This is a genomic window from Afipia sp. GW823-FHT06G09, from assembly GCF_058794875.1.
The window spans coordinates 1-57,671 of sequence record NZ_JBXAHF010000004.1 but is presented as its reverse complement, the minus strand read 5'-3'; the positions used below and the strand labels follow the sequence as shown (position 1 = coordinate 57,671).

The following is a 57,671-nucleotide window of genomic DNA, read 5'->3' as shown; positions in this document are numbered from 1 at the left end:
GTGACATCCTCGGTCGGCGGATCGAGCAGCGCGCCATGGTCCGAAAACGGAATGTTGTTGAGATAGTACTCGAGGTTGTCGGCGTCGAACGCCGCCCAGCCGCCGTCCTTGCTTTGCAGGCCGTCGATCCACTCGCGGCCGCGCGCGATCGACTCGTCGAACTTGGTGCCAGCGTTCAGCGTGCCGCGTGCCCGGTCCATCGCCATGACTACGACAGCGGTGTCGTCGAGATCGGGATAATGCGCGTTGTTGTACTGGAAGGCCCAGCCGCCGGGACGCACGCCCGGCCGCTTCTCGATCCAGTCGCCCTCGACGTCGAGCACCTGTTTCGGCTTGAGCCATTCCAGCGCGGCTTTCGCAGAGGCGACCTCCTTCTCACCGCCAACCTCGATCATGGCGTGCGCGGTCAGCGCGGTGTCCCAGATCGGCGACACGCAGGGCTGGCAGTAAGCCTCGTCGTCCTTGATGACGAGCAGGTTCTCAATCGACTGCCGCGCCAGCACATAATGCGGATGATCCTTCGGATAACCGAGCAGATCGTACATCATCACGGTGTTGGCCATCGCCGGGAAAATCGCACCCAGACCGTCAACCCCGTTGAGGCGCTCGGTGACGAACGCCACGGCCTTGTCGATGGCGCGCTGACGCGGGGCTTTCGGGAACAGCGGATCGACAACGCGCAAGATCTTGTCGAGAAGATTGAAGCCCGTAAACCAGAGCTGACTCTGATGCGGCGCCTTCGCCGACATGCCGATCGTCTTCGGGTCTTCCAGGAACAGTTCATCGATACCGACGCCGAGCGGATTGCGCGCGCGCGGCTTCTTGTTCATCAGCACCAGCAGCGGCACGATCACGGTGCGCGCCCAGTACGAAATCTTGGTCAGGTGAATGGGAAACCAGCGCGGCAGCAGCATGATCTCCACCGGCATCATCGGCGCCGCGCGCCATGTCACGACGCCGAACAGCGCGAGCATGATGCGGGTGAACACGTTGCTCTTGATCGCGCCGCCGCGGCGAAGCATTTCCTCGCGCGCCTTTTTCATATGCGGCGCATCGGGCGAATCACCGATCATCTTCAGCGCGAAGTAAGCCTTCACGCTGGCGCTCATATCGAACTCGTGGCCGTAGAACAGCGACCAGCCGCCATTCTCGTTCTGGATACGGCGGAGATAGTTCGCGATCTTGGCTTCCAACGCAGTGTCGATCGGCTCGGCCAGATAGTGCCGCAGCAGGACATACTCCGCCGGAATCGTGGCGTCGGCTTCAAGCTCGAACACCCAGTGGCCGTCGGGCTTGCGATGGTTCAGCAGAGCGCGGCTCGCTGCCGCGATGCTGTCTTCGAGGGCTGGCGCGCTCGGCGCAGCATCGGCCTTATGGTCTTCGAGGAGAGTCATGGAACTCCGTAAAATGCTGATTTTACTGCATTCTCAGGGCCATATCGGCAGCCCTATCGCCAGAGCGGATCGACCCTTCAATGGTCGCTGGCAGTCCCGTATCAGTCCAGTCGCCCGCGAGGAACAGGTTTTTCCACTCGGTGACCGTCCCTGGACGCATGGCATTTTGTTCCGGAGTTGCCTCAAATGTGGCTCGGCGCTCGCGCACGATCTGCCACGGCGGCAACGGGCCTTCCGCCACTTCGTCACTGATGCCCGCGGCCTTGCAGATGTCGCGCCAGATATCGCGGGCAAGCTGCTCGCGGGGCACATTCACCAGCCGATCGGCATCGCTGATGGTGATGGACAGCCGCTGCGGAAATGCGAACAGCCATTCGATCAGCCCGCCGATCACACCCATCATCGGCGGCATGTTGTCCGGCGGATCGTAACGGAAATGCGCGTTGACGATGGCGCGGAACTTGGTCGGCGTCTTGAGTCCCGGCAGGATCGATGCCGCCGAGCGCGGCGGAACCGCGAGCACGACAACGTCGCCGGGCGCGACAGCAATCGTGTCGTCGACGAATTCCAGCATCGAGATGGATTCGCCGGCCATCAGCACCTGACGCAGTTCGTGGCCAAGGTTGACCGTTCCGCCCTTCTCGCGGATCAGCTTGATTGCAGGATCGACCAGCACCGTGCTCAAGCCTTCGCGGGCGATCAGTGGGCGGCATGACTTGCCGCCAGCCAGCAGCGTCTCACGCACGATGGCACCAGCGAGGCCTGCGGAGCCATCCGGCGGATCGACGTTCAGCGCCGCGAGCATCAAAGGCTGTACAAGCCTCTCATAAAGCTTGCCCTCGCATTTGATCGTGTTGCCAATCAGTGCATCGTTGCCGGCCCAGGCGAGCGGAGCCAACGCGAGATAATCGCCCACACCCGTGTCAGGCACGCGGCGCGACTTGTCGAACAGCCACGTCGGAATGCGTCCGTTGCCAAGATCGAGCATCCAGCGTTTGCCCGCTTTCAGATCGATAAAATCGAATTGCGCGCGCTCAGGCCCAACGAGACCGTCCTCGCTTCCGATCGCCAGCGCATAGGAGCGCGCGTGAAGATTGCCCGACAGCAGCAGGTGATTGCCGTTGTCGATGACCATGTCGGTCGCGCCATCGTAATAGGAGCGGCAGCGGCCACCGGCCTGCTGCGTCGCCTCGTGGACGTGAACCTCGAATCCTGCATTCGCGAGCCGAACGCCCGCGGACAGGCCGGAAACCCCGGCACCGATGATATGTGCTTTTGCCATCAGATGAATGCGTACCGAATGAGAATGAAAATCTTGGTGGCCTTGCTGAGCTTGACCGGCTTGCGCGGCAGCGCGAAGCCGCGCTCCACGAGCTTTTCGAGGATCGCGTGATAATATTCCGACATGATTTTCGGCGCGCGAACAACACGGCGCGAGTTGCGCGCCATAATGTCGTTCGACTTGGCGAAATGGTCTCGCGCCTGCTTCAGAATGCCTTCACACGCACGCGGCAGCCGCGGATCGGATGCAACCACCAATGGATCGTTGGACATGATCCCGGCGGCGTTGAGACTTTCGCGCGGCAGATAAAGCCGGCCGATCCCGGCATCTTCGTCAATGTCGCGCAGGATGTTGGTCAACTGGAGCGCGCGGCCGAGATGATGCGCAAGCAAAATTCCGTCTTCCTCGCCGAGGCCGAACACCCGCACGGAGAGCCGCCCCACTGCGCTCGCGACGCGATCGCAATAGAGATCGAGCGTCCGCGCGTCGGGCGCGCGGATGTCGGCGGGAACGTCCATTTCCATGCCATCGATGATGGCGATGAAGTCTTCGCGCCGCAGACCGAACTGCTTTACCGACGGCACATAGTCGCGCAGATGTTGAGGTGGTTTCCCGGCATAAAGCGCATCGATATCGCGCCGCCATTGATCCAGCGCCTTGAGGCGTTCAGGGCGCGGACCATCGGAGTCGGCGATGTCATCGACCTGACGGCAGAAGCTGTAGATGTAGAACATCGCATCGCGCTGTTCGCGCGGCAGGATACGCATCGCCGCGTAGAATGAACTACCCGAGGCGACGCCCTGTACATTCGCTTCCGGCGCGGCTGCGTGCGGCGCTGTGCTGCTCGTTGAGGTCATGTCAGATCACGCGCCCGGTGCTGGCGGGACGTGGGGCCTGCCCCGTCATGCGCCGGAACAGCCCGCTCGCCATGGCGGACAGCGCGACGCCCGCCATCTGCCCCTTTGAGAGATGGACGTTCTCGCTGAGCGGATCGCGCACTTTCAGCAGGTTGACGATCCTATCGGCGAAGGCATCGATCACGCAAACCTCCAGAGCGAACCGGGTGTCCTTGATCTCGCCTGGAAGCGACCGGCCCTCATGCAGCAGGGTCTCAGTGCGCCGCGCCAGCGCATGCAGGCATTTCAGCAGCGCGGGGGTGGAGCGCGCTTCGCCAAGCATTTCGACGGTGGCGCCCGAGGCCGCCAGCACATCGCGCGGGATGTAGACCCGATTGAGATTGCGATAATCCTTGCCGCAATCCTGCAGATGATTGTTGATCTGCAAAGCGGCGCAGATTGCGTCGGACGCTGCCCAGGTCGAACGGTCTTCGCCATGAACGTCGAGCATAAAGCGGCCGACCGGCATCGCCGACAGCGAGCAGTAATGGATCACTTCATCCCAGTTCTCATAGCGCAGCTTGGTGACATCGAGACGAAATGCGTTCAGCAGATCCTGTGCGTGCTTCGGCGACATGCCACGCTCGGCGAACGCACGGCGCAGCGTCACTGCCTCCGGCTGGGTATCGCCCTTGCCGAGCAGTTCGGCTTCCAGCAGGTCGAGCTTGTCAAGCTTCTCCTGCGCGGGCAGCGTCGCGTGATCGGCGACATCGTCGCCGGTGCGCACGAAATTGTAGAACGCAAGGATCAGCGCCCGGTGGCGAGGATGGATGATCCACGACGCGACCGGGAAGTTCTCGTCCTTGTGGCCTTTGCCTGAACGCAATTCGCCTGCTGTTGTCATTACGAACTGGACACCTGTGCCTGAGCGCGGCCTTTCCACATTCCGCCACGCCCCTGAAAATGCTGGATCGCGGAGTTGACCGTGAACACCATGTAAGCGACTGCGATTGCGGGAAGCGCCGGTCCCCAAAGAGCCGACTGCCCATAGTACCGCAGCGTGGGCTGGAACGCGAGCGCCATCAGCAGCCACGCGGCCGCCGCAAATACCGCCGCAAGACCGTGACCGAACAGCGCGATAAGGACCGGTGCGAGGAACACGACACTCATCGCGATGATCGTGCCGATCAGAAGCACCAGCGAATAGCGCAACTGCGCATAGGCCGAGCGCGAAATCATCCGCCCGACATCAGCGACGGTATCCGACGCCCGAACGCTTTTGACGTGCTGCGAGAAACCGAGCCACACCGGTCCCTGCGTCTTCAGCCGCGCCCCGAGCGCGCAGTCGTCAATCAGCGATCCGCGAATGGCGTCGATGCCGCCGGCGTTCTTCAGCGCGTCCCATCGCGCAAGAATGCAGCCGCCTGCCGCCGCGCCAGTCGAACGCGTGCGGCTGCGCACCCAGCCGAACGGATAAAGCATTCCGAAGAAGAAGATGAAGGCCGGGATCAGATACTTTTCGGCAAAGCTCTCACAGCGGAGCGTCGCCATGATCGACGTCATCGCGAGTTTTTCGTTCTGTGCGCGGGCCACCAGCCGCATCAGCACATCACCGGAGTAAACGATGTCAGCATCCGTCAGAAGAACATATTCAGGCTGCGCCGTGCTGCTTTCGACCAGCGTGAGCCCCTGCTTGACCGCCCAGAGCTTGCCGGTCCAGCCGGGCGCCAGCGGGCGGCCTTGCAGCACCGTGAGGCGATCCGATGCGCCGATCGCTGCCGCAGCATTGCTTGCGATCTGCGAGGTGCCGTCCTGGCTTTGATCGTCGACCAGGATCATCGACAACGTGCCGGGATAGGACTGGCTCAGGATCGAGGTCACGCAGGCGCCGACGCCCGCAGCCTCATCGCGTGCCGGCACGACGACGGCGATCGGCGGCCAGGTCATGAAGCCGGGCGCAGGCGCAAGGTCATCGAACTTCTGCGTTCGCCAGAAGTCGCCCCGGGCCACAATCAGATAGACCCAGATCGCCAAGGCTACGGCAGCGGTGACCAATGGTATTTCAGCGGACAATTCGGGCTCGCGAGCAGGTTTGGGACGGCGGCAACGGTGGGCCTCCGCCGCAGTCGATTAGCAGGTTCGCGGCCCTTAAGACAATCCTCCATTGAGATGAAATATTCTTGTAATTTCAGTTGTTTATTGGCGTGTTTGGCGCCCAAAACACGCCCCGACGGTTTCGGGGAACCCGTCACACATTCTGACCGGCGGCAAACCCCGATGACCAGGCCCACTGGAAATTGAAACCGCCAAGATGGCCGGTGACGTCGATCACCTCGCCGATAAAAAACAATCCCGGGACGGATCTCGTTTCAAAAGTCTTTGACGACAGTTCTGCCGTGTCGACCCCGCCCAGCGTCACCTCCGCTGTCCGGTAGCCTTCGGTCCCGCGCGGCGTCACCTGCCACCGGTTCACGAGCGCAGCCACCGTCTGCAATTGGCGGTCGGACATGTCCGCCATTCGCGACACTCCACCGCCTGCCTCTGCGATCCTCTGCGCAAGCCGCGACGGCAATAGCCGCGCAAGCCCGGTCGCCAGCTCCTGGCGAGGATGATCGCGCCGCAATTCTTTCAGCGCCGCGAACACATCGATGCCCGGCACCATATCGATCTGAATGTCATCGCCGTCGCGCCAATAGGATGAAATTTGCAGGATCGCCGGACCGCTCAATCCGCGGTGGGTAAACAGCATCGCCTCGTCAAACTGCACCCCGTCGCAACTCACCACGGCATCGACCGCGACACCTGCGAGATCCTTTGACCGCGCCAGCAGCGCTTCGTCGAACGTCAGCGGCACCAGTCCTGCGCGCGGCGGGATGATCTTGAGGCCGAACTGCTCGGCGATTTTGTAGCCGATACCGCTCGATCCCATTTTCGGAATCGAAGGACCGCCTGTGGCGATCGCCAGCGATTGCCCGCGAATCTCGCCGCGATCGGTGACGATGGAGAATCCGCCCTCACCCTTTGCGACTGTTGAAATCCTTGTGCCCGGATACAGCGTCACACCTGCGGCGGCGCACTCATCGAGCAGCATGTCGATGATCCGCTGCGAGGAGTCGTCGCAGAACAATTGCCCGCGCGTCTTCTCATGATAGGCGATGCGGTGATTCTCAACCAGCGCGATGAAATCGTGCTGGGTGTATCCGCTCAGCGCGGATTTGCAGAAATGCGGATTGCGGGACAGGAAGTTCGCGGGCGTGGTGTGCAGGTTGGTGAAATTGCAGCGGCCGCCGCCGGAAATGCGAATTTTCTCGGCGGGCCGCTTCGCCTGCTCGATCACAGCCACGCGCCGGCCGCGGCCACCGGCAATGCCGGCGCACATCAAACCCGCCGCGCCTCCGCCGAGGACAACGACGTCGTAAACCGATGGCTGTTTCATGAATGTTCTGACGGCAGGACGGCCGGCGCAGCCGTCATGCGCACATCATTCAGCGGCGACAGGCATGTCCCGCAATCTGGTCGAATAATACGATGCATTCTGCTGCCCGCTTGAGGCGTCCCGGGCGAACACTATCAGATGGTGCGCGACCAGACCAACGCTGATGACGCGCTCGATATCGCCGGTTTTCAGGCGCGGCCATGCGAACTTCCAGAACTCGCGGCGATAGTCGCTCTTCATCCCGACATGCCAGATGATGTTGGAGAGCATCGTCATGCCGCGCTTGATGTTGCGCCAGGACAGACGCTGCTTGCTGTTCGGCGGCTGGAAGCGGTTCGGATAGGTCTCGCGCACCTGATGCTCGAACCGCGCGAACAGCTTCTCCGGCTTATAGGCCCGGCCCATGCATTCACGCCATGTCGATACGACGTGATCGTAAGGCAGGAAGAAATCGACATTGGAGTCCCGGTCGGAGTCCTCGATCAGACGACCCTCGCGCTTCAGCCGGTCATACAGCGGCGTGCGCGGCAGGGCCTGCAGCAGATTGATGGTCAGCAGCGGAATCTGGGACTGGTCGATGAATTCGAGAATGCCCTCGCCCGCGTCGACCTTGTCGGTATCGAGGCCGAGAATGATGCCGGACACGACTTCCAGTCCGTAGCTGTTCAGCGTCTGCACGCCCTCCAGGATCGGCACCATCATATTGTGCTGCTTCGACATCGCTTTGAGCGCATCAGGGTCCGGAGTTTCGATTCCCGCGAACAATGTCGTGAAATAAGCGTCGCGCATCAGCGACAGGATTTCTGGACGCTTGGCGATGTTCAGTGTCGCCTCACAGGCGAACTGAATCGAATATCCATTGCGCTTCTGCCATTCGACCAGATGCGGCAGCAGATCCAGCGTTGCTTTCCGGTTGCCGATGAAATTGTCGTCGACGAAGTAAACCGCACCGGCGAGACCGCACTCCAGCATTTTATCCAGTTCAGCAATCACCTGCTCCGGCGACTTGAGGCGCGGGTTGCGGCCGTAAAGCGCCGGGATGTCGCAGAATTCGCACTGATAGGGACAGCCCGACGAGAACTGGATGCTGCCGATGAAGTATTTATTGAGCGGGAGCAGCTCATAGGCGGGAAGCGGAAACTCCGACATCTCGCGGCGCTCTTTCGTGGTCAGCACCACTTGCCGGTCAGGCCGCGCGGAATCCCGCCCAAGACGCCGGAACAACTCGTAGGTTGCGTCGCCGAGTTCGCCAACATGCAGGTAGTCGAAGTCCGGATAATATTCCGGGCACGCGCTGACCGAGGGACCGCCGAGCGCCACCGCAAGATCATGTGCATGCGCCCGCCGGCAAATGTCGTTGATCTGCGGCCGCTGGATATGCATGCCGCTGACGAACACCGCGTCGGCCCAGATGAAGTCCTCATCGGTCGCCGCCCGGATGTTCTCATCAAGAAAACGGACCTCCCAGCCCGCCGGAAGCGAGGCCGCGATCAGCAGCAGGCCCTGCGGGGGCATGAAAGCCTGAACGCCGTCGGTCAGGGGGTATGCGTATTCGAAAGTGCCAAATGAGGGGGAATATCTGGGAAAAACACAAAGGATACGGCGAAGGGAAGGACTTACCACGTCTCTCATCAGGCCCCCTGCTCTCGAGATGTGCAGTTGCGCTAAGAACGGGCCATAATTCCGGTGAGATTAGGGCGCTTCCGAGGAAGCAGACCCGCGCTCAGCGCAGCCATACTCAGATAAGCAAGCTGCGGACCATTCCAAGAACAACCTTCGTTCAACGGTTTGGTTCCTCCGGTTCCAATCCCTTATCAAAGGCTGCTATCGTCGCGGGACAAAAAGACACGCGCCCTGCGGAGGAGAGCCCCATGACACAGACCAATCGCCAGATCTTGCTGGTCGAAAAGCCCACCGGCAAGCTGTTGCCGCAGAATTTCAAAATGGCGGAAGCCGCCATTCCCGAGCCGAAGGACGGCGAGGTCCTGTTGCGGGTGCTTTACATCTCGCTCGACGCCGCCAACCGGGCCTGGATGCAGGGTGCGACCTATCGCGCCGCCGTCGAGGCTAATACCGTGATGGCGGGCGGTGCGATTGCTGAAGTGGTGAAGTCCAGTGCACCCGGCTTCGCCCCCGGCGATCTGGTGTTCGGCGATACCGGCTGGCAGGACTATGCCGTGGTGCGCGCCAAGAATCTGGTCAAAGTACCGCGCATCGATCCGATCACAAATCTGCTGAGCGTCTACGGCGTCGCGGGTCTCACCGCCTATTTCGGTCTGCTCAATGTCGGCAAGCCGAAGGCCGGGGAAACCGTTGTGGTATCCGCAGCGGCCGGATCGGTCGGCTCGTTCGTCGGCCAGATCGCCAAGATCAAGGGCTGCCGCGTGGTCGGCATCGCGGGCGGCAAGGAGAAGTGCGACTGGCTGGTCTCTGAACTCGGCTTCGATGCAGCCGTCGATTACAAGGCCGAGCCGGTGTTCAAGGCGCTGAAGGCCGCCGCGCCGAACGGCATTGATGTCTACTTCGACAATGTCGGCGGCGATATTTTCGAGGCCTGCCTGCCTCAGATGAACCAGCACGGCCGCATTTCCTGCTGCGGAGCGGTCTCCGCCTATGACGGCACCCCGCCCGCTCATGGCCCGCGTGGCGTGCCGGGACTGATCGTGGTTAAACGCCTCACTGTGCAGGGCTTCATCTTCACCGACTTCAACGACCAGCGCGAGGCCGCGCTCGCCGATCTTCAGGCATGGGTCAAGGCCGGCAAGATCAAGGTGCAGGAAGATATCATCAACGGCCTGGAAAACACGCCAAAGGCGCTGATCGGACTTCTGGCCGGCGAGAACCGCGGCAAGCGGATGGTCAAGGTGTAACGACCACTTCGACCGAAGTTCCATTCCGTTCAAAAATGCATGTGTCACCACCGCACAAACGCATAACGCCGATGAGGTGAGTGGCACGTACATTGCTGTGTTTTCTCCAAACATGGAGAAAACCGGCATGAGTCTCACCACCGATCTCAAGACAAGCAACGCGCGCTGGATTCAACTGTTGCTGGGCGTCATCGCGATGATGGCGATCTCCAGCCCGCAATATGTCTGGACGCTGTTCGTCAAATCCTTCCAGACCACAACAGGCGCAACGCTTCCCGCGATCCAGATCACCTTCTCGTTGCTGATCGTCCTGCAAACATGGCTGTCGCCAGCACAAGGCTGGCTGATCGACCGTTTCGGACCAAAGCTCCTGATCGCCGCAGGCACCGTTCTGAGCGGACTGGGATGGGTACTCTCGGCCTATGCAACATCGCTGACCGCGCTTTATGCAACCTATGGCTTGTTTTGCGGCATCGGCACCGGCATCGTTTATGTTGGCATCGTCGGCCTGATGGTGCGCTGGTTCCCGGACCGGCGCGGTTTCGCCACGGGGATGGTTGCCGCCGGATATGGCTTCGGCGCTATCCTGACCACGTTCCCGATCGACGCCATGCTGAAGAGTTCGACGTATCAGTCGACGCTGATCACCTTCGGCATCATTCTCGGCGCCGTTGGCCTTCTGGCCGCGCTCGGTTTGCGCAATCCCAAAGCCGGAGAGACCGCGGCAGCGGCGACCTCGATCAAGGTCGCAACCTCGGCCGTCGATTACGAACCGAAGCAGATGTTAAAGACACCGATCTTCTGGCTGATGTTCATCATGATGACGATGATGTCCACCGGCGGGCTGATGGTGATTTCGCAGTTCGCAAATTTCACCAAGGATTTTGGAGTCGCCAATGTGATGGTCTGGGGTCTGGCGGCACTGCCGCTCGCACTCACCATCGATCGCATCACCAATGGACTGACCCGGCCATTCTTCGGCTGGGTGTCGGATCGCATCGGACGTGAGAATACGATGGGCCTCGCGTTTATCTTCGAAGGCATCGCCATCGCATTGATGGTCGCCTTCCGCGACAACGCGCTTGCGTTCGTGCTGCTGTCGGGCATCGTCTTCTTTGGCTGGGGCGAGATCTTCTCGCTGTTCCCCTCCACCCTGACCGACACCTTCGGCACCAAGAACGCGACCACGAATTACGGGTTTCTCTACATGGCCCAGGGCATCGGTTCTGTGCTCGGCGGCCCGGTTGCAGCAATGATCCGTGAATCCACCGGGAGCTGGATGCCGGTCTTCGGCCTGATCATCGTCATGGATGTGCTGACCGGCCTGCTCGCCCTGTTCGTCTTGAAACCATGGCGAATGGCCTGGTTCGGGCACGCCGCACCCGGCATACCTCTGGCTGCCCCCGCCGAATAGGTTTCTTAGCAAATCCACGCCAAAATGCCCGGTGAAAACCGGGCATTTTGCGGTTTGCCAAAAGTGAAGTATTCACTTACATAGAGCGTCGCGTCCATTGCTGGCGCATCAACGCTGGACCATGGATACGACCAATGCTGAATACGCCTCGCTCCCTCCGCGGCATGGTAACCTCGCCGCATCATCTCGCCTCCGAGGCCGGACTGCGCGTGCTGCGCGAAGGCGGCAATGCCATTGAGGCCACTCTGGCGATGGCAGCGAGCCTGCCAGTGGTCTATCCGCACATGAACTCGATCGGCGGTGATGGCTTCTGGCTGATTTCCGCCGGCGGCAAGCCACCGATCGCAGTGGACGGCTGCGGCGCGGCGGCACAAGCCGCAACGGTCGAATTCTACAAGGGCAAGGGCCTGTCGGCTATTCCCCCGCGCGGTCCGCTCGCCGCCAACACCGTTGCAGGCACGCTCTCCGGCTGGGCCGAAGTGATCGCGATCAACAAGGAAATGGGCGGCAAACTCCCCCTCTCCCGGCTGGTTGAAGACGCAGTGTGGTCTGCCGAGAACGGTTTTGCCGTCACCGCGACACAGCAGGAACTGACCGAGACCAAGCTGGCTGAGCTGAAAGACTCGCCGGGCTTTGTCGACACGTTCCTGTTCGATGGCAAGCTTCCGAAGGAAGGCGAGCTTATGAAGCTGCCTGCGCTGGGCGCGACGCTGAAGCGGCTCGGCAAGGACGGCCCGATGGATTTCTACACCGGCGCGCTGGCGAAGGAGATCGCAGCCGATCTGGCGCGCTGCGGCTCGCCGGTCACCCTCGCCGATCTCGCCGCCCACAAGGCGCAGCGCCGTGACGCACTCTCTGTCGCGGTCAAGGATGCGACGCTCTATAATTTTCCGCCGCCGACGCAGGGTCTCGCCTCGCTGATGATCCTTGCGATCTTCGAGCGGCTCGGCATCAAGCAGGCGGAAACCTTCGAATATCTTCACGGCATCGTCGAAGCCACCAAGCAGGCGTTCCTGGTGCGCGACCGCGTTGTCGGCGATCCGGCACTGATGACGGAAAAGGCCGAGCACTATCTGACATCGGAAATTCTGGATGGGCTTGCAGCCAACATCAACCGCAAGCGCGCGCTGCCCTGGCCCGTGCCCGTCAATCCCGGCGATACCGTGTGGCTGGGCGCCATCGACAAGGACGGCATCGCCGTCAGTTTTATCCAGAGCATCTACTTCGAGTTCGGCTCGGGCTGCGTGCTGGAGAATTCCGGCATCGTCTGGCAGAATCGCGGCTCGAGTTTCCTGCTCGATGGCGACGGTCCGCGCTCGCTGCGCCCCGGCCGCAAGCCGTTCCACACCCTCAATCCGGCGATGGCGCTGTTCAACGACGGCCGCCGCATGGTCTACGGCAACATGGGCGGCGAAGGTCAGCCGCAGAGCCAGTCTGCCGTGTTCAGCCGCTACGCCATGTACGGACAGGGCCTGCAGGCGGCGATCACTGCGCCGCGCTGGCTGCTCGGCAAGACATGGGGCGATGCCACGGTGACGCTGAAGCTGGAAGACCGCTTCGATCCGGCGGTGGTACAAGCGATGCGCGACGCTGGCCATGACATCGAGATCCTGCCGGCTTTCACGTCGACTATGGGTCATGCGGGCGCTGTCGTGCGCCATGCTGACGGAATGTTCGAGGGCGCCACCGATCCCCGCAGCGATGGCGCGGCGATGGGATTTTAAGAGTCCGATGAGTCGCTTAAGCGTGGCACCTCATCCTCACGCAAAACATCATGCCAAGATTCAGCCCCGGCGTGAGATTTGAATCGTAACCCGCTCATCGGACTCAGTTTTCGCAACTCCCTCGCCCCGCTCTTGCGGGGAGAGGGTTGGGGTGAGGGCAATCTTTCACAAGCAAAATCTAGAGGTGAAGACAGGCTACCTTCGCCGCAGCGATTTCATCGCGTCGATACAGCGCCCGGTGATAACTTCCCAGTTCCCCGCCTTGACGTCCGATGCCGGGCATAGCCACGACCCGCCGACTGCGATCACATTCGGCTCGGCCAGCCATGTCGCGGCGTTGGCGGCGCTGACCCCGCCAGTCGGGCAGAAGCGTGTGCTGGGAAACGGTCCGGCCAGAGCGCGCAGCATCGGGATGCCGCCGGATTGCTCGGCGGGAAAGAACTTCAGCAGATCGAATCCGCGTGCCCGCGCCTGCATCAGCTCGGATGCGGTGGCGACACCCGGCAACAGCGGAAGGTCGCTCGCCGCCGCGGCGTCGAGCAACTCGGGCGTCGCACCGGGGCTGACGGCGAACCGCGCACCGATTATCTGCGCGCGCCGCAGGTCGTCCGCGCTCAGCACGGTGCCGATCCCGACAACGGCCTCCGGAACCTCGGCAATGATTGCCCTGGCCGCATCGGCCGCCGCGTCGGTGCGGAATGTGATTTCGAGAGTCTTCACGCCGCCCGCCACCAGTGCGCGGGCGAGCGGCACGCCGTCCTCGACACGGGCGATGGTCAGCACCGGAATAATGCGCGCCGGGATCAGGATCTTCTCCAGCGCGGCCTGTCTCTCAGAGCCTGACATGCCCGTCATGACGATCGCTCCATCCCTGCCACGCTGGCCGCCCCGTCAGACGGCATCGCGGCGCGCGGGATGATCGCGCCGCGATGGCCGATCACCACACCCGCCAGCCGATGCCCGGCCCGCGCCGCCTCGACCGGCGTTGCTCCATTCAGCCGCGCAGCAAGATAGGCGGCGGCGAAACTGTCACCCGCCGCCGTGGTGTCCACCACCTTGCCGACCGGCTCCGCCTTCACGCTATGCTCCACGCCATCATGCCTGACAACACTGCCCGGCGTTGCAAGTTTCAGCACAACCTCACGCGCCGCCATCCGGTCGATCAGTTCGCCATGCATCCGCGCTCCGAACAACGGCGTGAGATCATCGACCGACGCAAGCACGATATCGGCGACCGCAAGGACGTCGCGATAGACCTGACGCGCGGTATCCAGCACCGGCCACCCTTGCACGCGGAAATTGGTGTCGAACGCCACCCGGGTGGAACCCCTGCGCGCGTTTCCAAGCGCATCGATCAACCGCTGACGGCCATCGGGGCTATAGAGCGACAGCGTGACACCTGAGAGGTAGATCAGGTCATAACTCGCCAGCGCCGCCAGGATCGCATCGGTCTGCGGCAGATCGAGCAGCATCCGCGCCGCAGCGTTCTCCCGCCAGTAATAGAACGATCGCTCGCCGGTCTCGCTGGTCCTGATCACATAAAGACCCGGCAGCTTGCTATCGACGCGCGCGACATGCGCGGTGCCAACGCCCTCGCCCTTCCAGGCCTCGACCATTTCGTCGCTGAACGGGTCGGTCCCCAGCGCGGTGATGTAGTCCACACTCATGCCAAGACGCGCGAGATACACCGCCGTGTTCAGGGTATCGCCGCCATAACTACGCGTCAGTTGACCACCGGCGCCCTGCGAAAGTTCGATCATGCATTCGCCAATGCAGGCGACAGTTGTCATCGCTGCACCGGCGTTTTGTCAGGACACGAATGAACCGTCGAGTTCGTCTTCAATATGAATGCGAATGATGTCATCGAAGGTCTTTTCGGCCGTGGTGAAACCGAGTTTGAGCGCGCGATCGGTGACGAAATCGCGCGGCCAGCCGGCCACGATGCCGACAATGGTCGGATCCGGCTCGCGCTTGATCCGTGCCGTCACATTCGGCCCTGCCACGCGCGTCAGCGCGGCGATCTGCTCACCAACCGTCACCGAAAGTCCCGGCATGCTGAGCGCCCGGCGCGGACCGATGGTGCCGGTGTCCATGGTCGCGGCATGCAGCAGGAAGCCGACTGCGGAGCGCGGCGATGCGTGCCAGTGGCGCACATCTTCGGACACCGGCAGAACCGCTTCCTTGCCGGCCAGCGGCTCGCGGATGATGTTGGAGAAAAAGCCGGATGCCGCCTTGTTCGGCAGCCCGGGCCGCACACAAATGGTCGGCAGACGGATACTGACGCCGTCGAGCAGGCCCTTGCGGGAGTAGTCGGAAACCAGAAGCTCGCCGATCGCCTTCTGGGTGCCATAGCTCGTCAGCGGTGTGGTGAAGAACTCGTCGCCGATCTTTTCTGGGAATGGCGCACCGAACACCGCAATCGACGACGTAAACACCACGCGCGGTTTGTAGCCGCCGCCAATGGCGCGGATGGCGTCGATCAGATAACGCGTGCCGTCGAGATTGATGCGATAGCCCTTGTCGAAGTCCGCTTCAGCCTCACCCGAGACAATGGCTGCGAGATGGAAAATCACATCCGGTTTTGCCGCCACCAGTTTGGTCACCGCAGCCTGATCCGCGACGTCGCAGGTCACCGTCTCGACGGGAATGGAGGTATTCGGCTTTGCCGGGGCGACAACGTCCTGCAACGTCATGCGGGTGATGTCGGACTTTCCGAGCCTGCCGTCGCGGAGCAACCGATCGACAAGTTTGCGCCCGACCATGCCGGCCGCGCCGAGAACCAGAATATGCAAAGCCTTCGCCCTTCTTTGGAGTCTCTTCTTGATGTCGAAGTCTATTCCTTGACCGCGCCGGTCATGGCGGACACGTAGTGCTCCACGAAGAACGCGTAAAGAATGACCAGCGGCAGTGAGCCGACCAGCGCGCCTGCCATCAACGATCCCCATTTATAAATATCGCCGTCGACGAATTCGTTCACGATGGCAACGGGCACCGTCTTGTTCTGCGTCGAGGACAGGAAAGTCAGCGCGTAGATGAACTCGTTCCAGCAGAGCGTGAACGAGAAGATGAAAGCCGAGATCAGCCCGGGCACCGCAAGCGGCAGCACGATCTTGGTCAGGATCTGCCAGCGGCTGGCGCCGTCGATCAGCGCACACTCCTCCAGCTCATACGGAATGGTCTTGAAGTAACCCATCAGGAGCCAGGTTGAGAACGGAATCAGCAGTGTCGGATACACCAGGATCAGCGACAGCGGGGAATCGAACAGTCCGTAGGAGTGGATCACCGACGCCAGCGGAATGAACAGGATCGACGGCGGGATGAGATACGCCAGGAAGATCGAGGCGCTGACGACATTGGCGCCCTTGAAGCGGAGGCGAACGATGGCATAGGCCGCCAGCACGCTGGCGACAATCGAGATGAACGTCGCCGCAGCAGCGACATACATCGTGTTCCACAGCCAGCGCGGATACTGCGTCTCGAACAGCAGCTTCTGGATATGCTTCAAGGTCGGCTTCACAACCCAGAACGGGTTGTAAGTCTCCATATCGATCAACTGTTCATCGGGTTTGATCGAGGTCAGCGCCATCCAGTAAAACGGAAACAGCAAGATGACGACCATGATGAACAGCGGAATGTAGAGCGTCACGATTTTGCTGGGCAGTGTCTCGAGATAGCTCATGCCCTCGCTGTTGTCGGTCGACGACTGCGCTGTCGCGGCTGGCCGATGTGCTGCGTGATCGGTCATTGTCAGATCCTTGCTGCCATTTGCGCCATGCGCGCGCGGGGCTTGCCCCGACCGCGCAAAACCAAAGGCTTCAGCGGCGCGACGTCATCAGTCATTGTCGGACCCCTGCTGCCATTTGCGCCGCTGCATGCCGAACCACGAGATGGTAATGGCCGCGAGCAGGAACGGAATCATTGCGGTTGCGATCGCCGCGCCCTCGCCGAGCCGGCCGCTGAGAATACCGCGCTGATAACTCAACGTCGCCATCAGATGCGTGGCGTTGACCGGGCCGCCGCGGGTCAGCGCCCAGATCAACTGGAAATCGGTGAAGGTGAACAGCACCGAGAATGTCATGACAACTGCGATGATCGGCGTCAGCAGCGGATAGGTGATATAGCGGAAACGCTGCCAGTTGGTCGCGCCGTCGAGAGTCGCGGCCTCATAGAGCGATGGTGACACCGTCTGCAAACCTGCGAGCAGCGTAATGGCGACGAACGGCACGCCGCGCCAGATATTGGCGATGATGACACTCACACGCGCCCAGGTGGAGTCGCCCAGAAAATTGATGTTTTGATGGATCAAGCCCATCTTGGTGAGCGACCAGGAAATAATCGAGAATTGCGAGTCGTAGATCCACCAGAATGCGATCGCGGACAAAACTGTGGGCACGATGAACGGGATCAGGACGGCGGCGCGGATCAGCGCCTTGAACGGCATGCTGCGGTTAAGCAGCAGCGCAAGATAAAGTCCGAGCGCGAATTTGATGGCGCTGGCGACGATCGTGTAGACCAGCGTGTTGAACACCGACAGCCAGAAGACGCCGTCCTCCCACAACCATTCATAGTTCTCGATACCGATGAACTGTCCGGCGCGGCCGATGCGAACATCGGTGAAACTCATCCAGATGCCGAGACCGAGCGGATAAGCCAGAAACAGGATCAGGAAGCCCGCCGCCGGCAACATGAACCACAGTGCGATCCAGTTGCGGTTCGTCACAAGACGCTGCCAAGCGGATTGCGAGCTGACATACGGCTTGGCGGAGACGGTTGCTGGAATCGTGGTCATGGTTCCAAACCCTTGTCGCGCATTCCGCAAAAGTGGAAACCAGTTTAGCGGACAGGATACGCGCAGATGGCCGATCGATAAAGCGCCGGCGCGAAGGTTCCGCGCCGGCGATGTTCCATTTATCAGCGGTAGAGCCGCTTGGCCTGACGCTCGGCGAAGGCGATCGAGCCCTTCGCGTCTTCACGGCCGGTGCAGTAGTTCGCGAACATGTCGACGACCAGGAAGTCCGCGATCGCCGCTGCGGCGTTCTCTCCGAGCGTACCAAGACCACCCGGCGTCAGGGTGCGCTTGGCGACGTCACGGTACACCGTGTTCTTCGGATCCGACGTCCAGACAGGATTGTTGTCGTAGCCATTGAGGAATGGCGACAGATAGCCTGACGCAGACGTCAGCCACGGATTGAACTGGTCGGCCTCCATCATGAACGCGGTCAGCGCCTTGCACGCCTGCGGGAACTTCGTGAAGTTGAAGGTCAGCATCGTGAATGGCAGATGCAGTTCGGTCGGCTTGCCGGCCGGGCCGATCGGCATGTAAGCATGATTCATGTCTTCGGCGATGTTCTTCGCCTCGCGCTTGGCGGTGACATAAACCGAGATGCCGTTGCAGGTCGCGTGCAACTGGCCGGCAAGGAACGCCTTGTTGTTCGACGAGTCGTTCCACGAGGCCGTGCCGGGAATGAATTCGCCGTAGAGCGCCTTGACGTATTCCAGCGCCTTCATCGTCTCGGGCGAGTTGATGATGACCTTGTCGTTCTTGTCGACGAGATAGCCGCCATGGGTCCACAGCGCCCAGTGCAGCCAGGTGTTGGCGTCGCCCGAAGCGTGGCCGAGGGCCATGCCTGCCGGGGTGCCGTTCTTGTTGAGAGCCTTGCACAGTTCGAGGAAACCCGCCGTGTCCTTCGGGAACTCCTTGAAGCCGGCCTTCTCCATCGAGCTGATACGATAGTTCATCAGCGCGCCGGTGCAGGCGACCGGGATACCGATCCACTTGCCGTTCTTGTCCTTCCCGTAGGCATTGGCCGAGTCGGCCCAGCCGCCGTACTTCTTGCCGAGATAGTCGGCAACGTCGCTCACGTCGACACACTTCGTCGGCAACAGGTGCGGCAGCGAATACAGGCCCCAGACCATGTCGAGGCCCTGCCCGGTGTTGGCCGCGACCGAAGCCTTCGGCTGAATGTCGTCGTAGGATTCGTTGGAAACGTTGACCTCGACGCCCGTGGCCTTGGTGAAGGCTGCGATGATGTCCATGAAGGCCTTGTCCTCGGCCTCAACGAACCGCTTCCAGCGCAGCAGGTTGATCTTGGCGCCGGCTTCAGGCTTCCACTGCGTGGTCTGCGCCCAGGCCTTGGCAAAGCCGAGCAGCTGATCCGCCGAAACCGTCGCCGCGCCGGCGAGCACCGATGCGCCACCTTTGAGCAGCGAACGGCGATTTGGCATAAATTTATCCATAAGCTTCGTCTCCCTGTTGTACCGGCTCTTGGTTGTGACGGCCGGCTGTTGGCTATGATTTTAGTGAAACGCGATTGCTAGTTGATCAGACGCTTTCCGGTCTCCTTGTCGAAGACATGCGCTGCAGCCGGATTCGGCCGCAGTCTGACCTTGTCGCCCGGCTTCACCGGACGGCGGTCGCGAATGACGGCGATCAGATCCTGCTGGCCGATGCGTGCAACGATCTGGGTTTCCGACCCGGTCGGCTCGACCACAATCACATCGGCCTCGATCCCGTCATCCGCGAATTCAAGATGCTCGGGACGGATGCCGTAGGTCACCGGCTTGCCGTCGAGACCGGTGCGCGACGCCGCCAGCGGCAGCTTCGCGCCGTTCGCCGTCTCGACATGCGGCGTGTTGCTGCCGACCAGCTTGCCGTCGAGGAAATTCATCGCGGGCGAGCCGATGAAACCCGCGACGAACTTGTTGTCCGGATGATCGTAGAGTTCGAGCGGCGATCCCATCTGCTCGACAATGCCGTCGTGCATGACAACGATCTTGTCGGCCATGGTCATGGCTTCGATCTGATCGTGGGTGACGTAGACCGTCGTCGTCTTCAGCCGCTGATGCAGTTCCTTGATCTCGGTGCGCATGGCGACGCGCAGCTTGGCGTCCAGATTGGACAACGGCTCGTCGAACAGAAATACCTGGGGATCGCGCACAATGGCCCGGCCCATGGCGACGCGCTGGCGCTGACCGCCGGACAACTGCCTCGGATAGCGGTCGAGCAGCGGCGTCAGCGCGAGAATATCGGCCGCGCGGCGCACCAGCTTGTCGATCTCGTCCTGCGGCGCGTCGCGCAGCTTGAGCGAAAAGCCCATGTTCTTGGCGACGGTCATATGCGGATAGAGCGCATAGTTCTGGAACACCATGGCGATGTCCCGTTCTTTCGGCTGCACGTCGTTGACCACACGGTCGCCGATCGAGATCGTTCCGGAGGTGATGTTCTCCAGACCCGCCAGCATTCGCAGCAAGGTCGACTTGCCGCAGCCGGAGGGACCGACCAGAACGACGAACTGCCCGTCCTCAATCGGAACCGTCACGCCGTGCAGAACTTCAAATCCGCCAAACGATTTCCGCACGTCGTGAATGTGCACTGACGCCATAAACTCTCCTCCCTGTCGTCCCGGCGTCGTCCGGCGAAAGCCGTCGCTGCTCTGTTTTTCTGAACTTCGATGCTTGGAAGTTGCCGAACGTATTCTCTGCGGTTTGCCCGTTCTTGCTATTAGACGGAGGTCTTAGCAGAGATTTTCGGCTTTGTCCCAAAGATCGGATGTTTGAGCCGCGAGCGTTGCAGATGCCGCTTCGACATGCAAACATTACCGACGCCGACACACGCGTTGTGTGCAGTGCGGGAGAAATCTTGTGAAAAAAAATGATGATAACGCCGCAACAAAAAACGGCGGGACGCGCAAACTCCGGTCCCAGCTCTGGTTCGACAATCCCGATAATCCGGGAATGACGGCCCTCTATCTCGAGCGGTATCTGAATTACGGGCTGACACGGCACGAACTGCAATCCGGCAAACCGATCATCGGCATCGCCCAGACCGGCAACGATCTGTCGCCCTGCAACCGCCATCATATCGAGTTGGCCCAGCGCGTGCGCGAGGGCATCCGCGAGGCCGGCGGCATCGCGATGGAATTTCCGACCCACCCCATTCAGGAAACGGGCAAGCGGCCGACTGCGGCGCTGGACCGCAACCTCGCCTATCTCGGCCTGGTCGAAATCCTGTTCGGCTATCCGCTGGATGGCGTGGTGCTGACCACGGGCTGCGACAAGACCACGCCTGCCTGCATGATGGCGGCTGCGACCGTGAACATTCCCGCGATCGTCCTTTCGGGCGGGCCGATGCTGAATGGCTGGTTCAATGGCGAGCGGACCGGTTCCGGCACCGTAGTCTGGAAATCGCGCGAGGAAATGGCCGCCGGCAAGATCGATTATGACGAGTTCATGGAGATCGTGGCCTCAAGCGCGCCCTCCGTCGGCCACTGCAACACCATGGGCACCGCCTCAACCATGAATTCTCTTGCCGAGGCGCTCGGGTTTTCGCTCCCCGGCTGCGCAGCCATCCCGGCGCCTTATCGCGAACGTGGCCAGATCGCGTATGAGACCGGCAAGCGCGCCGTTGAAATGGTGTGGGAGGATCTGAAGCCGTCCGACTTCCTGACCCGGAAGGCATTCGAGAACTGCATCGTGGTGAACTCGGCCATCGGCGGCTCCACCAATGCTCCGATCCACATCAACGCCCTCGCCCGTCACATCGGCGTGGATCTCTCGATCGAGGACTGGCAGACCATCGGCCACGATGTGCCGCTGCTGGTGAATATGCAGCCCGCCGGCTTCTACCTCGGCGAGGAGTATCACCGCGCCGGCGGCGTCCCCTCCGTGGTGCGCGAACTGATGAAACACAAGCGCATCCACGAGGACGCGCTCACCGTCAACGGCAAGACCATGGGCGAGAACTGCAAGGATGCGACCGCTCCGGACAGCGACGTGATCCGTACGTATGACAAGCCATTGGTGAAGGACGCCGGCTTTATCGTCCTGCGCGGCAACCTGTTCGATTCCGCGATCATGAAGACCAGCGTGATCTCGAAGGAATTCCGCGACCGTTATCTGTCCAATCCGAAAGACCCGGAGGCTTTCGAGGGCCGCGCCATCGTGTTCGAGGGGCCGGAGGACTATCACCACCGGATTGACGATCCGTCGCTCAACATCGACGAGCACTGCATGCTGTTCGTGCGCGGCGTCGGGCCGATCGGCTATCCCGGCGGCGCGGAGGTCGTGAACATGCAGCCGCCCGCGGCGCTGATCAAGAAGGGCATCACGTCGCTGCCCTGCATCGGCGACGGACGGCAATCGGGCACATCGGGCTCCCCGTCGATCCTCAATGCCTCGCCGGAGGCGGCCGCCAATGGCGGGCTTGCGATCCTCAAAACCGGCGACCGGGTACGCATCGACCTCAACAAGGGCGAAGCTAACATCCTGATCTCCGACGCCGAGGTGAAGAAACGTCACGCCGACCTGATGGCCAGCGGTGGTTTCAAGTATCCAAAGAACCAGACGCCATGGCAGGAGCTTTATCGCGACACCGTCGGCCAGCAGGCCACCGGCGCGTGCCTCGAACTCGCAACCCGCTATCGCAACATCGCCGGCACCATCGGCGTCGCGCGCGACAATCATTGAACCTCGCAATGTCATTGCGAGCGAAGCGAAGCAATCCACCTTAGGTAAAAAATGGATTGCTTCGTCGCTCTGCTCCTCGCAATGACAATCTGAAACGATGGTCACAGGACAGGGAATCGTTACATGTCTGATCGGCTGAAAGGCAAGCGTGCCTTCATCACCGCGGGCGCAGCCGGCATCGGCCGCGCCTGCGCTCTCGCCTTCACCCGCGAAGGCGCGACCGTGATCGCGACCGACGTTGACGAAGCCGGTCTCGCTTCTCTGAAGAAAGAGGGCATCGCCGAGGTCCATAAGCTCGACGTCCGCGACACCGCGGCTGTGAATGCGATGGCATCGAAAGCCGGCAAGGTCGACATCCTGCTCAACGCGGCGGGCTTCGTTCACAACGGCACCGTGCTGGACTGCTCCGATGGCGACTGGGACTTCTCGTTCGACCTCAACGTCAAGTCGATGCACCGGACCATCAAGGCGTTCCTGCCCTCGATGCTGGAGAACGGCGGCGGCTCGATCGTGAACATCGCGTCGGCTGCCGGCGTGTTCAAGGCCGCGCCGAACCGCTATGTCTACAGCGCCACCAAGGCCGCCGTGGCCGCCCTGACCCGCGCCGTCGCGGTCGATTTCATCACCAAGGGCATCCGCTGCAACAGCATTTGCCCCGGCACGATCGAAACGCCATCGATGCTGGGCCGGGCCGCTGCGCTGGGAGCCGGCGGGCGTGACATGTTCGTCAGCCGCCAGCCGATGGGCCGCCTCGGCACGGCCGACGAAATCGCATCACTTGCGGTCTATCTCGCCAGCGACGAAAGCGCCTTCACGACGGGCGTCGCACACATCATCGACGGCGGCTGGACGCTGTGATTTCGACGCTCCACCAAAAGCGGAATAGGGTGAGTTATTCACCTCTCCCGTGGGGAGAGGTCGGATTGCGAAGCAATCCGGGTGAGGGCGTAGAATCTCTCGATAGATTTAGTGCCCCTCTCCCCATCAGGGAGAGGGAGCAGTCCGCAGTTGCCGCAGCAATATCCTCGTAAGAAACCTCGGGAGAGCCACCGTGAACAAGATCGACCTCAACGGACGGTTCGCCGTCGTCACCGGCGGCGCGCAGGGCTTTGGCCGCGCCATCACCGAACGCTTCGCCGCCTCCGGCGCTAAGGTCGCGATCTGGGATTTCGACCAGGCTTTGGCCGAGAAAACCGCCAAAGAGATCGGCGCCGCAGTGACCGTGCTCAAGGTCGATGTCACCGATCCCGCCGCGGTCGAAGCGGCGAAGGATGCCACGCTGAAAGCGTTTGGCCGTATCGACATTCTTGTGAACAACGCAGGCATTGCGGGCGTCAACAAGACCGTTGCCGATCTGTCCTATGACGAATGGCGGCAGGTGATGAAGATCAACCTGGATGGCCCTTTCCTCTGCTGCAAGGCCATCGTGCCGGTGATGCTGAAACACAATTACGGGCGGATCGTGAACATCGCGTCCATCGCAGGCAAGGAAGGCAACCCCAACGCCTCGCACTACTCGGCCTCGAAGGCCGGTGTGATCGCGCTGACCAAATCGCTCGGCAAGGAACTGGCGGGCACCGATATCGCCGTGAACGCCGTGACACCCGCCGCCGCAAAGACCGCGATCTTCGACCAGATGACGCAGCAGCACATCGACTTCATGCTGTCGAAGATTCCGCGCGGGCGATTCCTGAAGGTGGAAGAACTGGCCTCGCTCGTGGCATGGATGGCGTCCGAAGAATGCCTCTACACAACCGGCGCGGTATTCGACATTTCCGGCGGCCGCGCGACGTATTGATCCGATCCAAACCGGATCATTTAACCGTCACGGTGATCTTCTTCGAGACAACCGGAGGATCGAAGGGATAGTGCTTGGCGTCGCCGAGCACGAGTTGAAGCGTGTGCTTCCCGGGAGGCAATTCGATGCGCGACTCGGTCTGTCCCGCGCCGAAATGAAGATGGGACTTGTCCTGCGGGATCGGCTCCTTGGGGTCGAGCGGTTCGTTCACATCGATCAGCAGATGATGGTGCCCGGCGTTGGCAAAGTTGTCGCCGGCGTGGGTAACGCCCATGTTGCGCAAACCGAAGCGGCACCAGAACGCCCCCTTGATCGTCGCACCATCCTGCGGCCAGACGAAATAGAGATACGCATCCTTGCCTGCCGGTGTTCCCTGGGCGTGAACGGCAAACGGCAGCAGCGACAGCGCCGCCGACAGCGCGATGGTCCTGATGATCGCCATAACGCCTCCTAACGGGAAAGAGCAACGCGGAAGCCGTGGGTGGGATAGCGCACGCCGACGTCATATCGGTCCCGGCTCGCCGGCCGGGCGGAACGCATATCGTTGCGCCACGAACCTGAGCGGATCACGCGCGAGGAACAATCGCCGTCACTGACCCAGGCCGAGCCGTCGGACGGCGCACCCTGATAGTTCTTGTGCCAGCAGTCCTCGACCCACTGATCGACGCCGCCGCCCATATCATGGAGTCCAAACGGATTCGCCTTGAGGCTGCCGACCTTCATCGGCTGCTCGACAGCCGCACCCTCGATGCAGTTTTTGCAGTTGACCATACCGGGCCGGAACTGATCGCCCCACCAGTATCGTGTCTGGGTGCCGCCGCGCGCGGCATATTCCCACTCCGCTTCGCTCGGAAGACGATAGGTCTTTCCCGTCATTTGCGTGAGCCATGCGACAAACTGCCTGGCATCGTTCCAGTTCACGTCCGTCACGGGTGCGTCTTCCTTGTCCACGGCCACAAACCCGCACGCCTTGGCCGCCGTGCATTCGTTCCATTCCCTCACCGTCACGGGATATTTGCCAATCGCGAATGGCTTGATCGCCACCTGATGAACCGGCTTTTCGGTGATGTCGTCATTGCTGCCCATGGCGAAACTGCCTCCGGGAAGCGAAATCATTTCAGGCTCCTTGATCGGTTGCAGCGAAGGCTGCTGCTTCGTCGCGGGCGCAGCTGCCGTGGTTGGCGCCTTTGGTGCGGCCTGAGGGGCAATCGGCGGCGGCGCCGTCTTTGCGACATCGACCGGAGATGGAGATGCCGCAGGCGACGGGCGGGCGAGCTGGCTCTCCGGCCTGACCAAAAGATACCAAAGCGCCCCGCCCGCAACAGCCAGGAGAAGCAAAGTGGCGGCAGCAAGCAATGCAATCACCAATCTGGTCCGGCCTGTCGATATCGCGGACGGATCGGGAAGAACCCGATACACCCGCACCGGGTCCGTAATGTTCTTGACCTGGCGGTCGCCGAGCGACTGATAGCCGCAAACGAGCTTGTGCTTGATCTGTTCGTAGATGCCGCCGGAAATATAGATCTGTCCCGGTGCAGCTATTCCTTCGAGGCGTGCGGCCACGTTCACGCCATCCCCATAAACATCATCGTCCTCGATAATGACGTCGCCAAGGTTGACCCCGATGCGGTAAACGATCCAGTGCTCGCGGGGCAGCGACGCATTGCGGCCGACCATGCTTTGCTGAATCACGATGCCGCACCGGACGGCTTCCACCGGGCTGTCGAAGATTGCGAGAAATCCATCGCCCGTTGTCTTGACCAGCCTGCCATGATGTTCCGCGATGGTCGGCTCGATCAGATCGCGTTCAATCCGCTTGACGCGCGCATAAGTCCCGTCTTCATCCATCTGCATCAGGCGGCTGTAACCCGAGATATCGCCTGCGATGATGGCCGCGAGACGGCGCGACGACGCATCGTGCGAAGACCCTCCGTCGTTGCTCGAATGGATATGATGGATTTCGCCGCGCATGATCAGCGCCTCGCCATCGGAACACGCAACTTTCACGGCGGCGAATGATGTTTCGCCGCTTGGCATCAAGCAGGCGCGAAAGCTACGCCGGACAGCTTGTTCCGACAATCACCTGAAAGATATTCGGCTCGGTTCCCGATAGGTCAGACTGACTGCCGGATAAGGCCGAGGTTCGCGAACTGCTCTAGTCCGGATCCGATTCGTGACCGTGCAGATAGCCCTTGACCTTGGGGTCCGGCATCAGGATCGCAGCGAAGAACGCGATGCCGCACAGAATGGTCACGTACCAGAAGAAGCTCGACTCGATGCCGTGATCCTTGAACCACAACGCGACGTACTCCGCAGAGCCGCCGAACAGCGCATTCGCGATGGCATAGGCGAAGCCGACGCTGAGCGCCCTCACCTCCGGTGGAAACATCTCCGCTTTCACGACGCCGCTGATCGAGGTGTAAAGCGACACGATCGCCAGTGCTAGGACGATCAGGACATACGCCATGTACGGACTGGTGACGCCGCCGATCGCGTACATCAGCGGCACAACACACAGCGTCGCCAGCAATCCGAATATCCGCATCTGCGTACGGCGACCGATCCTGTCCGACAACGCACCGAACGGCGGCTGCATGATCATGTAGGTGAAAAGAACCGCGCTCATGACGATGTTCACCGTACGGTGATCCATATGCGCCGAGTTCACCAGATACTTCTGCATATAAGTGGTGAACGTATAGAAGATCAGCGATCCGCCCGCCGTATAGCCGAGCACCAGCAGGAACGGCTTCAGGTGATGGGTGAATATGTTGCGCAGGGTGCCCGCGCCCTCCTGCGAGCGGCTCTTTTCGGACGACGTCTCGTGCAGTGACATCCGCAAATAAAGTGCGACGATGGCACAGAGCGCGCCGATCAGGAACGGAATACGCCAGCCCCACGCGCGCAATTCCGCATCCGTCATCGAAAGCTGAACGACGAGCACGACGAGCGATGCCAGAAGCTGCCCGCCGATCAGAGTGACATATTGGAACGATGCGTAGAAACCGCGTTTGCCCGGAAGCGAGACCTCGCTCATGTAGGTCGCGGTGGTGCCATATTCGCCGCCGACCGAAAGTCCCTGCACCATGCGGGCCAGCAACAGCAGGATCGGCGCCGCGACGCCAATAGTGTCATGGGTCGGCAGCAGGCCGATGGCGAGCGAGCCTCCGCACATCATCAAGATGGATGTGACCATCGAGGTCTTGCGGCCGTATCTGTCGGCGATGGTGCCGAAAATATATCCGCCGATCGGCCGCATCAGAAAGCCGATGGCGAACACCGCAGCGGTTTGCAGCAGTTGCGTGGTCTGGTTGCCGGCGGGAAAGAACGCGTGCGCGAAATAGAGCGCCGTGAATGCGTAAGCGTAGAAATCGTACCATTCGACGAGATTGCCCGATGAACTTCCGACAATGGCCCAGATTCTCCTGCGGCGGTCGGCGTGCTGTTCCGCCGTCAGTGTCATGGTGCTCATCGCTTTCTCCCCTTCGGTGAATGGTTCAAACGAAACGGTGCACTTTACCTGTGGCTCAAGCCTTGCCGGGACCCTCCCGCCGCATGAAATCGAAATCGCAGCCTTCATCGGCCTGCGTGATCGTTTCATGAAAAAGGTGGGCATAGCCGCGCGCGGCCCAGTCGGGCGCCACCGGCTTGGACAATGCTTTCTGGCGCATCGTCAGTTCGACTTCATCGACCAGAAGATCGATGCGCCGTTTCGCAACATCGAGCCGGATCATGTCGCCAGTCTGCACCAGCGCAAGCGGACCACCCACCGCCGACTCCGGCGTGATGTGCAGAACGATGGTGCCGAATGCTGTGCCGCTCATGCGGGCATCCGAGATTCGCACCATGTCCTTGACGCCGGTGCGCAGGATTTTCTGCGGGATCGGCAGATATCCAGCCTCCGGCATACCCGGCGCGCCCTTCGGGCCGGCATTGCGCAGGACCAGCACATCATCGGCCTTCACATCGAGATTGGGATCGTCGACACGGAGCGTCATGTCCTCAACCGATTCGAACACCACCGCCCGCCCGGTGTGCTGAAGCAGCTTCGGCGTCGCCGCCGACTGTTTGATGACAGCACCTCGCGGCGCCAGATTGCCGTGCAGCACGGCCATCGCGCCTTCGCGGTTGATTGGATTGTCGCGAGGCCGGATCGCATCCTGCCCCGGAACTTCCTCCGCATTGGCGACGACATCGCGCAGCGTTCCACCCGCGATGGTTTTCGCATCGAGATCGATCAGGTCGCCGAGCTGCTTCATCAGCTTCGGCACGCCACCCGCGTGATGGAAGTGCTCCATATAATGTGCGCCCGACGGCTTGAGATCGATCAGCACCGGCACCTCGCGGCCGAGCTTGTCGAACGCATCGAGGTCGATGCGATGCGGCGTCCGATTGGCTATCGCCGTCAGATGAATCAGCCCGTTGGTCGAGCCGCCGATGGCCTGCAACACCACCTGCGCATTCCTGAGCGCGGCCGGCGTCAGCAGTTCGCTGGGACGCGGGCCTCCGGTCACGGCCATTTCAGCGGCGCGCTTGCCGCTGTGTTCGGCCGAGCGTATTCGCTCGGAATGCGGCGCGGGAATCGTCGCGCTCATCGGCAGCGACAGGCCCAGCGCCTCGGTGACGCAGGCCATGGTGCTGGCGGTGCCCATCACCATGCAGGTGCCGACCGACGGCGCGAGGCGCCCGTTGACAGCCTCGATCTCATCCTGATCGATTTCACCCGCGCGAAACTTGCCCCACATGCGACGGCAATCGGTGCAGGCGCCCAGCACCTCGCCCTTGTGATGCCCGACCACCATCGGCCCCACCGGGATCACCACGGTCGGCAGATCGGCGCTCACCGCCGCCATGATCTGCGCCGGCAGGGTCTTGTCACAACCGCCGATCACGACGATCGCATCCATCGGCTGAGCGCGGATCATCTCTTCGGTATCCATCGCCATCAGGTTGCGCAGATACATCGAGGTCGGATACGAAAAACTCTCGGCAATCGAAATGGTGGGAAACACCATCGGCATCGCACCCGCCAGCATGACGCCCCGCTTCACCGCCTCGATGATCTGCGGGACATTGCCGTGGCAGGGATTATAATCGCTGTAGGTGTTGGTGATGCCGACAATCGGGCGCTCCAGCGCGTCGTCGGAATAGCCCATCGCCTTGATGAAGGCCTTGCGCAGGAACAGCGAAAATCCGGGATCGCCGTAGCTGGTCAGCCCTTTCTTGAGACCCTTTGTCATTGTGTCTTCTCGTCCTGGTGTCCTGAAAGCGTGATCGGCCGCGTCGGCCATTCCTGCGCATGCGCAAGCGTCGCTGCACACAGCGATACCATGAGCGCGATTGCGATCCTTGCGGCGGTCATGCGGCGGAGGTAGGCCGCGCGCGCGACGTGGCGAGGCGCAGCACGTCGAGATAGCTAGGAGCGACGTCAACCCGCTGGATGAGGCCCTTCTCGGTGAGCAGGCGGTGTGCCTCCTCGAGCCGGTAGCACGGCAGATACATGAACAGGTGATGCTCGGCGTGATAGTTCACCCAGTACGGCGCGATCAACGCGCGCTCGACGATGTTCGCATGGGTTGTGCGCGCATGGCTGAACGGATCTGGACCGGTCGAGGTGCAGGCATGCTCGGCAATGTTGCGCACGCGGGTCACCAGCGGAAACCATGTCGCCATCGCGACGACCCAGACGCCGAAGAACCAGATGCCCGCACCGGCCAGCCAGAACAGGCCGAACAAAATCGCGTTGACGCCGAGAAACCGCTGCATGGCGATCCGGCCGCTGGTCAGGAAGTTCTCGGTCTCCTCATCGCGCATCGCGTCCGTCAGCACAGGTTCGCGCCGGGCGAACAGCGCCTTGAATGACGGCGAACGCTGCTTGATGAAGGTTTGCCCGGTGAGGTCGCGGAAAGCCTTGCGGTAGAAGCTGTCCTTTGAAATCGGAAACGGCGCCGATAGCCCAAGATCGGGATCTTCCGGCTGCTGCGTGAACCGGTGATGCTTGAGATGGTAGGCGCGATAGCCCCCCAGCGTCGCGCCCACCGGCACGGCGCAGATCCAGTTGCCGACGAACTCGTTGATCTTCTGGTTGGTGTGCAGTCCGCCGTGAGCCGCCTCGTGCATCAGGATCGCCAGCCCAAGTTGCCGCGTGCCGACAATCATCACGGCGGCCAGCCAGATGAACGGGTTCGGCCAGATCGTCACAAGGGCAACGGCGGCGGCGATGGTCCCCCAGCAATGCACGACCAGCCACATGCCACGCCAGGAGTCACGCGCGGTCAGCCGCGCCCATTCCTCGGCAGAAAAGATCGTCTTCGGGTCGACACGTTCAACGGCCGGCATGGCGTTCTCCCTGCGGTCGATTTTGCCTCGACTCTTCAGGCTACATCGTAGCGCCTAATACCCAAGGCGCAAATTCCGCAGCGCCGAAATCGAACGCCTCGCTCTTGGTCTGTTGTCCGGAGGCGACCCGCAGAATCAGGTCGAAAATACGCTGGCCGCATTGCTGCACGGTTTCGTCACCGTCCAGGATGGTTCCGCAGTTGACGTCCATGTCGTCTTCCATGCGGCGGAACATCGGCGTGTTGGTCGCGAGCTTGATCGAAGGTGACGGCTTGCAGCCGAACACGCTGCCGCGCCCTGTGGTGAAACAGACGAGGTTCGCACCCCCCGCCACCTGCCCCGTGGCGGCCACCGGATCGAAGCCCGGCGTATCCATGAAGGTGAAGCCTTTTTTGGTGACCGGCTCGGCATAGCCGACCACATCGACGAGGTTGGTGCTGCCGGCTTTGGCCATCGCGCCGAGGGACTTTTCAAGAATGGTGGTGAGACCACCGGCCTTGTTGCCAGGGCTGGGGTTGGAATCCATCTCCGCGCTGTTGCGCTCGGTGTAGTCTTCCCACCACCGCATCAAGGCGACGAGTTTCTCGCCGACTTCAGGACTGACCGCACGGCGTGTGAGAAGGTGCTCCGCGCCATAGGTCTCGGGTGTCTCGGAGAGGATCACCGAGCCGCCATGGCGCACCAAGAGATCGCTCGCCGCGCCCAGCGCCGGGTTGGCCGACACACCGGAGTAACCGTCCGAGCCACCGCATTGAAGCGCGACTGTCAGTTCACTCGCCGGACATGGCTCCCGCTTGATGTTGTTCGATTCCGCCAGCACTTCGCGCACGAACGCGACCGCCTTCTCCACCGTCTTGCGCGAACCGCCGACATCCTGAATGTCCAGCGATCGCAGGCGTCCCGCCAGCCTCTGTTCTTCCAGAAATCCGCCGATCTGGTTCATCTCGCAGCCAAGGCCGAGAATGATCACATGCGAAAAATTCACATGGCGCGCGTAGCCGCCGAGCGTGCGGCGAAGCACCGTCAGCGGCTCAAGCTGGGTCATGCCGCAACCGGTCTTGTGGGTCAGCGCGACAACGCCGTCGACGTTCGGGAACGCCGCCAGCGGGTCGTGGCCGGTGAAGGGATTGCGCTTGAACACATCGGCGACGAGCCCCGCGACATGCGCGCTGCAATTCACCGAAGTCAGAATGCCAATGTAATTGCGTGTCGCCACGCGTCCATCGGGGCGGCGGATGCCCTGAAACGTCGCCGGTAGATCGAAGTTCGGCGTCGGCTTGACGTCCACGCCATAGGCATAGTCCTTGGAGAACTCACCCATCCCGATGTTCTGCACATGGACATGCTGGCCCGGCGCGATCGGAACGGTGGCAAAACCGATGATCTGACCGTAGCGCATCACCGGCTCGCCGACGGCGATCGGCTTCACCGCCACCTTGTGGCCCGCGGGAATGCGTTCGGTCGCGGCGACACCCTGCGCCACTTCGGCGCCAGGCAGCAGTGCGGTTCGCGCAATCACCACGCTGTCATCGGAGTGAAGACGGATTACGGGTGTCGCGGCCATGGCTATTGTCCTTGTTGGCTCTGGCGTCTTTCACCTCTCCCCGCAGGCGGGGAGAGGTGAAGATGCTATGCCTTGCCGCCGGAGTTCTTCCGCGTCTCGGCGATATGGCTCTTGGCGGACATCGCGAGCAATCCGCTGTCATTCATGATCGTCACCAGCTTGAACCCGCGCTCGATGGCGAGTGCGGCGCCCGGCGCGCCGCTGCAATGAATGCCGGGGAAAATGCCGCGCTTGTCGCATTCCTTCACGATCCGCTCATAGATCTTGATGATTTCCGGTTCGGTCCGGTCGAGCGTCGGATGCAGGCCATAGGAAAAGCCGAGATCGGACGGGCCGATATAGACGCCGGCAATGCCCTTCACGTCGAGGATCGCTTCGAGATTTTCGACCGCGGTCTTGGTCTCGATCATCGGAATGCAGAGCGTCTCTTCATTGGCCGTCTGCTGATAGGTACCCGCTGAACCGTACATCATGGCGCGAATCGGACCGTTGCTGCGGGTGCCGCGCGGCGGATACTTCGCATACTGCACGAAGCGCTCGGCTTCCTCTTTCGTGTTGATCATCGGGCAGATGACGCCGTATGCGCCGCCGTCGAGCACCTTGCCGATGATGCCGGGCTCATTCCATGGCACGCGCACCATCGGTGTCACCGGATGCGCCTGCATCGCCTGGAAGCACTGGATCATCGACTGATAATCCTGCACGCCGTGCTGCATATCGACGGTGACGCTGTCGAAACCGCACTGCGCCATCACCTCGGCAGAAAAGCCGGAGGGGATCGCAAGCCAGCCGTTGACCACCACCTTGCCCGCAGCCCAGATTTCCATGACCTTGTTTGCCATACGATCGTTTCCCGTTTCTGTTTTGATTGTTGTTGCTTGGTTTGGACGCGGGTCATGCATGAGATGCCCTCCGGCTAAACCTGATCCTCGACCTATCCGGTCGCCTTGGCAACGGCGGCATCATCGATACCGACCGACCGCGCCGTTGCCGTGATGGAATTCCATGTCTCGTCGGTCAGGGGCACCCCGTTTTTGGTGCGCTCCGCGCGCGTGGCCGCTTCCGGCTCGCCCGGAATCAGCACCGCATCGTGCCCCTGCGCCAGCTTGCTGTCCTTGAAATAGGCGATGTACCGGGCGACTTCCCCATCGAAGAAATGCGCGGGGTCGACCACCTTCGGATCGATGAAGATCGCCAGCATGCCGTTGGAGAAACGCCGGTCGGTCTTGGTCGCACCGTTGCCGGTCAGCGCGCCGCCGAGCAGTTCGCACATCAGCGCGAGGCCCGAGCCCTTGTGCTCGCCGAATGCGCGGATAGCGCCCTTGCCCTGTGCATGGACACGCGGGCCATCGGCTTCATAAGGCCCGTAAAGCACATGCGGGTCTTCGCTGAGCGTGCCATCCTGATCGACCAGCGCGCCCTTCGGCAGCTTCTTGCCGCCGCGGCTCGCCACCATCACCTTGCCTTCGGCAACGATGGAGGTTGCAAAATCCAGCACCACCGGCCCTTGTCCGGGGCGCGGAATGCCGACGCAATAAGGCGCAGTGGAGAGCTTGCGCGCGACGCCGCCATAAGGCGCGACCAGCACCGAGCCCGCTGCATTGACGAAGAAGATCGAGACCAGACCTTCCGCCGCCGCCATTTCCGCCCAGTCGCCGACACGCCCGAGGTGACCTGAATTCTTCAGCGTCATCGCGGAGAGACCAACGGCCTTGCATTTGTCGATGCCGACTCTCACGGCTTGCGGCGTCACTGTTTGCCCATAGCCGAAGCCGCCATCGACCACCGCGATCGACGGCGTGTCGACCACCAGCTTGATGGTCTGATCGGGAATGATCGCGCCCTCTTTCACCCACTTCACATACTGCGGCACGCGGATGACGCCGTGGCTGTCGTGGCCGGTGAGGTTCGCTGTCGTCAAATACATAGCGATGCGATCCGCCTCAGCTTTCGAGGAGCCGGCACGGGAGAAGATGTCAGATACGAAGCCGATCAGCTTCTGGGAGTTGATTGTTACCATCGTTAAACAGCTGCCTTGGTATGGCCGCCTAGATAAGCGGCTCTGATTGCTTCGTTGCTCCACAGTTCGTCGGGTTTGCCGCCGAGAGCAAGACGGCCCGTTTCCAGCACGTAGCCGTAGTCGGCGACGGACAATCCCATTCGCGCATTTTGCTCGACAAGTAAAACGGTCGTTTCCTTGCGGATTTCGGCGATGATGCGAAACACGGCCTGCACGATCACCGGCGCAAGGCCGAGCGACGGCTCATCAAGCAACAAGAGCCGCGGCTTTGCCATCAGCCCGCGCGCCACCGCCACCATCTGCAACTGCCCGCCGGATAGTGTCCAGCCGAGCTTGTCGGAAAACGCGCGGATATCGGGGAACAGATCGAACATCGCATCGGCTTCGCGCGACAGTTGCGCTTTCGCGACCCGGCGATTCGACGCGCCGAGCATAATGTTTTCTTTCACGGTGAGGCCGGGAAACACCCGCCGCCCCTCCGGAACGTGCGAAATACCGAGACGCACGATAGCTTCCGGTCCGAGGCCCACAATCGACTTGCCGTCGAACAGGATTTCCCCGGCCGCTGGCTTGGCGAGGCCTGATATCGCACGCAGCGTGGTGGACTTGCCCGCCCCGTTGGAGCCGAGCAGCGTCACCACCTGCCCCTGCTCCACCTTCAGTGAAATGCCCCGCAACGCTTCGATTTCGCCGTAGAGCACAATGAGGTCGTTGATCTCGAGCAAAGCCATGACTCACTCCGTCCCGAGATAAGCGGAAATAACATCGGGATGCTGCAACACCGCCAGCGACTCGCCGTCGGCAATGCGTTTGCCGAAGTTGAGCACGGTGATGTGCTGCGCCGCCTCGCGCACCAGCGTCATGTCGTGATCGATGATGAGAATGGTGAGCCCTTGCGCTGCGATGCGCTTGAGCAGGTCATGCAGTTCGACCTTCTCGCTGGAGTTCAGACCGGCCGCAGGTTCGTCCAGCAGCAACAGCGTTGGATTTCCCGCCAGTGCGCGGGCGATCTCGATCAGGCGCTGGTGGCCATAGGAGAAGCTGGATACCAGTTCGTTGGCCCGCCCGCCGAGGCCGACGAACGTCAGCGCCGACATCGCCCGCTGCGTCAGCGCGTCCTGACCGCCCTCGCCGATCAGCGTATTGCCCGGACGCTCCGCGCCGATCACCACGTTTTCCAGCGCACTCATCGAGCGGAACAGCCGGATATTCTGAAAGGTACGGCCAAGGCCCGCCGCCGTGCGCTGGTGCGCGGGCATGTCGGTCACGTCGGTGCCATCGAGGACGATCCTGCCGGCGGTCGTCTTGTAGAGGCCGGACAGCATATTGAGTGTGGTGGTCTTGCCCGAACCATTCGGTCCGATCAGCGCGTGGACGCTGCCCCGGCGCACGGAGAGATCGACCTTGTCGACGGCCTTCAGACCGCCGAAGTGCTTCGACAGGCCGGTGACTTCAAGCACCATGTCGCCACCGATCCTGGCCGGTGCAAGTTGCAGCGCGGGGCTAGCAATCTGCGGCGGCGTCCTCGCCCGCCATCTGGTGATGATCTCCTGAACGAAACCCCAGATGCCGTCCGGCATGAAGCGCACAATCAGGATCACGAACAGTCCGTAGATCGCCAGATACAGTCCCGGAATGTTCTTCAGGAAGCGTAGCCATTCCGGAATCAGGATCAGCAACCCGGTGCCGATCACGGCGCCGATTGGCGATCCGACGCCGCCCAGCAGCGCCATGGTGAGGAAGACGATCGATTCCGCGAAGGAGAACTGATCCGGGCTGACATAGGAGAAGCCACCGGCGAACAATCCGCCGCCGATTCCGCCAAGCAGCGCAGACAACGCAAAGGCCGCGACCTTGGTGCGGAAGATATCGATGCCCGCGACGCCCGCAGCGAGTTCGTTGTCCCGAACCGCGCGCATGGCGCGGCCGATCCGCGTATCCGGCAGATGCCAGACGAGATAGCCGATCACCGCGAGCGCCGCGACGCAGAACGCGAGAAACGACTGCTGCGACTGGAACAGCGCCGGCCGTCCGATTTTCGAGATGCCGTCGGGGCCGCGCGTCAGCCAGATCGCATTAATCATGACCAGCGTGACAATCTGCTGGAACGAGATCGTGACCATGGCGAGGTAATGGCCGCCAAGCTTGAGCGTGCTCATGCCCAGCAGCGCTCCGGCGGCCAGCGCCAGCAGAGAACCTGCCACAAGACATATCCAGAAGTTGATCTGGTAGTCGGCAGTTCCGAGACCGACCGCATAGGCGCCCAGTCCGAAAAATGCCGCCTGCGCCAGATTGATCTGTCCGCACAGCCCGAGCACGACCGTCAGACCGAACACGGCGATGGCAAACGTGGCCGCCTGCATCAGGATGTTGAGAACGTAACCATCGAAGTTCATCGTCGCCGCGACAAACACGGCGATCGCGGCGACGATAAAATATGGCAGATGCCGCAGCACCAGCGGCGTCGAGCGCAGGGTGGCGGTGACCGGCATGTTCTGGCTCGGCATGCTCATGCTTTTTCCGCCACGCGTTCGCCGAAGATGCCTTGCGGACGGAAGACCAGGAACAGGATCAGCACAAGGAACGCGAATGCATCCTTGTACGGAACCGACACATAAGCCGCGCCGAAGGTCTCGATGATGCCGAGCGCGATCCCGCCGATGATTGCGCCGGTCACATCGCCGAAGCCGCCGATGATCGTGGCCGCGAATGCCTTCAGCGCAATCGTCGCGCCCATCTGGATCGAGACGAACAGGATCGGCGCGACCAGGATGCCGGCCAGCCCGCCAAGCACCGCGGAATAGATGAAGGTGATCATGATCATGCTCGACACCGAGATGCCGAGAAGCGACGCCATTTCCTTGTCCTGCGACGTCGCCTGAAGCTTCTTGCCGAGCATCGTGTGCTCGAAGAACCAGTAGTTCAGGATCACCAGCGCAATGGTCACGGCGATGATCAGCAGATACTGGCTGTCGAGATAGACCGGCCCGAGTTGAATGCCCGGTGTCTCAAACCACCCCTCCAGCACCTGCGGCGCCGGTCCGTAGATCGCCAGTACCGAATTCGCCAGAAAGATCGATGCGCCGATGGTGGCGATGATGACCGGCAGAAAGGTGCGGTGACGCAGCGGATAGTACACGCCGAGATTGAAGATCACGCCGAACAGCGCCATGCCGCCCAGCGCTATCAGAAATGACAGCCAGTACGGCCATTGCAGATCGACCGCGAACACCACCATCAGGAATGCCGCCACCATCGAGAACTCGCCCTGCGCGAAATTCACGACGTTGGTCGCGCGGAAAATCAGCACGAAGCCGAGCGCCACCAGCGCATACACGGAGCCGATGCCGATGCCCGTGAAGAGCAATTGAAGAATCTGATCCATATGAGGCTCGCTCAAGAGAGACGGGGCACGTTGCTGGCGGCGTCATTGCGAGGAGCGAAGCGACGAAGCAATCCATCCTTCTTTTGCTTTGGATTGCTTCGCTTCGCTCGCAATGACGGCGGCGGGCTCGTGCACAACTGGCGAAACGCCGCCGACATAGTGTCTATCGCTTCGCTTCGATATGCTTCTCGAAGACGATGTTGCCCTTGTCGTTCTTCACGATGTTGTAGCCGTGAAGGCCGTCGCCGTTTTCATCGAAGTTGTACTGGCCTTCCGCGCCTTCGAATCCCTTGATCGCGAGGATCGCAGAACGGACCTTTTCCGGCTCGGTGGACTTTGCGGTGTTCATCGCCTTGGCGAGCACGGTGACGGCGTCATAGGTCCATGCGCTCTGATTATCCGGCGCAAGCTTGTAGGCATCGCGATACGCCTTGCCGTAGGCCTTGGCCGTCGGACTGGACTCTTCCGCATAATCGGCGACACCGTAGGTTCCGTAGAGCGACGCACCCGCAAGGCGGGTCGAGGATACGCCGACGATGGACGGCGAGCCGACCCAGGGAATGTTGACGCCGAGCTGGCGCAACTGGCGCGCGAAGATGCCGAGATCGTTCTCGAACGTGAAGTAAGAACCGAGAACGTCCGCACCGGACTGCTTGATCGCCAGCACCACCGGGGTGAAGTCCTGACTCTGGTTGGCATAACCCTGATCGAGCACCGGCGTGATGCCGAGCTTGCTCAGTCCCTCGGTCAGCGCCTTGCCGCCCGCCGTGCCGAACGCGTCGGTGGAATGCAGCACCGCCCACTTCTTCTTGCCGAGCGTGTTGCTACCGTAGTCGGCGATCACGCTGCCGGAATAGCTGTCGTTCGGGCGGAAGCGGAACAGCCATTTGTTGCCCATATGGGTCAGGTTCGGATCGGTTCCACCGATCGCCATCGGCTTGCCGAGCTTCAGGACATCCGGCGCCATGGCATGCACCTGCGTCGAGCGGATCGAGCCGAGGAACGCAACGATATCCTGCTGCGCGGCGAGCTTGGAGAATGCGAGCACGACACCGGGATTGGTGGTCTGGTCGTCTTCGGTGATGAGTTCAACCTGCTTGCCGAGAACGCCGCCTGCCTTGTTGACGGCCTCCAGCGCCAGCTTTGCGCCGTTCAAGGCGAACTTTCCCTGCTCGGCGGCGGAGCCGGTGACTGGAAGGACCATACCGATCTTGATGGTCGCGCCCTGAGCCCCGGCACTTCTTATCAACGAAGGCGCTGCAAGGACCGCACCAACGCCAACGGAAAACTCACGTCTCGTCAATTTCATCGTCGTCCTCCCAAATGGCCGTGCTTTTTTCCGCCGGCCTTGGACAGGATTAGAAGTCCGAAAAACGAGATTGTCTACCGCTCCAGGGAGGAAATATCCCAAACATCCGATCATTGCACCGCAGCGCGCGGAACACCCGAAAAGCGCCGAACGCAGCCTGACGAGCCGATGTCACAAGACTTACATGCAGCCCGGCACCGCTATTTTCTCGTTTTGGTGCACCGCGCCACATTTTCCAGTGAACCAAAGCGTGGTATGAGCGACAAATACTTATCGCCCGCTAACGATGGTGTTTAGAGATGTCTTTCCCGGTGTCGTGTTTTGATTTTCGTGGTTTCCGCGGTGCCGCCCTGGCCGCCGCATTCCTGATGGCTCCCGCGCTCGCACAAGCCGAGCCCGCGCCATTTGCCAATTATGCAGGCAACTGGTCCGGCAACGGCACGATTACCATCGCCGAAGGCGGTACCGAGCGTATCCGCTGCCGCGGCACCTATACGGTGGACGGTAGCGGCAACAACCTGCACCAGGTGCTCCGCTGCGCCAGTGACAGCTACAAGTTCGAACTGACCAGCGACATCGCAGCACGGGGCGGCAATATCACAGGCTCCTGGAGCGAAGCCAGCCGCGGCGTCAACGGCAGCGTCGAGGGCAGCATCGCGAACGGTCAGGTCACCGCACTGGTCCAGACCAACGGCTATGCAGCGACCTTCAACGTGGTGACGCGCGGCAACCGACAGTCGGTCAACATCAGTTCCAAGGGCGAGCTGCGCGGCGTGACCATCAGCCTCGCGAAGAGCAACTAAAGCGCGGAATTTAAAAAGGCCCGCCGATGATGATCGGCGGGCCTTTTGCTGTCTGGAATCGAGGGGCGTCTCGCCTACTTCCTGCCCCATGCCGCCTTGATGCGGTGAGACGTGCTGATCAGCCACATCGCCGTCGGCCGCAAAATGAAGAGATCGGCGATCAGCGCCGCGATCATGGCGAAGGCGCTGAGCCATCCGAACAGGCGCAGCGACGGCAGATCGGAAAACACCGTCACAACCAATCCGCAGGCCAGCACCACCGTGGTCAGGATCAAGGCCGGGCCGACCAGAACCGTGGCGCGTTCGACCGCCTGCGCCTCGTCGACACCCGGCTTTTCTTCAAGCCGCAAGCGGTTGAGGAAGTGAATTGTCGCACTCAATCCCAACCCGAACGACACCGTCAACGCGACCACACTGGCGAATTGCAGCCCCTCGCCCAGAAACCACAACACGGTGCCCGAGAGAACCACCGGGAAAATACCGGGCAGGATGCTCGCGAACATCACGACCACCGAGCGGAACGCCAGACCGATAAAGGCCGCCACCAGAATAAACTCGATGGTCAGGCCATGATTGAGCTTGCCGATCATGCTGGCGCTGTTGCGCGCGGCGATGGCCGACAGACCGGTCACCGCGATATTGTAACCGGGGTGAGCGCTGCGGACCGCGCCCATCGCGGCGTCGAGCTTCTCGACCGTCGGCAGAATCTGGCTCGAGTCGAGATCAGGCACGCGCCCCGATACCACGACCGCGTCCTGCTGCTCGGAAATGAAGCGCCGGACCAGATAGGCCGGCAACAGGTCAACGTACTCTTTCAGGATCGCCACGTCCGAACGGCCGGCCTTTTCCGCCAGCCAGCGGCGCAGCGTCTCGATCGACCAGACGTTGCCGACTCCCGCCTGCTTCTCGATGATCGAGTGAACGGCGGCGATGGTATCGAGCGTTTCCTGATCGTAGAGCGACTTGCCCTTCGGAAACTCGATCAGCACGTCGATCGGGTTGGCGCCGGTCAGCTTGGCATCGAGACGGCTTGAGGCTTCGACGGCCTGCTGCTTGTCCGGCACCTGATCGGCCAGCCGATATCTGGGCTCAAGGCTCGCGTAGATGATGCCGAGACCAACGACCACGACCAGTGCAATCAGGCTGAAAAGACCGGGGTGACCGACCATGCGCTTGGCGATCCACGCGCAGAACGCGCGCAGCGCTTCCACGCCCCGGTCTGCGCCCTTGATCTTGGTCGCGAGCAGATTCTCTTTCCGGACCAGCAGAACGCCGAACACCGGCACCAGCGACAGCACGGCAATCAGCGCGATGATCGTCGCCATCAATCCGGCTTCGCCGAAAGTGCGGATCAGGTCGGAGTCGGAAAACTGCAGGGCAAGGAACGACAGCGCCGCCGTGCCGTGGGTCAGCACGCAGGCCGGTCCGACCACCAGCACGGCATTACGAAACGCCGTGTACTTGTCCTCACCCGCAATCAGCCGGTCGCGCGCGGCGAAAGTGAGCTGCATCGAGTCGGCGAAACTGATCACCATGATCAGCGGCGTCATCACGTTCAGGAACATGTTGAGGCTGAAGCCGAGCCAGCCCAGCGTGCCGATCGACAGCAGGATCGCCAGCAGCGGCGGAAATGCCGCGACGATCATGAACGAAACGCGACGGAAGAAGATGATCGCGATGATACAGCCGGCCAGAATGCCCGCGATGTTGTAGGTCAGACCGTCCCGCTCGACCGCGTTGCGGATTTCGAGCTGCATGACCGGCACACCGGACAACTGGCTGCTGAGCCCGGTATCCGCGAGGTCTTCGGTCATCAGCTTGCGGACTTCACCGATGGTGGCGTTGAGACCCTTGTTGCCGACGATCTTCGGGTCCAGCGCCAGCACGATCAGCGCAAGCGTGCCGTCGTCCGACAGCAGTTTACCCTTGATGACTTCGTTTTCCTTTACGCGCTTGATGAAGGCATCATATGCGGCGCCCTCCGGCAGCGTTTCAGGAAACAGGGCTGCGGGAAGCCGTCCGCCCTCGGGCGGCTGCCGGGCGGAGAACAGCGAGATGATGCCGCGCGTCCCGTCGACGAGTTGCAGATCGGTGACCAGATCGCGCAACTTTTCGAGCGAGGCGCGCTCCAGCAGCGACTTTCCTTCCACCACCACCAGCACATCGTATTCGCTGGACGGGAAGCGCTTGGTGACCTCTTCGTACTGCTTGTATTCGGGGGTGTCGGAGCGGAACAGCTGGCTCAGCGAGTCGTCGATCTTGATGCGCTGGATGCCGAACACCGCGACCACGCACAGCGCGAGCAGGATGACCGCCGCCGTACGGGGCGCGCGCAGCGCAATCAGCCCGATCCGTTCCAGGCCGAACGCAATGCTGAAGTGTTTTTTTCCGGAATCGCTGTGAGCGGGCTCTTTTGAAATCTGATGCAACGGGACGGTTCCGATTCGAAGGTAAGCCGACGTTTTGTCTAGCAGATTTCCCCGGCGTGGTGGTTCGCAAGTCCGCTTTATTTCCACCGCGCGCTCTTGACGCGCCCCGCCATGACAGGAATGCAACACCCGCCATGGGGCCAAATTTGCCCCAAAATGCGGCAAACTGGCTCGTCATATCCATGCGGAAACCGAGCCGAATACCGGTTTTTGCGCCCCGCCCGGTCCTGATATAACCCCCGCCATGTCATACAAGGTCGCTGCTTTTTATCAGTTCATCGCGCTCCCCGATTTCGAGAATCTGAGGGAGCCCCTGCGCAACATGTGCGTGGCTCTCGATATCAGGGGGATCATTCTCCTCGCCGCCGAGGGCATCAACGGGACGGTTGCGGGCCGCGAGGCTTCCATCGACGCCCTGATAAACCAGTTGCAGAACGGTGCGCTGTTCAACGGCCGGCTCGACAATCTGGAACTGAAATTCTCCACCGCGAACGAGATGCCGTTCAACCGGATGAAAGTCCGGCTGAAAAAAGAGATCGTCCGGCTCGGCGATCCCGAAACCGACCCCAACGCGAGGGTCGGCATCTATGTCGATGCCGCCGACTGGAACGCGCTCATCAAACAGGACGACGTGCTGCTGCTCGACACCCGCAACGGCTTCGAGGTCGAGATGGGGACATTCGAGGGCGCCGTCGATCCGAAGATCACCCGCTTTGGCGAATTTCCGGACTTCGCCGGCCGGACGCTCGATCCCGGCAAGCACAAGAAAATAGCGATGTTCTGCACCGGCGGAATTCGCTGCGAGAAGGCCAGCTCCTACCTGCTGTCGCAGGGTTTCGAGGAGGTCTATCACCTCAAGGGCGGCATCCTGAAATATCTCGAGGAGATTCCCGAAGCGCAAAGCCTGTGGCGCGGCGAATGTTTCGTCTTCGACCAGCGCATCGCGCTCGGTCACGGGCTCAGCGAACGTCAGGTCCTGCGCGGAGACGGCGCGGACCACACCGACGCCACCGAGATCGACATGAGCGAGCAAGCCGATGACTGAACCCGCCTCGCCCGCTTCACGCATTGATGCGCTGGAAATCCGCATCGCGTATCTCGACGAGACCATCGAGACCCTGAACAGCACCATTACCGCGCAATGGAAGCAGATCGACGCCCTGAGCCGGGAGATGCTGGCCCTGCGCGAGCGGCTTGATGACGCCGAGATGAAATCGGAGACGGGCTCCCCGCCCGATCAGCCACCCCCTCATTATTAACACCAGTGGCGGCTGGGCCCACCCGTGCCGCCAGCGCATTTAATGTGCAGGGCACTGAAGCACCGGCAAAAAAATTGGTAATTCCATGCGGGATATGTATGGTCCGGCCTTGAGGAAACTGGGGAGGACAATAATGCGTAAAATTGCAATTCTCGCTGGCGTGGCGGCCGCACTGGCTGCAGCACCGGCGGCAGCCGACGATCTCAAGATCGCGCTGATCTACGGTAAAACCGGACCGCTGGAAGCCTATGCCAAGCAGACCGAAAACGGCCTGCGCATGGGTCTGGAATACGCCACCAAGAACACCATGACGGTCGACGGCCGCAAGATCGTCCTGATCACCAAGGACGACCAGGGCAAGCCGGACCTCGCCAAGGCGGCGCTGGCCGAAGCCTATCAGGACGACAAGGTCGATCTCGCCATCGGCACCACCGCCTCTGGCGCGGCGCTGGCCATGCTGCCGATCGCCGAGGAAAACAAGAAGGTGCTGATCGTCGAGCCGGCGGTTGCCGACGCCATCACCGGCGAGAAGTGGAATCGCTACATCTTCCGCACCGGCCGCAACTCGTCGCAGGACGCGATCTCGAACGCGGTCGCCATCGGCAAGCAGGGCGTCACTGTCGCCACGCTCGGTCAGGACAACGCGTTCGGCAAGGACGGCGTCGCCGCGTTCAAGGAAGCACTCGGCAAGACCGGTGCGACATTGGCAGCGGAAGAATATGTCCCGGCAGCTACGACCGACTTTACCGCGGCAGCCCAGCGCCTGTTCGATGCGCTGAAGGACAAGCCGGGCCGCAAGATCATCTGGGTGATCTGGGCCGGCGGCGGCGATCCGCTGACCAAGATCCAGGACATGGACCCGAAGCGCTACAACATCGAGCTGTCGAGCGGCGGCAACATCCTGCCGGCGCTGGCGGCCTACAAGCGCCTGCCGGGCCTCGAAGGCGCGACCTATTACTACTACGCCATTCCAAAGAACCCGATCAACGACTGGCTCGTGACCGAGCACCAGAAGCGGTTCAACGCGCCGCCGGACTTCTTCACCGCGGGCGGTTTCGCTGCGGCGATGGCGGCCGTGACTGCCGTGCAAAAGGCGAAGTCGACCGACACCGAGAAACTGATCGCGGCGATGGAAGGCATGGAGTTCGATACGCCCAAGGGCAAGATGAGGTTCCGCAAGGAAGACCATCAGGCGCTGCAAAGCATGTATCACTTCAAGGTTAAGGTCGATCCGAACCTCGCATGGGCCGACAACGAACTGGTCCGCGAGCTCAAGATCGAGGACATGACCATCCCGATCAAGAACAAGCGGTAAGACTCTCTCACCTCTCCCCGCTTGCGGGGAGAGGTCGGAGACCGAGCGCAGACGCTGCTCCACATTCAATGTCGTCCCCGCGAAAGCGGGGACCCATCACCGCAATATGCTGTTGAAGCCCACCGTAGGAGAACCATACTCATGGAGTATGGGTCCCGGCTTTCGCGGGGACGACAACTTGATGATGGCTGCATGTCCCTCACCCTTGAGACCCGTGACCTGACCATCCGTTTCGGCGGCCATGTTGCCGTCAACAAGGTGAGTTGCACGTTTCGTCCGGGCGAACTCACTGCCATTGTCGGGCCGAACGGCGCCGGCAAGACCACTTATTTCAACCTGATCTCCGGACAGCTCCGTCCGACCGCCGGAGATGTGCTGCTTGCGGGCGAAGACATCACCCGCCTGTCCGCGCCGCTGCGCACCCGCAAGGGCCTCGGCCGTGCGTTCCAGCTCACCAATCTGTTTCCGAACCTGAGCGTCGAGGAAAACGTCCGCCTCGCCGTACAGGCGGCCGGCGGCGTGCATTACGAAATGCTGCGCCCGTGGATGAAGCGCCGCGATCTGATCGAGCGCGCCGACGGCATTCTCGACTCCATCGCCCTCGGCAATCGCCGCGCGGTTGCCGCAGCTGCACTCTCGCATGGCGATCAGCGCAAGCTGGAAGTCGCGCTGATGATGGCGCTGGAGCCGAAGGTGTTCATGTTCGACGAGCCCACCGCAGGCATGAGCGTCGACGAGGTGCCCGTCGTGCTCGATCTGATCGCGCGGCTGAAGCAGGACACCAGCAAGATCATTCTTCTTGTCGAGCACAAGATGGACGTGGTGCGCTCGCTCGCCGACCGCATCATCGTCCTGCACAACGGACAACTTGTGGCCGACGGCAAGCCTGCCGAGGTGATCGCCTCGCCGATCGTGCAGGAAGCCTATCTCGGCATCGCGCCCGGAAAGACCGCCGCATGAGCGACATGCTGAAGCTTGACGGTGTCCACACCCACATTGCGCAGTATCACATCCTGCATGGCGTCGATCTCAATGTGCCGGAAGGCCAGATCACCATGCTGCTCGGCCGCAACGGCGCGGGCAAGACCACGACGCTGCGCACCATCATGGGACTGTCGCCGCCCTCCTCCGGCCAGATCGTTCTGGCGGGCCAGAATATCGAAAAGAAATCCACACCGGACATCGCCGGTCTCGGCGTCGGCTATGTGCCGGAAACCATGTCCGTGTTCTCGGACCTGACCGTCAAGGAAAACCTGATCCTTGCGGCACGCGAAGGTCCGCTCGACGACACGCGCCTGCAATGGATCTTCGGATTCTTCCCGGCACTGAAACGCTTCTGGCTGTCGCGCGCGGGATCGCTGTCCGGCGGGCAGAAGCAGATGCTGTCCATCGCCCGTGCCATCGTCGAGCCGCGCAAGCTGCTCCTGATCGACGAGCCGACCAAGGGTCTCGCGCCCGCCATCGTCGTCAACCTGATCGAATGCCTCGCCGAGGTGAAGAAGCGCGGCGCGACCGTCCTGCTGGTAGAGCAGAATTTCCGCGTGGCGCAGGAAGTCGGCGACAGCGTGCTGGTGATGGACAACGGCAAGATCGTGCATCGCGGCGCCATGGCCGAACTCGCCAAGGATACATCGTTGCAGGAAAAGCTGCTGGGTCTCAGCCTCGAGGCGCATCAATGACCGACACGACGACGACCCCGGCGACCGTAGAGCCGCTGCCGCAAGCCAATCGCGATTTCATCCCGCTGCTGCTGCCGGTCGCACTCGCGCTCGTCATGATCCCCTTCGTCGGATCGGGCAGCACCTGGGTGACGCTGACCATCGCAAGCCTCGCCATGGGCATGATGATCTTCATCATGGCTTCGGGCCTGACGCTGGTGTTCGGCCTGATGGACGTCCTGAACTTCGGCCACGGCGCATTCATCGCGGTCGGCGCCTATGTCGCGACGCTGGTGCTGGCGCCGATGGCCGGATACGTCCAGGCCGACTCGCTGTGGCTTAATTTGCTCGCGCTGGCTCCTGCCGCGCTGCTGGCGATGGCGGTGTCGGGCGCGCTCGGCCTCGTCTTCGAACGGGTGCTGATCCTTCCCGTCTACGGCAACCACCTCAAGCAGATCCTGATCACCATGGGCGGGCTGATCGTGGCCGAGCAACTGCTCTACGCGCTGTGGGGGCCGGAGCGCATTCCGCTGCCGCTGCCGGCCTCGCTCCGCGGCTCCTTCATCCTCGGCGACATCGCCATCGCCAAATACCGCGTGCTGGCGATGGTCGTCGGCCTTGTGGTGTTCGGTCTCGTGCTGCTGGTGCTGAACCGCACCAAGATCGGTCTGCTGATCCGCGCCGGTGTCGAAAACCGCGAAATGGTCGAGGCGCTGGGCTATCGCATCAAGCGGCTGTTCCTTGGCGTGTTCATGGTGGGCTCGGCGCTCGCCGGTCTCGGCGGCATCATGTGGGCGCTCTATCGCGAGGAAGTTCACGCCTCCATCGGCGGCGAACTGACCGTTCTTGTGTTCATCGTCATCATCATCGGCGGCCTCGGCTCCATCGGCGGATGCTTCGTCGGTGCGATTCTGGTCGCCATGGTCGCGAACTATGGCGGCTTCCTGGTGCCGAAGCTGGCGCTGATCTCGAACATCCTGCTGATGGTGGCGATCCTGATGTGGCGGCCGCGCGGACTCTATCCGGTGACCAACAGATAAAGATTTGCAGATGATGATCCTTTCCGGCGATCCGCCGCGCAGCCGCGTTCTCAGCCTTCTGCTCATCGTCATCGTGACGCTGCTTGCGCTGGCGCCGTTCCTGTTCCCCGGCGCGAAGGCGATGAATGTCGCGACCAAGATCTGCATCTTCGCGCTGCTGGTCGCGTCCTACGATCTGCTGCTCGGTTACACCGGCACGGTGTCGTTCGCGCACACCATGTTCTACGGCATTGGCAGCTACGGTATCGCGATTGCGCTCTACGCCATGGGCCCGACATGGGCGGGCGTCGCCACCGGCATTGTCATCGGCCTGCCGCTCGCCGCGCTGCTCGCGCTCGGCATCGGGCTGTTCTCGCTGCGCGTGCAGGCGATCTTCTTTGCGATGATCACGCTGGCGGTTGCCTCAGCCTTTCAGGTGTTGGCCTCGCAACTGTCGTGGCTGACCGGCGGCGACGACGGCCGCAGCTTCCGTCTGCCGGAGTTGCTCCGTCCCGGCACCGTGATCATTCCGAAAGAAGTCTTCGGGTTTGAATTCAACGGCCGCACGCTGACCTACTACATTGTCTTCGTGGTCGCGGCTGCGCTGATCCTCACGCTGCTTCGGATCGTGAATTCGCCGTTCGGCCGCGCGCTGCAAGCCGTGCGAGAGAACCGTTTCCGTGCCGAGGCCCTCGGCTATCGAACCGTGTTTCACCTGACATGGGCCAACGTCATCGCCGCCCTTGTCGCGGCCTGCGCCGGCGTCCTGAATGCCCTGTGGCTGCGCTATGCGGGACCGGAGACACTCTCCTTCACGATCATGATCGACATTCTGCTGATGGTGGTGATCGGGGGCATGGGCACGATGTACGGCGCGATCATCGGCGCGGCGATTTTCATTCTCGCTGAAAACTATCTTCAGGCGCTGATGGGCGCGGCCTCGAAGGCAACCGCGGGCGCTGGCATTCCCGTGCTGCCTGCCCTGCTGCATCCCGACCGCTGGCTGCTGTGGCTCGGACTGCTGTTCATCGCCAGTGTGTACTTCTTCCCGACCGGGGTTGTCGGCAAGTTGCGCGGGAAGAGCTGACACAAAATGGCCGGGCAAGCCCGGCCACGACGATTTCAATCCGTTTGTCCTAACCGCTGAACTCTTCACCCGAGATCATGATTCAGGCTCTCGGCTAGCTCAGGTTCTAATTGCCTTTGCGCGGATCATCGGCCGGATTGACATACGTGATCGCCTGCGGCCCCATCCCGTGCAACTGGATGATGCTGTCCTCGGTGAACCACGCATAATGCTGCATGCCTTTCCGGGCGAGCGCAAAACCTCCAGCCTTGAGAGCGCTGCCATTCTTATCATTGAACGTGCCACCCATTCCAATGTTGAACGTCCCCGAGATGACGGTGACATTCTCATCGTTCGGATGTGTATGCGGGGGCACCTTGTATCCGGCAGGTACCTTCACCCGAACGACATAAAGTCCTTCCTTCGCCGGATCGCCGCTTAGCACGGCGACCTGTGCAACTTTCGGGAAAGCCGGCGGCGCCGGCTCCCATTTCAGTTGATCAGGGGACACAACAGCGTGGTCGTCGGCCGCGATGGCGGGAAGCAGAAGCAGAACGATCAGCGACAGTGCAGCGATCAGAGAGACGCGCTTCATGGCATTCCTCCTGACGTGTTGCCGCGCATCAACGTGCGCAGGCCCCCCACCAGCCTGACGCACATAGTCCGCGCCCGGCATGAATGCCAGCACCCGATAGGATTATGAGAAACCAAAAGCACATCCTTCGGGACACCGCCTGGTGGCGGTTCCCGGGACCGGCATATCCAGCGCGATCAAGCTGCGCGGGAAGAAAGCCCGGTGGGAGTGGCAAGCCGCCGCCATGACACCTCAGCGGATGCACTCACAGCCGCAGTTCCTCTTCGGTCCCGGTTGTTATGATTGTTTTCGATAGCACCGCGTAAATGACAGCCGTCGACCAGCCAAACAACAGCACCCCGTTCATCGCTGTCATTGGCCCAAGCAAGCGCCATTGCTGCAGCGGGGTCACGTCGCCATAGCCAAGCGTGGTGTAATTTACGAAGGCGAAATAAAGGAGATCCGTGCCAGGGGGCGCAACACCCAGGATCGCGTAAGCAAATGACCAGACGATGACCTCGGCAATATGCGCGGCCATCAGGACCGAGACGGCCGCAGTCATCACCGCGATCCGTCGAAGCGGCTGATAGGACGTTGCACGCCCGCTTGCGATACGCGCGGCCCACAGTACGGCCGTCATCACGATCGCATGAATCGCAATGTTGCCGAGACTGACGGCAACGCTAACAATAATCTGGCGCAACATGCAGATCGCTCCGGGGGCAATCTCAAGCTGTTTCGAAGCACGGTCCTTTCACTGTAGCCGAGGCGGCAACAGGTAAAGCGTCACGGCGAAAATCAGATACACCATCAATACAAGCACTCCGATAAACCATGCCGACCGCCCGCTGTTGGTCACCATGAACGCCGCCATGGCAGCGATGAGCATCATGACCACCGCGCCCGGCCAGAATTGCAGGTTCATCGGCGCAGGGCCGATGACATAACTGAAAAGTACCAGCATCGGGGCAACGAAGAGTGCGATTTGGGATGCGCTTCCCAGTGCAATGCCGACGCTCAGATCCAATCGGTTTTTGCGCGCACCGGAAAACGCCGAAGCCATCTCGGCGGAGCCTCCCACCAGTGCCACCACAATGAACCCCACGAACGCTGGTGTCATCCCGAACGTCACCGCGGCGTGCTGCACCGACTCGACGAACACCTCGCTCACCAGCGCGATCAGTACGGTGACGCCGGCCAGCGTGGCCAACGCCACGCCCAATGGCCATGGCAATTCGCCAGCCTCCGCATGCTCCGCACCGCCGAAATAATCGCGATGGGTCTTGAGCGAGAACAACAGGCCCAGTCCGTAGACGATGATGAGCAGCACGGACAGACAGACGCTCAATGTTGCGATGAACGCCGTATCGGTCACGGAATCGACTTCCGTGACCACGGAAGGAATCAGTATTGCGATCGTGGCCAGAAACAGCAGACCCGCCTGCAGACGGGCGCTCGCTTTATTGTATTCCTGCACGTGGTGCTTGAGACCGCCGAGGAGGAACGACGCACCCAGCATGAACAACGTGTTGGCGACAATGGCGCCTGCTATGGATGCCTTCACCAGGGTGTATTGCCCCGCGCGCAGCGCGGCCAGCGCGATAACCATTTCAGTCAGGTTGCCAAGCGTGGCATTGAGCAGGCCACCGGCTGCATCGCCCGTTTTGGCCGCGACGGATTCGGTGGCGTGACTCAGCAGCGTAGCCAATGGGATAACGGCCAGGACGGACAGCACAAAAAGCAGCGTATGCGCTTCCGGCTTGACCTTCTGAGCGACGAACAGCGCGGGCACGAAGCCCAGCAACCAGAGCAAGGGGTTGTGACGGATCTCTTTAAGCAAGGGATTCATGATGCCCCAGAAAGAAATGGACCGTTCGCAATTCCTTTTTTTGCGGCCAGCCGCGCTTCGCGTGCAACTATCTGCTTCAGGCCATTCGCGGCTGGGTCGAGCCAGCGGCGAGTTCAACAATATCCGCAATAGTGCAAAAAGCGGAAGCGATTCCAGGCAATGGCCGACATAACCGAGGCTCCGAAACCGGAGCCTCAGTCATGCCAGCTAAAGGTCAGCGCGCCGGATCTGGATAAACCATGCTCCGCCAGCCGCTGCGATCGAACGGCTTCCATTCGCCTTCCGCCTGCGCAAGACGATCGGCGACGGCGTAAACGATCGCCGGATGGTGCCCCATGCCGCAATGGCTGGCGCCCTGCACCTCGATGTTCTCGGCATACGTGCCGGGCTGCTCGATGCAGCTCTGCCACGCGCAGATCCCGTCGGTGCGGCTGAAGATCGCCGTGGTCGGCACAGGCGGCGTCTTCGCCATCTCGCCGCCGAACTCCGGGTCATGATGATCCGCACGGCGTCCGCTGACGGTCTCATACGTGCGCCATGCGTTCGTCGCCCTTGGATTGCCTGCGAACGGGCTGCCGAGGGTGATGACCGAGCGCACGCGGTCAGGCATCATCTTCGCAAGCTGGCGCGCGTAGATGCCACCGAGGCTCCATCCCACAAGGCTCACCTTGCGGCCATGGGTCTCGTTGAGATCCTGCAGGAGATTGAGCATCGCATCTTGAACGCCGGCGCGGGGACCGAAGTTGCGGCCAAGTCCCCAGCCGCTCACGGCATAGCCGCGGCTCTTGAGGAACGTGCGCAGCGGACGCGTCGCAGTGTCGCTGGTGATCAGGCCCGGCAGCACGAGCACCGGATGACCGTCACCCTTGGGCGCGAGGCTGAGCAGGGGAAGCGCGCCGAGGAATGCGCCGAATTCATTAATGGCGCGCGCCTCCAGCATCATCAGCAATCTGGACGGCGGGCGAAGCGTCTGGGCAGCAACGGACATTCGATTTCCTTCTTGTCAGTACGTTTCCGGCTTTCGGCCGGCGCGACAAAATCAATTCCGATATACGAAACGAATCACGGCAACACGCCAATCAACGCACATTGATTCAAGCTATTGGGCAAATTCCGGCATTTCAAGCCGCCTCCGGCGCGTTTGAAACAGGTGTTGCAAATTGCCGACAGGCCGGATTTTCGCTTGGATAATCAGAGCGTTTTGACCACCACTTCCGCGGTGTGCAGTGCAAGACCCGCAAGTCCACCGATCAGCGCGCCATTGAACCGGATGTATTGCAGGTCCTTCCCGATGTTGATTTCGATCAGGTTGATCAGCTGTTTCATGTCCCACGACTTGACCTGATCGGCGATGAAGCGTGACACGCCGCTCTTCTGATCGGCGATGAAGCTGCGCAGCACCGCGACAATTCCCTTGTTGATCTCCGCGCGCATCTCGCTGTCGGTGGCGAGTTGTTTGCCCGCCTCCAGGAACACATTGGTCAGGTGATGTTGCAGCACGTTGCTCTCGCCGCTGGCGCTCCTGTCGATGAACGCCTTGACGCTGGCCCAGATGTCACGCGTCAGCGCGGCAAGCTCCGGGCGCGCCAGCAGATCGCGCTTCAGTCCGTCGATACGATCCGCATACGTCTTGTCGTTCGCCAGCTTGTCGGGAAGCGTCAGCAGGATGCGGTCGACCTCGCCGCGAAACGGATGCTGGGGATCAGAACGCACTTCTTCAAAGAACGATGTGGCCGACGCAGCAACCCTCTTCAGCAGGAACTTGTCCGCACGATAGAGTTTCAGCAGTGTCGGAAGTTCGTTGCGGATTTTCTCCCGGATCAGCTCGAGCGTCTCGGGCTTGTTGATCGACTCGTGAATCGCCTGCAACAGATCGTCGAGCATGCCTTTGTGGCGTCCCTCGGCGATGAAGCCGCGCAGCGTTCCCGCCGCCAGCGGCGCAAGATCGACGGTCTGCAACTGCGTCACGATCCGGCGCGTGAAATACGATTTCAGTCCCGACGTTTCCGCAGCGGCCAGCGCCTCCGGCAAAAGACGCAGAACGAAACGCGCCAGATCCGAGCTCTTCTTCGGATCGGTCAACCAGTCCGAAATGAACGAGGCGAAATCGACCTCGCGCAGCTTCGCATCGACCGGCGCCGGACTAAGGAAATGCACCTCGATGAATTCGCCGAGTTTTTCGGCGATCCGGTGCTGGTTTTGCTGGATGATGGCGGTGTGCGGTATCGGCAATCCCAGCGGCCGCCGGAACAGCGCAACCACTGCGTACCAGTCCGCGAGCCCGCCGATCGTCGCCGCCTCCGCGAACGCTGCGAGAAATCCGAATCCCGGATGCACGCGCTCCATCGCCTTCGCGACAACGAGCACAACGACGCAGCCAAGGAGGACCAGCGTCGCGAGCATCTTGACCCGGCGCAGTTCCGCCGCGCGCGCGATGTCGCCGGTATCCGCGACCAGCACGAATTTTCCGTTGTCAGCCATACGCGTATTCCACAAAAGTGGGCACCGGTTTTGGGATCAGAATACGCGCCTCCTTATTAGAAGAGCATTTTCTTGACGCAAACCGGCTTCCACTTTGCCGGAAAATGCTTGCACGATCCCGCTCAGCCGACATTGCATCGCGGACCCGCTCCCGTCAAAGGAAGGCGGTGCGCGGCAAACAAAGGCCCGCTCGAAGCGGGCCTTTGATCGTCGAATTGTAAGGTGGTCGAGGCCGGACGATCAGGCCGACTTGGTGTAGGACGCGACCTTCGCGAAGTTATCCTGCGCGGTCTTCGCACCGTCGGCAATCAGCTTGCCGAAGTATTCGGTGGTCGCCTTGGCGCGCGACATCACGACTTCGCCCTGGGCGCGGAGCAGATCGCCCTGGATCGTGACGGCTTCGTTCAGCGACTTCGCCGACGCCAGCTTGTCGATGCCCGAGAACAGCGCCTGCGCGTCTTCGTAAACGGCCTGCTGGATGCTGCGGGAGATTTTCGCGGTCTCGCTGACCGAACCGGCAACAGCGGTTTCGATCGCCGAGGTCACCTTCTCCGAACCGGTGTGGATCTCAGCAGCACGGTCCTTGGCGGTGCCGGCGGCCTTCTTCACGAACTCACGAGCAGCTTCAGGAACTTCCACGTTCGGGAAATTCTTCAGCGCGTCGGTGACGGGCGCGAAAGCGGTCTTCACGGTGTTCAGCACGGACTCGGTGTTGAAAGAATTGGTCATTGTCTGTCTCCATCCTCAGGGTTGCGAGCTATGGGCTCATCCCCGTCCGGTATGGCCCGGGGCAAGGTGGTTATGCCAAAGTCTTAGATGCACTGCAACAAGAATGTTGCAATGCGTCATCACGAACCCGTGATACAATTAAATTTAAGCGATTACAGTAACTTAGCCCACAGCTTCGGAAACCCCGTAGGCTTCGAGCTGGGCACGAACCTTGGAGACATTATGGCCGAGGACCACGATATCGTGGGTCTTTCCAGCCAGGTCCCTGACCTGATCGTGCAGCAGCGCCTCGGCCTTGAAGCCGAGACTCTCGAACAGGGCGATCGCCCCGGTCTGATCGACCGTCATCTGGGCCACGATCTTCTCCAGTCCCGATCCCAACGCCAGCGCGAAGGTTTCCTGAGACAGCGCGCGGCCTACTCCAAGACCGCGGACATCCTTGGACACCACCATGCGGATCTCGCCGACATGCGGCGACCATGACAGCAGGTCCCGGACGATGGTGCCGCAGCCCACCACCGTAGTCCCCTTCACGGCCAGCAGGCTGACCAGCCCGCCGCGCTCCAGCTCCTTGATCCAGGCCGAGAGCACCTTCGGCTCACTGATGTTGCGCGGAATGAACAGCAGGTCATGGATCGGCAGCTTCTGCGCGAACGCGAGGACAGCCGCCTCGTCCGCTGCCGTCATATGGCGAAACTCGATTTCACCGACCTCGGTCATGACGCGGCGCGGATAGGAACGGACTTCGGTGCTGTTCATGTTGATCGCTCACTTAACCAGGAATCGAGTTTGGGCCAGAGACGCTTGATGGCGTTCGCACCGGCAACGAGACTGACATGGCCGCCCTTGAGGATAATCTCGGTCTTGTCGGTCGATCCGATCTTCGCGATCAGATGCTTCGCAGCGTCATAGGGGACGATGTGATCGTGCTCGGCGACCGCATGCAGCACCGGCACCGTAATCTTGGAAATGTCCGCGGGACGTCCGCCAACGGTCATGGTGCCGTTGAACAGCTTGTTGTCCCACATCAGGTCCTTTGTGGTGGTCCGGAAATATTCGCCGGCCAGCGGCAGCGTATCCTGCGCCCAGCGGTCGAACATCCGGTAGGATTTGACGAACTCGTCGTTCCAGATGTTTTCCCAGAGCTGGATCTGGCCCACGGCGCGCGACGCGGGCCGCAGCATTTCAAACGATGACAGGATCATCTCGGGCGGCACGTTGCCGACGCTGTCGACCAGTTTATCCACGTCGAAGTAACGCCGGTCGGAAAAATTCTGAAACAGCTTCATCTGCCGGAAATCGATCGGCGTCGTGAAGCACACCAGATTCTTCATCGGGCCATCGTTGAAGATCGAGCCGTAGAGCAGCGACAGGACACCGCCGAAGCAATAGCCGATCACATTGACGTCGGTCTCACCGGAGTCTTCCTGCACCCGCCGGATGCAATCCGGAATGAAGCCGAGAACGTAGTCCTCCATCCGCAGCGATTTTTCCTCAGGGCGCGGCGCCGTCCAGTCGAGCATGTAGACATCGAAACCCTTCTTGAGCAGGAATTCGATGAAGCTCTGTCCGGGCACCATGTCGAGAATGTAGCCACGATTGGTGGTCGCCATCACGATCAGGATCGGGATGCGATAGATCTCATCCGCCAGCGGCCGGTAGTGATAGAGATTCATCGTGCCTTTGGAATGGATGATATCCTTCGGCGTCGAGCCGAGCGCCGGACCTGACGAGGCGAAATATTCCACGCCCTTGATGCTGCGCTGGATCGCGCGCTGGACCTCGGTCTGGATGCGTTCGCCGACCTGCGCGATATCCGGCATCGCGTTCGCATTGGTCTGGACATTCATGGCGTGCCTCCTCCGGTCGCGGACGGCGGCTGCTTGGTTCGCGGAGGCCTTGGCATAGCCAGCCCGTTGCTGCCCTGCGACGCGACGTCGGCATGCACGCGATTGAGCAGCGCCCTGATCTCGTTCAACTGACTTTCGATCGATTGCAGCCGCTCGCCCATGCTGACCATCTGCGCGCGGCTGGGCAGGTTCATGCTGACCAGGTAACGCTCCATCAGATCGCCGACGGTCTTTTGCGCACCGACCGAGGCCCCGGTGAGTTGATGCGTAACCCGGCTGAACTGTTCCGAACCCATGACCTGATTGGCCATGGCGTTGAAACCCTTCTCCATCTCGGCAAGCATGGTGTGCCACACCTGCACCGGGTCGTTCGGCTTGTCGGACATTCTGGCGCCCCTCCCGAAGCGGTAACAAGGCCTCGTTGGGCCTGCCTTTTTTAGCCATTCCATACCGTTGCGGGACCGAGGTCAACATTGGCCCGCCATCAAGCCGCACGCCGCCTCCTGTACGGCGCAAAAAGCCTGCGATAGGGTTTAGCCTTGTTTATCTCGAGGGACGCACACGTGAACGCACACCAGCCACCGCAGATGGCGAAGACCAATGGAATCGAGCTTTGCTACGAAATCTTCGGCGCGCCGGACGCGGAACCGCTGGTCCTCATCATGGGCCTCGGCGCACAGATGATCCTTTGGGACGATGAATTCTGCCGGGATCTGGCCGGCCGCGGCTTCCGTGTCATCCGCTTTGACAACCGCGACATCGGTCAGTCGACCAAGCTGTCCGGCGGCAAACCCCTGCGCGCGATCGAGTTGCTGAAACTGCGTATCTTCAAGATCGCGCCGGAAGCCCCCTACAAGCTGTGGGACATGGCCCGTGACGTCGTCGGCCTGCTCGATGCGCTCGGCATCGGCAAGGCGCATATCGTCGGCGCATCGATGGGCGGGATGATCGCGCAGGAAATCGCGATGCAGTATCCGGGCCGGGTGCTGTCGCTGACCTCGATCATGTCTTCAACCGGCAACCCGAGATTGCCGCAGCCGACCCGCGAAGCGTCCGCCATCCTGCTCGCGCCGCCGCCAAAGACCAAGGCGGAATACATCGAACGTTTCGGCACGACCTGGAAAGTCCTGCGCGGCGGGCCGTTTCCGCTCGACGAGGCGAAAGATGCCGAGCGCGCAGAGCGCACCTACGCGCGCGGTCTCAATCCCGCAGGCGTCGGCCGGCAACTGCGCGCCATCCTTGCGTCAGGCAATCGCACAGACCGGCTCCGGTCGGTCAAGGCACCGACGCTTGTGATTCACGGCACCATCGATCCATTGGTGCGGGTGGAAGCCGGCAAGGACACGGCGGCATCCATTCCCGGCGCCAAGCTGCTGCTGATCGACGGCATGGGGCACGCGCTGCCGATTCCCATGTGGCCGACCATCATCGGCGCGATCGCCGATCATGCGCAGGGCGCGTCGGGCAAGCAGTAAGTCCGCAGTCCTCACAATCCCGATCATCCTCCGCGAGACAGCAAATTCAGTCATTCCGGGATGCGCCGCTTGACGCAGGCCCGGAATCCATGATTGCGACGATCTCCTGAGTGGCTATGGATTCCGGGCTCACGCAAACGCGCGCCCCGGAATGACGGCGGAAAGCATTGCTGGCGTGCGGCTCGAAACATTTCGTGATGGGGATACGTATCCCCGCGCTCCGTACCGCGCTTACGTTCGCTGGGTCCTGGTCGTGAGGGGCGCTTCTCGAGGGCGCTTTGAAGCGGAGCAGGATGCGGCGCCTGCGCGCACGGTTCGCACCCGTTGC

At 61.6% G+C, this 57,671-nt stretch carries 51 protein-coding genes (1 of these 51 running past the window's edge); 15 read left to right on the top strand and 36 right to left on the bottom strand.

The window, feature by feature from the left end; all coding sequences use genetic code 11:
* The 7 genes from shc to AC1Q67_RS17095 all read right to left on the bottom strand — a co-directional run.
* A protein-coding gene (gene shc / locus AC1Q67_RS17125) for a squalene--hopene cyclase (protein ID WP_492237108.1) crosses the window boundary here: on the bottom strand, positions 1-1,394 show its 5' portion. The gene continues 580 nt to the left of window position 1, outside the view; only the first 1,394 of its 1,974 coding nucleotides appear in the window; its start codon is at positions 1,392-1,394; the stop codon falls past the left edge of the window.
* Between the two features lie 22 nt (positions 1,395-1,416).
* The gene (hpnE, locus tag AC1Q67_RS17120) at positions 1,417-2,676 is read right to left on the bottom strand and encodes a hydroxysqualene dehydroxylase HpnE (RefSeq protein WP_492237109.1); all 1,260 of its coding nucleotides are present in this window, start codon (positions 2,674-2,676) and stop codon (positions 1,417-1,419) included.
* Positions 2,676-3,533: a presqualene diphosphate synthase HpnD gene (gene hpnD, locus AC1Q67_RS17115; RefSeq protein ID WP_492237110.1), complete on the bottom strand. Its 858-nt coding sequence runs from the start codon at positions 3,531-3,533 to the stop codon at positions 2,676-2,678. The genes hpnE and hpnD overlap by 1 nt, the downstream gene beginning before the upstream one ends.
* Before the next feature lies 1 nt (position 3,534).
* Positions 3,535-4,416 (bottom strand): squalene synthase HpnC, encoded by an 882-nt coding sequence (gene hpnC / locus AC1Q67_RS17110; protein WP_492237111.1) that lies wholly within the window; start codon positions 4,414-4,416, stop codon positions 3,535-3,537.
* Positions 4,416-5,585 (bottom strand): glycosyltransferase, encoded by a 1,170-nt coding sequence (locus tag AC1Q67_RS17105; RefSeq protein ID WP_492238160.1) that lies wholly within the window; start codon positions 5,583-5,585, stop codon positions 4,416-4,418. Before AC1Q67_RS17105 ends, hpnC begins: the two co-directional genes overlap by 1 nt.
* Before the next feature lie 175 nt (positions 5,586-5,760).
* Positions 5,761-6,948: a BaiN/RdsA family NAD(P)/FAD-dependent oxidoreductase gene (locus tag AC1Q67_RS17100; RefSeq protein WP_492237113.1), complete on the bottom strand. Its 1,188-nt coding sequence runs from the start codon at positions 6,946-6,948 to the stop codon at positions 5,761-5,763.
* Between the two features lie 45 nt (positions 6,949-6,993).
* Positions 6,994-8,580 (bottom strand): B12-binding domain-containing radical SAM protein, encoded by a 1,587-nt coding sequence (locus tag AC1Q67_RS17095; protein WP_492237114.1) that lies wholly within the window; start codon positions 8,578-8,580, stop codon positions 6,994-6,996.
* 239 nt (positions 8,581-8,819) lie between these two features.
* On the opposite strand from AC1Q67_RS17095, the gene AC1Q67_RS17090 reads away from it, so the two are divergent.
* From AC1Q67_RS17090 to AC1Q67_RS17080, 3 genes are all read left to right on the top strand, one after another.
* The gene (locus AC1Q67_RS17090) at positions 8,820-9,818 is read left to right on the top strand and encodes an NADP-dependent oxidoreductase (RefSeq protein WP_492237115.1); all 999 of its coding nucleotides are present in this window, start codon (positions 8,820-8,822) and stop codon (positions 9,816-9,818) included.
* Between the two features lie 127 nt (positions 9,819-9,945).
* Positions 9,946-11,232 carry an oxalate/formate MFS antiporter gene (oxlT, locus tag AC1Q67_RS17085; RefSeq protein WP_024573903.1) on the top strand — a complete coding sequence of 429 codons (1,287 nt, stop codon included), beginning with the start codon at positions 9,946-9,948 and terminating at the stop codon, positions 11,230-11,232.
* A 134-nt stretch (positions 11,233-11,366) separates the two neighbouring features.
* Complete coding sequence (locus AC1Q67_RS17080; protein WP_492237116.1) at positions 11,367-12,956, top strand: gamma-glutamyltransferase family protein; 1,590 nt, start codon at positions 11,367-11,369, stop codon at positions 12,954-12,956.
* A gap of 195 nt (positions 12,957-13,151) precedes the next feature.
* Here the strand turns inward: AC1Q67_RS17080 and eda are convergent, their stop codons facing one another.
* From eda to AC1Q67_RS17045, 7 genes are all read right to left on the bottom strand, one after another.
* A complete protein-coding gene (gene eda, locus AC1Q67_RS17075) occupies positions 13,152-13,811 on the bottom strand; it encodes a bifunctional 4-hydroxy-2-oxoglutarate aldolase/2-dehydro-3-deoxy-phosphogluconate aldolase (protein ID WP_034461840.1) in 660 nt (219 codons plus the stop codon).
* On the bottom strand, positions 13,808-14,746 hold the full coding sequence (locus AC1Q67_RS17070) for a sugar kinase (protein ID WP_492237117.1): 939 nt from the start codon (positions 14,744-14,746) through the stop codon (positions 13,808-13,810). Before AC1Q67_RS17070 ends, eda begins: the two co-directional genes overlap by 4 nt.
* 18 nt (positions 14,747-14,764) lie before the next feature.
* Positions 14,765-15,748: a D-erythronate dehydrogenase gene (gene denD / locus AC1Q67_RS17065; RefSeq protein ID WP_492237118.1), complete on the bottom strand. Its 984-nt coding sequence runs from the start codon at positions 15,746-15,748 to the stop codon at positions 14,765-14,767.
* Positions 15,749-15,789: 41 nt separating this feature from the next.
* Complete coding sequence (locus AC1Q67_RS17060; RefSeq protein ID WP_492237119.1) at positions 15,790-16,701, bottom strand: carbohydrate ABC transporter permease; 912 nt, start codon at positions 16,699-16,701, stop codon at positions 15,790-15,792.
* Between the two features lie 87 nt (positions 16,702-16,788).
* The gene (locus AC1Q67_RS17055; RefSeq protein WP_492237120.1) at positions 16,789-17,745 is read right to left on the bottom strand and encodes a carbohydrate ABC transporter permease; all 957 of its coding nucleotides are present in this window, start codon (positions 17,743-17,745) and stop codon (positions 16,789-16,791) included.
* A 122-nt stretch (positions 17,746-17,867) separates the two neighbouring features.
* On the bottom strand, positions 17,868-19,193 hold the full coding sequence (locus tag AC1Q67_RS17050) for an ABC transporter substrate-binding protein (RefSeq protein WP_024573896.1): 1,326 nt from the start codon (positions 19,191-19,193) through the stop codon (positions 17,868-17,870).
* 77 nt (positions 19,194-19,270) lie between these two features.
* Positions 19,271-20,338 (bottom strand): ABC transporter ATP-binding protein, encoded by a 1,068-nt coding sequence (locus AC1Q67_RS17045; RefSeq protein WP_024573895.1) that lies wholly within the window; start codon positions 20,336-20,338, stop codon positions 19,271-19,273.
* 259 nt (positions 20,339-20,597) lie between these two features.
* Between AC1Q67_RS17045 and AC1Q67_RS17040 the strand changes: the two genes are divergently transcribed.
* The 3 genes from AC1Q67_RS17040 (at position 20,598) to AC1Q67_RS17030 (ending at position 24,219) form a co-directional block, all read left to right on the top strand.
* A complete protein-coding gene (locus AC1Q67_RS17040) occupies positions 20,598-22,421 on the top strand; it encodes an IlvD/Edd family dehydratase (RefSeq protein ID WP_492237121.1) in 1,824 nt (607 codons plus the stop codon).
* A 123-nt stretch (positions 22,422-22,544) separates the two neighbouring features.
* Positions 22,545-23,279 (top strand): SDR family oxidoreductase, encoded by a 735-nt coding sequence (locus tag AC1Q67_RS17035; protein ID WP_492237122.1) that lies wholly within the window; start codon positions 22,545-22,547, stop codon positions 23,277-23,279.
* 193 nt (positions 23,280-23,472) lie between these two features.
* Positions 23,473-24,219 (top strand): SDR family NAD(P)-dependent oxidoreductase, encoded by a 747-nt coding sequence (locus AC1Q67_RS17030; protein ID WP_492237123.1) that lies wholly within the window; start codon positions 23,473-23,475, stop codon positions 24,217-24,219.
* A 16-nt stretch (positions 24,220-24,235) separates the two neighbouring features.
* On the opposite strand, the gene AC1Q67_RS17025 is transcribed toward AC1Q67_RS17030, so the two are convergent.
* The 12 genes from AC1Q67_RS17025 to AC1Q67_RS16970 form a co-directional block, all read right to left on the bottom strand.
* Positions 24,236-24,661 (bottom strand): DUF4399 domain-containing protein, encoded by a 426-nt coding sequence (locus tag AC1Q67_RS17025; RefSeq protein ID WP_492237124.1) that lies wholly within the window; start codon positions 24,659-24,661, stop codon positions 24,236-24,238.
* Positions 24,662-24,669: 8 nt separating this feature from the next.
* Positions 24,670-26,190: an SUMF1/EgtB/PvdO family nonheme iron enzyme gene (locus AC1Q67_RS17020; protein ID WP_492237125.1), complete on the bottom strand. Its 1,521-nt coding sequence runs from the start codon at positions 26,188-26,190 to the stop codon at positions 24,670-24,672.
* Between the two features lie 184 nt (positions 26,191-26,374).
* Positions 26,375-27,691 carry an MFS family transporter gene (locus tag AC1Q67_RS17015; RefSeq protein WP_492237126.1) on the bottom strand — a complete coding sequence of 439 codons (1,317 nt, stop codon included), beginning with the start codon at positions 27,689-27,691 and terminating at the stop codon, positions 26,375-26,377.
* A 55-nt stretch (positions 27,692-27,746) separates the two neighbouring features.
* On the bottom strand, positions 27,747-29,459 hold the full coding sequence (locus tag AC1Q67_RS17010) for an IlvD/Edd family dehydratase (protein ID WP_492237127.1): 1,713 nt from the start codon (positions 29,457-29,459) through the stop codon (positions 27,747-27,749).
* 118 nt (positions 29,460-29,577) lie between these two features.
* Positions 29,578-30,558, bottom strand: coding sequence for a fatty acid desaturase family protein (locus AC1Q67_RS17005; RefSeq protein ID WP_492237128.1), 981 nt, complete (start codon positions 30,556-30,558; stop codon positions 29,578-29,580).
* Positions 30,559-30,598: 40 nt separating this feature from the next.
* Positions 30,599-32,122 (bottom strand): UxaA family hydrolase, encoded by a 1,524-nt coding sequence (locus AC1Q67_RS17000; RefSeq protein ID WP_492237129.1) that lies wholly within the window; start codon positions 32,120-32,122, stop codon positions 30,599-30,601.
* 65 nt (positions 32,123-32,187) lie between these two features.
* Positions 32,188-32,964: an HpcH/HpaI aldolase family protein gene (locus AC1Q67_RS16995; protein ID WP_024573885.1), complete on the bottom strand. Its 777-nt coding sequence runs from the start codon at positions 32,962-32,964 to the stop codon at positions 32,188-32,190.
* A gap of 92 nt (positions 32,965-33,056) precedes the next feature.
* Entirely contained in the window at positions 33,057-34,142 is a 1,086-nt protein-coding gene (locus AC1Q67_RS16990; protein ID WP_024573884.1) for a malate/lactate/ureidoglycolate dehydrogenase, read from the bottom strand.
* A gap of 2 nt (positions 34,143-34,144) precedes the next feature.
* The gene (locus tag AC1Q67_RS16985) at positions 34,145-34,873 is read right to left on the bottom strand and encodes an ABC transporter ATP-binding protein (protein ID WP_024573883.1); all 729 of its coding nucleotides are present in this window, start codon (positions 34,871-34,873) and stop codon (positions 34,145-34,147) included.
* Between the two features lie 3 nt (positions 34,874-34,876).
* Entirely contained in the window at positions 34,877-36,655 is a 1,779-nt protein-coding gene (locus tag AC1Q67_RS16980; RefSeq protein WP_492237130.1) for a branched-chain amino acid ABC transporter ATP-binding protein/permease, read from the bottom strand.
* Positions 36,652-37,527, bottom strand: a complete 876-nt coding sequence (locus tag AC1Q67_RS16975) for a branched-chain amino acid ABC transporter permease (protein WP_024573882.1) — start codon at positions 37,525-37,527, stop codon at positions 36,652-36,654. The genes AC1Q67_RS16980 and AC1Q67_RS16975 overlap by 4 nt, the downstream gene beginning before the upstream one ends.
* A 163-nt stretch (positions 37,528-37,690) precedes the next feature.
* Complete coding sequence (locus AC1Q67_RS16970) at positions 37,691-38,836, bottom strand: ABC transporter substrate-binding protein (protein WP_024573881.1); 1,146 nt, start codon at positions 38,834-38,836, stop codon at positions 37,691-37,693.
* A 299-nt stretch (positions 38,837-39,135) separates the two neighbouring features.
* On the opposite strand from AC1Q67_RS16970, the gene AC1Q67_RS16965 reads away from it, so the two are divergent.
* Positions 39,136-39,639 carry a hypothetical protein gene (locus tag AC1Q67_RS16965; RefSeq protein ID WP_024573880.1) on the top strand — a complete coding sequence of 168 codons (504 nt, stop codon included), beginning with the start codon at positions 39,136-39,138 and terminating at the stop codon, positions 39,637-39,639.
* 74 nt (positions 39,640-39,713) lie between these two features.
* On the opposite strand, the gene AC1Q67_RS16960 is transcribed toward AC1Q67_RS16965, so the two are convergent.
* Complete coding sequence (locus AC1Q67_RS16960) at positions 39,714-42,068, bottom strand: efflux RND transporter permease subunit (RefSeq protein WP_024573879.1); 2,355 nt, start codon at positions 42,066-42,068, stop codon at positions 39,714-39,716.
* A 244-nt stretch (positions 42,069-42,312) separates the two neighbouring features.
* Between AC1Q67_RS16960 and trhO the strand changes: the two genes are divergently transcribed.
* From trhO to AC1Q67_RS16925, 7 genes are all read left to right on the top strand, one after another.
* Positions 42,313-43,113 carry an oxygen-dependent tRNA uridine(34) hydroxylase TrhO gene (gene trhO / locus AC1Q67_RS16955; RefSeq protein ID WP_492237131.1) on the top strand — a complete coding sequence of 267 codons (801 nt, stop codon included), beginning with the start codon at positions 42,313-42,315 and terminating at the stop codon, positions 43,111-43,113.
* Positions 43,106-43,327 (top strand): SlyX family protein, encoded by a 222-nt coding sequence (locus tag AC1Q67_RS16950; RefSeq protein ID WP_492237132.1) that lies wholly within the window; start codon positions 43,106-43,108, stop codon positions 43,325-43,327. Before trhO ends, AC1Q67_RS16950 begins: the two co-directional genes overlap by 8 nt.
* Before the next feature lie 133 nt (positions 43,328-43,460).
* On the top strand, positions 43,461-44,642 hold the full coding sequence (locus tag AC1Q67_RS16945) for a substrate-binding domain-containing protein (protein WP_024573876.1): 1,182 nt from the start codon (positions 43,461-43,463) through the stop codon (positions 44,640-44,642).
* 192 nt (positions 44,643-44,834) lie between these two features.
* The gene (locus AC1Q67_RS16940; RefSeq protein ID WP_492237133.1) at positions 44,835-45,602 is read left to right on the top strand and encodes an ABC transporter ATP-binding protein; all 768 of its coding nucleotides are present in this window, start codon (positions 44,835-44,837) and stop codon (positions 45,600-45,602) included.
* On the top strand, positions 45,599-46,321 hold the full coding sequence (locus AC1Q67_RS16935; protein WP_492237134.1) for an ABC transporter ATP-binding protein: 723 nt from the start codon (positions 45,599-45,601) through the stop codon (positions 46,319-46,321). The genes AC1Q67_RS16940 and AC1Q67_RS16935 overlap by 4 nt, the downstream gene beginning before the upstream one ends.
* Positions 46,318-47,340, top strand: coding sequence for a branched-chain amino acid ABC transporter permease (locus tag AC1Q67_RS16930; RefSeq protein WP_492237135.1), 1,023 nt, complete (start codon positions 46,318-46,320; stop codon positions 47,338-47,340). The genes AC1Q67_RS16935 and AC1Q67_RS16930 overlap by 4 nt, the downstream gene beginning before the upstream one ends.
* 10 nt (positions 47,341-47,350) lie before the next feature.
* On the top strand, positions 47,351-48,406 hold the full coding sequence (locus AC1Q67_RS16925; protein ID WP_492237136.1) for a branched-chain amino acid ABC transporter permease: 1,056 nt from the start codon (positions 47,351-47,353) through the stop codon (positions 48,404-48,406).
* 106 nt (positions 48,407-48,512) lie between these two features.
* Here the strand turns inward: AC1Q67_RS16925 and AC1Q67_RS16920 are convergent, their stop codons facing one another.
* The 9 genes from AC1Q67_RS16920 to AC1Q67_RS16880 all read right to left on the bottom strand — a co-directional run bounded on the left by AC1Q67_RS16920 (position 48,513) and on the right by AC1Q67_RS16880 (position 56,254).
* On the bottom strand, positions 48,513-48,980 hold the full coding sequence (locus AC1Q67_RS16920; protein WP_492237137.1) for a cupin domain-containing protein: 468 nt from the start codon (positions 48,978-48,980) through the stop codon (positions 48,513-48,515).
* 244 nt (positions 48,981-49,224) lie between these two features.
* The gene (locus tag AC1Q67_RS16915; RefSeq protein ID WP_492237138.1) at positions 49,225-49,665 is read right to left on the bottom strand and encodes a potassium channel family protein; all 441 of its coding nucleotides are present in this window, start codon (positions 49,663-49,665) and stop codon (positions 49,225-49,227) included.
* 48 nt (positions 49,666-49,713) lie between these two features.
* Entirely contained in the window at positions 49,714-50,808 is a 1,095-nt protein-coding gene (gene cax, locus AC1Q67_RS16910; RefSeq protein ID WP_492237139.1) for a calcium/proton exchanger, read from the bottom strand.
* A 214-nt stretch (positions 50,809-51,022) separates the two neighbouring features.
* Positions 51,023-51,796, bottom strand: a complete 774-nt coding sequence (locus AC1Q67_RS16905; RefSeq protein WP_492237140.1) for an esterase/lipase family protein — start codon at positions 51,794-51,796, stop codon at positions 51,023-51,025.
* Positions 51,797-51,999: 203 nt separating this feature from the next.
* Complete coding sequence (locus AC1Q67_RS16900; RefSeq protein ID WP_492237141.1) at positions 52,000-53,289, bottom strand: DUF445 domain-containing protein; 1,290 nt, start codon at positions 53,287-53,289, stop codon at positions 52,000-52,002.
* A 240-nt stretch (positions 53,290-53,529) separates the two neighbouring features.
* Positions 53,530-54,018 carry a phasin gene (locus AC1Q67_RS16895; RefSeq protein WP_024573868.1) on the bottom strand — a complete coding sequence of 163 codons (489 nt, stop codon included), beginning with the start codon at positions 54,016-54,018 and terminating at the stop codon, positions 53,530-53,532.
* A gap of 162 nt (positions 54,019-54,180) precedes the next feature.
* The gene (locus AC1Q67_RS16890) at positions 54,181-54,777 is read right to left on the bottom strand and encodes a GNAT family N-acetyltransferase (protein WP_492237142.1); all 597 of its coding nucleotides are present in this window, start codon (positions 54,775-54,777) and stop codon (positions 54,181-54,183) included.
* Complete coding sequence (locus AC1Q67_RS16885) at positions 54,774-55,868, bottom strand: PHA/PHB synthase family protein (RefSeq protein ID WP_024573866.1); 1,095 nt, start codon at positions 55,866-55,868, stop codon at positions 54,774-54,776. Before AC1Q67_RS16885 ends, AC1Q67_RS16890 begins: the two co-directional genes overlap by 4 nt.
* Positions 55,865-56,254, bottom strand: a complete 390-nt coding sequence (locus tag AC1Q67_RS16880) for a hypothetical protein (RefSeq protein WP_024573865.1) — start codon at positions 56,252-56,254, stop codon at positions 55,865-55,867. The genes AC1Q67_RS16885 and AC1Q67_RS16880 overlap by 4 nt, the downstream gene beginning before the upstream one ends.
* A 177-nt stretch (positions 56,255-56,431) precedes the next feature.
* On the opposite strand from AC1Q67_RS16880, the gene AC1Q67_RS16875 reads away from it, so the two are divergent.
* A complete protein-coding gene (locus tag AC1Q67_RS16875; RefSeq protein WP_492237143.1) occupies positions 56,432-57,343 on the top strand; it encodes an alpha/beta fold hydrolase in 912 nt (303 codons plus the stop codon).
* Positions 57,344-57,671: the final 328 nt, after the last annotated feature.

Coding starts and splice junctions, on each gene's coding strand:
- AC1Q67_RS17055 (WP_492237120.1), bottom strand. CDS start 17,745: ATGACCACGATTCCAGCAACCGTCTCCGCCAAGCCGTATGTCAGCTCG.
- cax (WP_492237139.1), bottom strand. CDS start 50,808: ATGAATCCCTTGCTTAAAGAGATCCGTCACAACCCCTTGCTCTGGTTG.
- AC1Q67_RS17000 (WP_492237129.1), bottom strand. CDS start 32,122: ATGGCCGCGACACCCGTAATCCGTCTTCACTCCGATGACAGCGTGGTG.
- AC1Q67_RS16890 (WP_492237142.1), bottom strand. CDS start 54,777: ATGAACAGCACCGAAGTCCGTTCCTATCCGCGCCGCGTCATGACCGAG.
- oxlT (WP_024573903.1), top strand. CDS start 9,946: ATGAGTCTCACCACCGATCTCAAGACAAGCAACGCGCGCTGGATTCAA.
- trhO (WP_492237131.1), top strand. CDS start 42,313: ATGTCATACAAGGTCGCTGCTTTTTATCAGTTCATCGCGCTCCCCGAT.
- AC1Q67_RS16995 (WP_024573885.1), bottom strand. CDS start 32,964: ATGGCAAACAAGGTCATGGAAATCTGGGCTGCGGGCAAGGTGGTGGTC.
- AC1Q67_RS17005 (WP_492237128.1), bottom strand. CDS start 30,558: ATGCCGGCCGTTGAACGTGTCGACCCGAAGACGATCTTTTCTGCCGAG.
- AC1Q67_RS17070 (WP_492237117.1), bottom strand. CDS start 14,746: ATGACAACTGTCGCCTGCATTGGCGAATGCATGATCGAACTTTCGCAG.
- AC1Q67_RS17015 (WP_492237126.1), bottom strand. CDS start 27,691: ATGAGCACCATGACACTGACGGCGGAACAGCACGCCGACCGCCGCAGG.
- AC1Q67_RS16925 (WP_492237136.1), top strand. CDS start 47,351: ATGATGATCCTTTCCGGCGATCCGCCGCGCAGCCGCGTTCTCAGCCTT.
- AC1Q67_RS16885 (WP_024573866.1), bottom strand. CDS start 55,868: ATGAATGTCCAGACCAATGCGAACGCGATGCCGGATATCGCGCAGGTC.
- AC1Q67_RS16945 (WP_024573876.1), top strand. CDS start 43,461: ATGCGTAAAATTGCAATTCTCGCTGGCGTGGCGGCCGCACTGGCTGCA.
- hpnE (WP_492237109.1), bottom strand. CDS start 2,676: ATGGCAAAAGCACATATCATCGGTGCCGGGGTTTCCGGCCTGTCCGCG.
- AC1Q67_RS17100 (WP_492237113.1), bottom strand. CDS start 6,948: ATGAAACAGCCATCGGTTTACGACGTCGTTGTCCTCGGCGGAGGCGCG.
- AC1Q67_RS17045 (WP_024573895.1), bottom strand. CDS start 20,338: ATGGCGTCAGTGCACATTCACGACGTGCGGAAATCGTTTGGCGGATTT.
- AC1Q67_RS16950 (WP_492237132.1), top strand. CDS start 43,106: ATGACTGAACCCGCCTCGCCCGCTTCACGCATTGATGCGCTGGAAATC.
- AC1Q67_RS16975 (WP_024573882.1), bottom strand. CDS start 37,527: ATGGATCAGATTCTTCAATTGCTCTTCACGGGCATCGGCATCGGCTCC.
- AC1Q67_RS16935 (WP_492237134.1), top strand. CDS start 45,599: ATGAGCGACATGCTGAAGCTTGACGGTGTCCACACCCACATTGCGCAG.
- AC1Q67_RS16900 (WP_492237141.1), bottom strand. CDS start 53,289: ATGGCTGACAACGGAAAATTCGTGCTGGTCGCGGATACCGGCGACATC.
- AC1Q67_RS16985 (WP_024573883.1), bottom strand. CDS start 34,873: ATGGCTTTGCTCGAGATCAACGACCTCATTGTGCTCTACGGCGAAATC.
- AC1Q67_RS17060 (WP_492237119.1), bottom strand. CDS start 16,701: ATGACCGATCACGCAGCACATCGGCCAGCCGCGACAGCGCAGTCGTCG.
- AC1Q67_RS17095 (WP_492237114.1), bottom strand. CDS start 8,580: ATGAGAGACGTGGTAAGTCCTTCCCTTCGCCGTATCCTTTGTGTTTTT.
- AC1Q67_RS16895 (WP_024573868.1), bottom strand. CDS start 54,018: ATGACCAATTCTTTCAACACCGAGTCCGTGCTGAACACCGTGAAGACC.
- AC1Q67_RS17010 (WP_492237127.1), bottom strand. CDS start 29,459: ATGACAAAGGGTCTCAAGAAAGGGCTGACCAGCTACGGCGATCCCGGA.
- AC1Q67_RS16940 (WP_492237133.1), top strand. CDS start 44,835: ATGTCCCTCACCCTTGAGACCCGTGACCTGACCATCCGTTTCGGCGGC.
- AC1Q67_RS16905 (WP_492237140.1), bottom strand. CDS start 51,796: ATGTCCGTTGCTGCCCAGACGCTTCGCCCGCCGTCCAGATTGCTGATG.
- hpnD (WP_492237110.1), bottom strand. CDS start 3,533: ATGACCTCAACGAGCAGCACAGCGCCGCACGCAGCCGCGCCGGAAGCG.
- AC1Q67_RS16920 (WP_492237137.1), bottom strand. CDS start 48,980: ATGAAGCGCGTCTCTCTGATCGCTGCACTGTCGCTGATCGTTCTGCTT.
- AC1Q67_RS16880 (WP_024573865.1), bottom strand. CDS start 56,254: ATGTCCGACAAGCCGAACGACCCGGTGCAGGTGTGGCACACCATGCTT.
- eda (WP_034461840.1), bottom strand. CDS start 13,811: ATGACGGGCATGTCAGGCTCTGAGAGACAGGCCGCGCTGGAGAAGATC.
- AC1Q67_RS17020 (WP_492237125.1), bottom strand. CDS start 26,190: ATGCGCGGCGAAATCCATCATATCCATTCGAGCAACGACGGAGGGTCT.
- AC1Q67_RS17080 (WP_492237116.1), top strand. CDS start 11,367: ATGCTGAATACGCCTCGCTCCCTCCGCGGCATGGTAACCTCGCCGCAT.
- AC1Q67_RS16980 (WP_492237130.1), bottom strand. CDS start 36,655: ATGAGCATGCCGAGCCAGAACATGCCGGTCACCGCCACCCTGCGCTCG.
- AC1Q67_RS17025 (WP_492237124.1), bottom strand. CDS start 24,661: ATGGCGATCATCAGGACCATCGCGCTGTCGGCGGCGCTGTCGCTGCTG.
- AC1Q67_RS16930 (WP_492237135.1), top strand. CDS start 46,318: ATGACCGACACGACGACGACCCCGGCGACCGTAGAGCCGCTGCCGCAA.
- AC1Q67_RS17050 (WP_024573896.1), bottom strand. CDS start 19,193: ATGGATAAATTTATGCCAAATCGCCGTTCGCTGCTCAAAGGTGGCGCA.
- AC1Q67_RS16965 (WP_024573880.1), top strand. CDS start 39,136: ATGTCTTTCCCGGTGTCGTGTTTTGATTTTCGTGGTTTCCGCGGTGCC.
- AC1Q67_RS16915 (WP_492237138.1), bottom strand. CDS start 49,665: ATGTTGCGCCAGATTATTGTTAGCGTTGCCGTCAGTCTCGGCAACATT.
- hpnC (WP_492237111.1), bottom strand. CDS start 4,416: ATGACAACAGCAGGCGAATTGCGTTCAGGCAAAGGCCACAAGGACGAG.
- AC1Q67_RS16990 (WP_024573884.1), bottom strand. CDS start 34,142: ATGGTAACAATCAACTCCCAGAAGCTGATCGGCTTCGTATCTGACATC.
- AC1Q67_RS16970 (WP_024573881.1), bottom strand. CDS start 38,836: ATGAAATTGACGAGACGTGAGTTTTCCGTTGGCGTTGGTGCGGTCCTT.
- AC1Q67_RS17090 (WP_492237115.1), top strand. CDS start 8,820: ATGACACAGACCAATCGCCAGATCTTGCTGGTCGAAAAGCCCACCGGC.
- AC1Q67_RS17035 (WP_492237122.1), top strand. CDS start 22,545: ATGTCTGATCGGCTGAAAGGCAAGCGTGCCTTCATCACCGCGGGCGCA.